Source organism: Metabacillus lacus (assembly GCF_009674805.1).
GTDB lineage: Bacteria > Bacillota > Bacilli > Bacillales > Bacillaceae > Metabacillus_C > Metabacillus_C lacus.
Genome location: NZ_WKKI01000023.1, coordinates 1 through 57671, shown reverse-complemented (window position 1 = coordinate 57671; position 57671 = coordinate 1). Strand labels below are relative to the sequence as shown.

At 41.1% G+C, this 57671-nt stretch carries 60 protein-coding genes (1 of these 60 running past the window's edge); 13 read left to right on the top strand and 47 right to left on the bottom strand.

The genetic code is table 11. The annotated features are described in order from the left end of the window. The 4 genes from odhB to GJU40_RS12460 all read right to left on the bottom strand — a co-directional run. On the bottom strand, positions 1-876 hold the 5' portion of the coding sequence (gene odhB, locus GJU40_RS12475; protein ID WP_154308091.1) for a 2-oxoglutarate dehydrogenase complex dihydrolipoyllysine-residue succinyltransferase. The gene continues 399 nt to the left of window position 1, outside the view; 876 of the gene's 1275 nt are visible here — the first part of the coding sequence; the start codon lies at positions 874-876; its stop codon lies off the left edge, out of view. 13 nt (positions 877-889) lie between these two features. Continuing rightward, a complete protein-coding gene (gene sucA, locus GJU40_RS12470; RefSeq protein WP_154308089.1) occupies positions 890-3727 on the bottom strand; it encodes a 2-oxoglutarate dehydrogenase E1 component in 2838 nt (945 codons plus the stop codon). A gap of 301 nt (positions 3728-4028) precedes the next feature. Continuing rightward, positions 4029-5948 carry a vWA domain-containing protein gene (locus GJU40_RS12465; RefSeq protein WP_154308087.1) on the bottom strand — a complete coding sequence of 640 codons (1920 nt, stop codon included), beginning with the start codon at positions 5946-5948 and terminating at the stop codon, positions 4029-4031. Positions 5949-5957: 9 nt separating this feature from the next. Then, entirely contained in the window at positions 5958-6839 is an 882-nt protein-coding gene (locus GJU40_RS12460; RefSeq protein WP_154308085.1) for an ATP-binding protein, read from the bottom strand. Between the two features lie 351 nt (positions 6840-7190). Between GJU40_RS12460 and rodA the strand changes: the two genes are divergently transcribed. Then, positions 7191-8354: a rod shape-determining protein RodA gene (gene rodA, locus GJU40_RS12455; protein WP_343031541.1), complete on the top strand. Its 1164-nt coding sequence runs from the start codon at positions 7191-7193 to the stop codon at positions 8352-8354. After that, positions 8351-9496: a putative lipid II flippase FtsW gene (gene ftsW / locus GJU40_RS12450; protein WP_154308083.1), complete on the top strand. Its 1146-nt coding sequence runs from the start codon at positions 8351-8353 to the stop codon at positions 9494-9496. The genes rodA and ftsW overlap by 4 nt, the downstream gene beginning before the upstream one ends. A 70-nt stretch (positions 9497-9566) precedes the next feature. Here the strand turns inward: ftsW and GJU40_RS12445 are convergent, their stop codons facing one another. The 5 genes from GJU40_RS12445 to cdaS form a co-directional block, all read right to left on the bottom strand. Beyond that, positions 9567-10655, bottom strand: a complete 1089-nt coding sequence (locus GJU40_RS12445; protein ID WP_154308081.1) for a C40 family peptidase — start codon at positions 10653-10655, stop codon at positions 9567-9569. A gap of 197 nt (positions 10656-10852) precedes the next feature. Further along, a complete protein-coding gene (locus tag GJU40_RS12440; protein ID WP_154308079.1) occupies positions 10853-12055 on the bottom strand; it encodes an MFS transporter in 1203 nt (400 codons plus the stop codon). A gap of 74 nt (positions 12056-12129) precedes the next feature. Further along, complete coding sequence (locus tag GJU40_RS12435; protein ID WP_154308078.1) at positions 12130-14274, bottom strand: DNA topoisomerase III; 2145 nt, start codon at positions 14272-14274, stop codon at positions 12130-12132. A gap of 259 nt (positions 14275-14533) precedes the next feature. After that, the gene (locus GJU40_RS12430; RefSeq protein WP_154308077.1) at positions 14534-15871 is read right to left on the bottom strand and encodes an NCS2 family permease; all 1338 of its coding nucleotides are present in this window, start codon (positions 15869-15871) and stop codon (positions 14534-14536) included. 74 nt (positions 15872-15945) lie between these two features. Next, a complete protein-coding gene (gene cdaS, locus GJU40_RS12425) occupies positions 15946-16557 on the bottom strand; it encodes a sporulation-specific diadenylate cyclase CdaS (RefSeq protein ID WP_154308076.1) in 612 nt (203 codons plus the stop codon). A gap of 286 nt (positions 16558-16843) precedes the next feature. Here cdaS and GJU40_RS12420 point away from each other — a divergent pair, with 286 nt between their 5' ends. Further along, entirely contained in the window at positions 16844-18205 is a 1362-nt protein-coding gene (locus GJU40_RS12420) for an MATE family efflux transporter (RefSeq protein ID WP_154308075.1), read from the top strand. Positions 18206-18899: 694 nt separating this feature from the next. Here GJU40_RS12420 and bshB2 read toward each other — a convergent pair. The 4 genes from bshB2 to rarD form a co-directional block, all read right to left on the bottom strand. Then, a complete protein-coding gene (gene bshB2 / locus GJU40_RS12415) occupies positions 18900-19568 on the bottom strand; it encodes a bacillithiol biosynthesis deacetylase BshB2 (RefSeq protein WP_154308074.1) in 669 nt (222 codons plus the stop codon). Between the two features lie 18 nt (positions 19569-19586). After that, entirely contained in the window at positions 19587-19937 is a 351-nt protein-coding gene (locus GJU40_RS12410; RefSeq protein ID WP_154308073.1) for a YojF family protein, read from the bottom strand. Beyond that, positions 19934-20218, bottom strand: coding sequence for a hypothetical protein (locus tag GJU40_RS12405; protein WP_154308072.1), 285 nt, complete (start codon positions 20216-20218; stop codon positions 19934-19936). The genes GJU40_RS12410 and GJU40_RS12405 overlap by 4 nt, the downstream gene beginning before the upstream one ends. 102 nt (positions 20219-20320) lie before the next feature. Beyond that, a complete protein-coding gene (rarD, locus tag GJU40_RS12400) occupies positions 20321-21253 on the bottom strand; it encodes an EamA family transporter RarD (RefSeq protein ID WP_154308071.1) in 933 nt (310 codons plus the stop codon). 130 nt (positions 21254-21383) lie between these two features. On the opposite strand from rarD, the gene GJU40_RS12395 reads away from it, so the two are divergent. Continuing rightward, positions 21384-21845, top strand: coding sequence for a hypothetical protein (locus tag GJU40_RS12395; protein WP_154308070.1), 462 nt, complete (start codon positions 21384-21386; stop codon positions 21843-21845). Between the two features lie 22 nt (positions 21846-21867). Here the strand turns inward: GJU40_RS12395 and GJU40_RS12390 are convergent, their stop codons facing one another. Both GJU40_RS12390 and GJU40_RS12385 read right to left on the bottom strand, forming a co-directional pair. Then, a complete protein-coding gene (locus GJU40_RS12390) occupies positions 21868-22116 on the bottom strand; it encodes a hypothetical protein (protein WP_154308069.1) in 249 nt (82 codons plus the stop codon). A 120-nt stretch (positions 22117-22236) separates the two neighbouring features. After that, positions 22237-22977 (bottom strand): glucose 1-dehydrogenase, encoded by a 741-nt coding sequence (locus GJU40_RS12385; RefSeq protein ID WP_154308068.1) that lies wholly within the window; start codon positions 22975-22977, stop codon positions 22237-22239. Positions 22978-23170: 193 nt separating this feature from the next. Here GJU40_RS12385 and GJU40_RS12380 point away from each other — a divergent pair, with 193 nt between their 5' ends. Next, on the top strand, positions 23171-23788 hold the full coding sequence (locus GJU40_RS12380; protein ID WP_246188358.1) for a nitroreductase family protein: 618 nt from the start codon (positions 23171-23173) through the stop codon (positions 23786-23788). Between the two features lie 77 nt (positions 23789-23865). Here the strand turns inward: GJU40_RS12380 and GJU40_RS12375 are convergent, their stop codons facing one another. Then, a complete protein-coding gene (locus GJU40_RS12375) occupies positions 23866-24279 on the bottom strand; it encodes a hypothetical protein (RefSeq protein ID WP_425481223.1) in 414 nt (137 codons plus the stop codon). Next, positions 24257-24523: a DUF1292 domain-containing protein gene (locus tag GJU40_RS12370; protein ID WP_154308066.1), complete on the bottom strand. Its 267-nt coding sequence runs from the start codon at positions 24521-24523 to the stop codon at positions 24257-24259. Before GJU40_RS12370 ends, GJU40_RS12375 begins: the two co-directional genes overlap by 23 nt. A gap of 227 nt (positions 24524-24750) precedes the next feature. Between GJU40_RS12370 and GJU40_RS12365 the strand changes: the two genes are divergently transcribed. Further along, complete coding sequence (locus tag GJU40_RS12365; protein ID WP_154308065.1) at positions 24751-25986, top strand: erythromycin esterase family protein; 1236 nt, start codon at positions 24751-24753, stop codon at positions 25984-25986. Positions 25987-26046: 60 nt separating this feature from the next. Here the strand turns inward: GJU40_RS12365 and GJU40_RS12360 are convergent, their stop codons facing one another. The 4 genes from GJU40_RS12360 to GJU40_RS12345 form a co-directional block, all read right to left on the bottom strand. Beyond that, a complete protein-coding gene (locus GJU40_RS12360; protein WP_154308064.1) occupies positions 26047-26649 on the bottom strand; it encodes an alpha/beta hydrolase in 603 nt (200 codons plus the stop codon). A gap of 280 nt (positions 26650-26929) precedes the next feature. Beyond that, the gene (locus tag GJU40_RS12355) at positions 26930-28324 is read right to left on the bottom strand and encodes a S41 family peptidase (RefSeq protein ID WP_154308063.1); all 1395 of its coding nucleotides are present in this window, start codon (positions 28322-28324) and stop codon (positions 26930-26932) included. 127 nt (positions 28325-28451) lie between these two features. Further along, positions 28452-28901, bottom strand: coding sequence for a TlpA family protein disulfide reductase (locus GJU40_RS12350; protein ID WP_154308062.1), 450 nt, complete (start codon positions 28899-28901; stop codon positions 28452-28454). 356 nt (positions 28902-29257) lie between these two features. After that, on the bottom strand, positions 29258-30418 hold the full coding sequence (locus GJU40_RS12345; RefSeq protein WP_154308095.1) for a chromate transporter: 1161 nt from the start codon (positions 30416-30418) through the stop codon (positions 29258-29260). A 141-nt stretch (positions 30419-30559) separates the two neighbouring features. Between GJU40_RS12345 and GJU40_RS12340 the strand changes: the two genes are divergently transcribed. From GJU40_RS12340 to GJU40_RS12330, 3 genes are all read left to right on the top strand, one after another. Further along, the gene (locus GJU40_RS12340; protein WP_154308061.1) at positions 30560-30832 is read left to right on the top strand and encodes a hypothetical protein; all 273 of its coding nucleotides are present in this window, start codon (positions 30560-30562) and stop codon (positions 30830-30832) included. Between the two features lie 119 nt (positions 30833-30951). Further along, positions 30952-31668, top strand: coding sequence for a class I SAM-dependent methyltransferase (locus GJU40_RS12335; RefSeq protein ID WP_154308060.1), 717 nt, complete (start codon positions 30952-30954; stop codon positions 31666-31668). Positions 31669-31741: 73 nt separating this feature from the next. Then, the gene (locus GJU40_RS12330; protein WP_154308059.1) at positions 31742-32014 is read left to right on the top strand and encodes a hypothetical protein; all 273 of its coding nucleotides are present in this window, start codon (positions 31742-31744) and stop codon (positions 32012-32014) included. Between the two features lie 23 nt (positions 32015-32037). Here GJU40_RS12330 and GJU40_RS12325 read toward each other — a convergent pair whose 3' ends face one another. From GJU40_RS12325 to deoD, 3 genes are all read right to left on the bottom strand, one after another. Then, positions 32038-32562 carry a mismatch-specific DNA-glycosylase gene (locus GJU40_RS12325; RefSeq protein ID WP_154308058.1) on the bottom strand — a complete coding sequence of 175 codons (525 nt, stop codon included), beginning with the start codon at positions 32560-32562 and terminating at the stop codon, positions 32038-32040. Further along, positions 32562-33380: a M15 family metallopeptidase gene (locus GJU40_RS12320; protein ID WP_154308057.1), complete on the bottom strand. Its 819-nt coding sequence runs from the start codon at positions 33378-33380 to the stop codon at positions 32562-32564. Before GJU40_RS12320 ends, GJU40_RS12325 begins: the two co-directional genes overlap by 1 nt. A 170-nt stretch (positions 33381-33550) precedes the next feature. Beyond that, positions 33551-34255 carry a purine-nucleoside phosphorylase gene (gene deoD, locus GJU40_RS12315; RefSeq protein WP_154308056.1) on the bottom strand — a complete coding sequence of 235 codons (705 nt, stop codon included), beginning with the start codon at positions 34253-34255 and terminating at the stop codon, positions 33551-33553. Positions 34256-34411: 156 nt separating this feature from the next. Here deoD and GJU40_RS21255 point away from each other — a divergent pair, with 156 nt between their 5' ends. Next, positions 34412-34546, top strand: a complete 135-nt coding sequence (locus GJU40_RS21255) for a hypothetical protein (RefSeq protein ID WP_281350704.1) — start codon at positions 34412-34414, stop codon at positions 34544-34546. A gap of 5 nt (positions 34547-34551) precedes the next feature. After that, entirely contained in the window at positions 34552-34677 is a 126-nt protein-coding gene (locus GJU40_RS21250) for a hypothetical protein (protein ID WP_281350703.1), read from the top strand. 103 nt (positions 34678-34780) lie between these two features. Here GJU40_RS21250 and GJU40_RS12310 read toward each other — a convergent pair whose 3' ends face one another. The 3 genes from GJU40_RS12310 to GJU40_RS12300 form a co-directional block, all read right to left on the bottom strand. Then, the gene (locus tag GJU40_RS12310; RefSeq protein WP_154308055.1) at positions 34781-35098 is read right to left on the bottom strand and encodes a YodL domain-containing protein; all 318 of its coding nucleotides are present in this window, start codon (positions 35096-35098) and stop codon (positions 34781-34783) included. 61 nt (positions 35099-35159) lie between these two features. After that, the gene (locus tag GJU40_RS12305; RefSeq protein WP_154308054.1) at positions 35160-35771 is read right to left on the bottom strand and encodes a phosphatase PAP2 family protein; all 612 of its coding nucleotides are present in this window, start codon (positions 35769-35771) and stop codon (positions 35160-35162) included. Continuing rightward, complete coding sequence (locus GJU40_RS12300) at positions 35768-36616, bottom strand: sulfite exporter TauE/SafE family protein (RefSeq protein WP_154308053.1); 849 nt, start codon at positions 36614-36616, stop codon at positions 35768-35770. The genes GJU40_RS12305 and GJU40_RS12300 overlap by 4 nt, the downstream gene beginning before the upstream one ends. Before the next feature lie 349 nt (positions 36617-36965). Here GJU40_RS12300 and GJU40_RS12295 point away from each other — a divergent pair, with 349 nt between their 5' ends. Further along, entirely contained in the window at positions 36966-38075 is a 1110-nt protein-coding gene (locus GJU40_RS12295) for a DUF2515 family protein (RefSeq protein WP_154308052.1), read from the top strand. Between the two features lie 113 nt (positions 38076-38188). Here the strand turns inward: GJU40_RS12295 and GJU40_RS12290 are convergent, their stop codons facing one another. After that, positions 38189-38359 carry a YozD family protein gene (locus GJU40_RS12290; RefSeq protein ID WP_343031540.1) on the bottom strand — a complete coding sequence of 57 codons (171 nt, stop codon included), beginning with the start codon at positions 38357-38359 and terminating at the stop codon, positions 38189-38191. A 129-nt stretch (positions 38360-38488) separates the two neighbouring features. Between GJU40_RS12290 and GJU40_RS12285 the strand changes: the two genes are divergently transcribed. After that, complete coding sequence (locus GJU40_RS12285; protein ID WP_154308050.1) at positions 38489-38626, top strand: hypothetical protein; 138 nt, start codon at positions 38489-38491, stop codon at positions 38624-38626. Here the strand turns inward: GJU40_RS12285 and GJU40_RS12280 are convergent. From GJU40_RS12280 to GJU40_RS12190, 19 genes are all read right to left on the bottom strand, one after another. Beyond that, positions 38615-39292 (bottom strand): hypothetical protein, encoded by a 678-nt coding sequence (locus GJU40_RS12280; protein ID WP_154308049.1) that lies wholly within the window; start codon positions 39290-39292, stop codon positions 38615-38617. The two genes, GJU40_RS12285 and GJU40_RS12280, sit on opposite strands and share 12 nt — an antisense overlap. Before the next feature lie 214 nt (positions 39293-39506). Continuing rightward, positions 39507-39734, bottom strand: a complete 228-nt coding sequence (locus GJU40_RS12275) for a YozE family protein (RefSeq protein ID WP_154308048.1) — start codon at positions 39732-39734, stop codon at positions 39507-39509. A gap of 245 nt (positions 39735-39979) precedes the next feature. Further along, positions 39980-40258 carry a YokU family protein gene (locus GJU40_RS12270; protein ID WP_154308047.1) on the bottom strand — a complete coding sequence of 93 codons (279 nt, stop codon included), beginning with the start codon at positions 40256-40258 and terminating at the stop codon, positions 39980-39982. Beyond that, positions 40245-41669, bottom strand: a complete 1425-nt coding sequence (gene kamA / locus GJU40_RS12265; RefSeq protein WP_154308046.1) for a lysine 2,3-aminomutase — start codon at positions 41667-41669, stop codon at positions 40245-40247. Before kamA ends, GJU40_RS12270 begins: the two co-directional genes overlap by 14 nt. A 96-nt stretch (positions 41670-41765) precedes the next feature. After that, on the bottom strand, positions 41766-43160 hold the full coding sequence (locus GJU40_RS12260) for a sigma-54 interaction domain-containing protein (protein WP_154308045.1): 1395 nt from the start codon (positions 43158-43160) through the stop codon (positions 41766-41768). A gap of 53 nt (positions 43161-43213) precedes the next feature. Beyond that, the gene (gene ablB / locus GJU40_RS12255) at positions 43214-44041 is read right to left on the bottom strand and encodes a putative beta-lysine N-acetyltransferase (protein ID WP_154308044.1); all 828 of its coding nucleotides are present in this window, start codon (positions 44039-44041) and stop codon (positions 43214-43216) included. Between the two features lie 104 nt (positions 44042-44145). After that, positions 44146-45351 carry a Ger(x)C family spore germination protein gene (locus tag GJU40_RS12250; RefSeq protein WP_154308043.1) on the bottom strand — a complete coding sequence of 402 codons (1206 nt, stop codon included), beginning with the start codon at positions 45349-45351 and terminating at the stop codon, positions 44146-44148. Further along, on the bottom strand, positions 45348-46907 hold the full coding sequence (locus GJU40_RS12245; protein ID WP_154308042.1) for a spore germination protein: 1560 nt from the start codon (positions 46905-46907) through the stop codon (positions 45348-45350). Before GJU40_RS12245 ends, GJU40_RS12250 begins: the two co-directional genes overlap by 4 nt. Then, the gene (locus GJU40_RS12240; protein WP_154308041.1) at positions 46888-48003 is read right to left on the bottom strand and encodes a GerAB/ArcD/ProY family transporter; all 1116 of its coding nucleotides are present in this window, start codon (positions 48001-48003) and stop codon (positions 46888-46890) included. Before GJU40_RS12240 ends, GJU40_RS12245 begins: the two co-directional genes overlap by 20 nt. 4 nt (positions 48004-48007) lie before the next feature. Beyond that, positions 48008-48247 carry a hypothetical protein gene (locus tag GJU40_RS12235; RefSeq protein WP_170289397.1) on the bottom strand — a complete coding sequence of 80 codons (240 nt, stop codon included), beginning with the start codon at positions 48245-48247 and terminating at the stop codon, positions 48008-48010. A 177-nt stretch (positions 48248-48424) separates the two neighbouring features. Beyond that, positions 48425-49768 carry a 4-aminobutyrate--2-oxoglutarate transaminase gene (gene gabT / locus GJU40_RS12230; RefSeq protein ID WP_154308039.1) on the bottom strand — a complete coding sequence of 448 codons (1344 nt, stop codon included), beginning with the start codon at positions 49766-49768 and terminating at the stop codon, positions 48425-48427. Next, positions 49756-51051 carry a peptidase gene (locus GJU40_RS12225; RefSeq protein WP_154308038.1) on the bottom strand — a complete coding sequence of 432 codons (1296 nt, stop codon included), beginning with the start codon at positions 51049-51051 and terminating at the stop codon, positions 49756-49758. The genes gabT and GJU40_RS12225 overlap by 13 nt, the downstream gene beginning before the upstream one ends. Before the next feature lie 12 nt (positions 51052-51063). After that, on the bottom strand, positions 51064-51729 hold the full coding sequence (locus GJU40_RS12220) for a 3-oxoacid CoA-transferase subunit B (protein WP_154308037.1): 666 nt from the start codon (positions 51727-51729) through the stop codon (positions 51064-51066). Beyond that, a complete protein-coding gene (locus tag GJU40_RS12215; protein ID WP_154308036.1) occupies positions 51708-52403 on the bottom strand; it encodes a CoA transferase subunit A in 696 nt (231 codons plus the stop codon). The genes GJU40_RS12220 and GJU40_RS12215 overlap by 22 nt, the downstream gene beginning before the upstream one ends. Continuing rightward, a complete protein-coding gene (locus tag GJU40_RS12210) occupies positions 52396-53763 on the bottom strand; it encodes an aspartate aminotransferase family protein (RefSeq protein ID WP_154308093.1) in 1368 nt (455 codons plus the stop codon). Before GJU40_RS12210 ends, GJU40_RS12215 begins: the two co-directional genes overlap by 8 nt. A gap of 403 nt (positions 53764-54166) precedes the next feature. Next, entirely contained in the window at positions 54167-54307 is a 141-nt protein-coding gene (locus GJU40_RS12205; protein ID WP_154308035.1) for a hypothetical protein, read from the bottom strand. A gap of 267 nt (positions 54308-54574) precedes the next feature. Continuing rightward, positions 54575-55576 carry a biotin synthase BioB gene (gene bioB, locus GJU40_RS12200; RefSeq protein ID WP_154308034.1) on the bottom strand — a complete coding sequence of 334 codons (1002 nt, stop codon included), beginning with the start codon at positions 55574-55576 and terminating at the stop codon, positions 54575-54577. Positions 55577-55672: 96 nt separating this feature from the next. Beyond that, positions 55673-57139, bottom strand: a complete 1467-nt coding sequence (locus GJU40_RS12195; RefSeq protein WP_154308033.1) for an NAD(P)/FAD-dependent oxidoreductase — start codon at positions 57137-57139, stop codon at positions 55673-55675. 287 nt (positions 57140-57426) lie between these two features. Further along, positions 57427-57671 (bottom strand): transposase (locus GJU40_RS12190; protein WP_212029830.1); only part of this gene is annotated, 245 nt, incomplete at its 5' end.

Here is a 57671-nt window from a genome sequence, read left to right as displayed (position 1 = left end):
TGACACAGCTATTCCAATATCATAGAATTTTTTAATGACAAGCTCATTGCCCTGTATTTCTGCATTAAGCAGCGGGTATTTCTTAAGAGCAGCTACGACAGCTTTTGTAAAGAAGGACATAAAGCCCAGCCGCACTTCATTTTGTTTAAAGAATGAGTCTTTTCTTCTCTTACGAACATCCATTACTGCAGTCATGTCAACCTCATTGAAGGTTGTCAGCATAGCTGCTGTTTGCTGTACTTCTACCAGCCTGTTAGCAATTGTCTGCCTGCGGCGGGACATTTTTACCCTTTCAACAGGTTTGGCAGGATCAGCCTGTGCAGGTGCTGCCTGCTGCTTTGGTTTTGCAGCTTGCTGCTGTGGTTCTGCAGGGCTTGAAGAAGCACCTGAAAAGTTTGCAACATCATGCTGGCGCAGTCTTCCAAGCGGATCAGCTGAAGGAACCTGGCTCAAATCAATTCCTTTTTCTCTTGCAAGTTTGCGCGCAGCCGGGGAAGCAATTGGACGTGAACCTTTTTCTGCTTTTTCTGCTTTTTCACTAACAAGCTCCTCTTGTTTTAAGGAAGGCTCGCCTGCAGTTTTTTCCGGAATCGCAGTTTCTTCCGTTTTTGTTTCGTTTGCAGCAGTGGCAGCAGTTTGTCCGCCTTCATCAATCGTTCCGATGACTTCTCCCACTTGAACGGTATCACCGCTGTCTTTCAGAACTTCTTTTAATACACCTGATTGCTCTGCAGTCAGTTCAACATTTACTTTATCCGTTTCAAGCTCAAGCAGATACTCTCCCTGTTCAACAAAATCACCGGGCTGTTTAAGCCACTGGGCTATTGTTCCTTCTGATATAGATTCTGCTAATTCTGGTACTTTAATTTCAGCCATGATTCTATCCCCCTTAGTTTTCCACGCTTAATGCTTCTGTAAGAATTCGGTCCTGTTCTTTTTTATGAACATTCGGATCTCCCTCAGCTGTACTGGATCTTCTATCTCTCCCAATATATGTCACTGCTGTTCCCTCTGATGCAAGGCCGCGCAGGTGAGGATCAACAAAAGTCCATGCCCCCATGTTTTGAGGCTCTTCCTGCACCCAGACAATCTCGGATAAATTCGGGAATCTGCTAATAATAGATGATATTTCTTTTTTAGGGAAAGGATATATCTCCTCAACCCGAATAATATGAAGATTTTCAAAATCGTCTTTCTGTCTTACTCTGTCCCCGAGATCAATGCCGATTTTACCGCTGCAAAGAACAAGTCTCTTCACTTTTTCAGGAGTTCCTCCAACACCATGCTGTTCAATCACAGGCTTAAAGGAGCCCTTGCTGAGTTCTTGTGCGTCCGATACAGTGTTAGGATTCCGGAGCAGACTCTTAGGCGTCATGATAATCAACGGTCTTACTTCTTCCATTTTTAAAATTTTGGCCTGTCTTCTTAAAATATGGAAATATTGTGAAGCGCTTGTTAAGTTTGCAACAGTCCAGTTGTTTTCAGCTGCAAGCTGAAGGTACCTCTCCATCCTGCCGCTTGAGTGTTCAGGTCCCTGCCCTTCATAACCGTGCGGAAGCAGGATAACCAGACCTGACTTTTGCCCCCATTTTGCACGTCCGGCAGATATAAACTGATCAAAGAAAACCTGTGCCACATTTGCAAAGTCGCCGTATTGTGCTTCCCAAAGAACCAGTGTTTCAGGAGCAAAAACGTTATAGCCGTATTCAAATCCGATAACTGATCCTTCTGAAAGCGGGCTGTTATGAACCGCAAAAGAAGCTTTTGCATCAGAGATCTGGTGAAGAGGCAGCAGGGAAACTCCGTTAGCGCTGTCATGCAGAACCAGATTTCTTTGTGCGAATGTTCCGCGCTCTGAGTCCTGTCCTGTCAGTCTGATAGGCGTGCCATCCTGAAGGATGGAGCCAAAAGCCAGCGCTTCAGCAAGTGCCCATTCAGCTTTCTGGTCTTCTTCAAAAACACCTGCTCTTTTTTCAAGAATCTTTTTAAGCTTGCCAAATACATTGTACCCTTGAGGCCAATCCACAAGCTGCCGGTTAATGGAACGCAGCCTGTCAATATCAACTGTTGTATCTATTTCCGGAAATCCCTTGCTGATTGTTTCCGGAAGGTGAATATCACTTGTAACGAAAGTCTTTTTATCAGGAACTTTCTTATAGGCAGTTTCGAACATCTCCAGTACTTCACTCTCAATATTGCTGGATTTTTCTTCTGACAGGGTGCCTTCATCCATTAATAATTTTGAATAAAGTGTTTTAACTGTATCGTGTTTTCTGACCTTTTCATATAGTTGAGGCTGTGTAGTGCTGGGTTCATCCATCTCATTATGGCCAAACCTTCTGTAGCCGATCAAATCTATTAAAAAGTCTCTTTTAAACTCTTTGCGGTACTCTACAGCCATATATACAGCAGCAAGACATGCCTCTGGATCATCCGCATTCACGTGGACAATCGGTATTTCATAGCCTTTAGCAAGATCACTTGAGTATCTTGTTGATCTGGAATCACGGCTCTCAGTAGTAAATCCGATCATGTTGTTCGCGATAATGTGCACTGTTCCGCCGGTTTGATAGCCTGTCAAGCCGCCCAGATTCAGCGTCTCTGCCACAATTCCTTCTCCAGGGAATGCCGCGTCGCCGTGAATAATTATTCCGAGAGATGCCAGTGCGTCCTGTTTAGGGAAGCCCTGAACAGTCCTGTCTTCCTGGGCTGCACGTGTATAGCCGACGACAATTGGATCGACGTATTCCAAATGGCTCGGATTGTTTGCAAGTGTCAGGCGAGCCCTTGTTGTGTTTGCGTCTGTAATCTGTCTGTCGGCACCGAGATGGTACTTTACGTCTCCGCTCCAGCCGTAGTTAATGCCCGTCGAGCCCTCTGAAGGCACCAAATCTTTGTTAGGGGCATGCTGAAACTCTGAAAAGATAATTTCATAGGGTTTGCCGAGTACATGTGCGAGCACATTTAAACGGCCGCGGTGTGCCATTCCAATATTGACGGTTTTTGTACCAGCTTCTACTGAGCCTGAAATCAGCTCATCAAGCATTGGTACAAGCATGTCCAATCCTTCAATTGAAAATCGTTTCTGCCCTACAAAGGTTTTATGTAAGTATTTTTCAAAGCCTTCTACTTCTGTTAGTCTCTTAAGAAGCCCCAATTTTTTCTCAGGTGTATGCGTTCTGAAAATTTCGCCTGACTCAACTATCTTCCTGAGCCAGTTTTTTTCTTTAAAGTTATGCACATGGTGAAACTCGAATGCGATAGATTTTTTATAAACCTCTTTTAAATAACGGATTGCTTCCATACCGTTTTTCACAGTTTCCGGCGCTTCCGGACACAGGACAGAGACAGGAATCTTTCTCAAGTCCCCTTCTTCCAGACCGTAGTCTTCCAGGCGGAGAAACTCTTTCTTCTCTTCATGATTATCAAGAGGATTTACAGATGAATTAAGATGGCCATATGTCCGGATATCGTCTGCCAATTTAACTGCAGAAGCAATTTTCCTGATTTGTTCATCCGTCGCATCAGCTCCGGAAGTTCCGGAAGCACTCTCCTGCTGGACAGCTTCTGTTGGAGGAGAATCCAGCTGGTCGAACATTTCTTTTAAGTCCTGGTCGATCAGTGATGGATCCTGCAGATATGCATCATAAAGTTCCAGCACATAACCAAGGTTAGGACCGTGAAAATCTTCCCAAGTAACCTTTTGTTTTACTATATTTTGAGACATGAACATTACCCCCACTATACGTGATCAACACCAGTTGTCTATACAGTATATTATTCCAAAATATTTTCCCTTGCATGTACAGCGTTTCATAAAGTTATAAAACGCTTCCAAAGACATTTTACCATTGTTTGTACTGTCTTTCCAATAAGTATTAATAGAAAAATACAAATAATATTGAAAAATAAAAAATTTACAGTTATTTTGAGGTAGTTTCTCTTTTCCTTTTAAAAAAAAGCTTACGTATCCATATTTACCATAGCATCCTTACGATTAGTAAATAAGAGGTCCCTCAAAGGACCTCTTACTCAATACTTTTTCGCAGTAATTTTTTCAGCAAAGGAAACAAGATGTCTGCAAGCCTGTCCACTTCGGGAACGAGAATGCTGTACTTTCCATAAATATTTTGAATTGTTTTCTGTTGTGACTCTTCTATTTCCCCATTCGACAAAAACACATTGATAACTTCTATTCCGTTTTTACGTGCTTCTACAACTGCTTCATGTGTATCTACGATTCCATTTTGTTCATAATTCATTGCAGCAGGTTCACCGTCTGAGAATACAAGCAGAAACTTTTGCTCCTCTGTTCTGGCTAACAGCTGTTTTGTCATATGCCTGATTGCATAGCCGTCTCTATTATCTTCCTGAGGTTGGAGCTGCAAGATTTCAGGTCCTGTCTTCATTTTAAGCGATGACTGAAAGTCTACTGCTGTATAAAAGTGATTCGGCTGATAATCAGGGGACGCTTCATTTGTGTCTTCCCAGAAACCGACAACTTGATGCGGAACTCTCACTGACTTTAATGCTTCATGAAAAAGGGTGATGCCAAGCTTAGTTTCGTCCATTTTATCGTACATAGAGGCAGAACAGTCTACGAGCAAAGTAAAGACTGCATCAATTTGGGAAGATGGCTGATTTTTTTTGTAAAACAATCTGGGATTTTCATCCGTAACAGCTTTCAACAGTTTTTTACCCAGCCTCCCGACATGAAGATCGCTTCTAGGCAGGATCTTTTTATGCTCCAGCATCCTTTGTATCATCTGTTTCAGTTTTTTCTGCAGTGGAGCTACTTCACTCTGATATTTTTTATATAAGGTGATTTCATCAGAATCAGGTGCCCTTGAGCCTGTGAAAACCGGTAGAGCATGTTTGTTTTCTTTTCCAAACAGATCATTGTTTCCGGGATTGCTTTGTTCCTGTTTTGCTTCCAGAGCCTCAAGGTTGGAGTAATCGTTTTTGGTGGTACTTCGAGAAGAGCCTTGAACCGTTCCAAGCGCCTGGTCATGGTCATCGCCTTCCCTGGCCCCGTCGCCAAGCATCTCAGTTTTTGAACCTTGCTCCAAATCGAACTGCAAAAAACTTTGGGTCGCTTTGCTGGTTTCACTGTGCCACGTCGGCAGTTTATCTTCATGCACATCATCATTTTCATCCTGCTGTTTATCAAGCTTATCGTCGTTGGACAGCTTTGACTTTCTTTTCAGATCATCAAAGGCCAGATGGCTTTCCATCTCTTCATATTGAAGATCCGGCATGTAAAAATACGTATTCAGCATATCTCTCTCCAAAAGCTCTTCCAAGACATCCATCATAACACCGCTAATCTTTGCAGTGTCTGCTGTATCAACAGCTTCAAACACTTTCAATAGCTCACTTGTCAGAAAGGGCATGGCGAGGTCAAATAGTGGATGAATTGGCGGAACATCATCCAAAGGTGTTTCCGCTGTTGCTTTTAAATAGAAGGAACACAGTAGAGCATCTGTAAAAATACCTCTTTCAACATTCAACTTCTGCTGTGTTTTAAAGTGGGTGCGCAGCATTGTCCTCCGCCTGCTGAATGCCTTTTTTGTTCCAGGCCGCTTCTCCTTGCATACATCTTCCAGCCGGAGATCTTCCAGCATGGCAAAAAGCTGCCTGCCAAAGGATGGAAAAGACAACCTGCTGGAAGTGTCCATGAATTTTTTTACTACAAGGTAATCAGTATGATAGAGATAACCCGCAGTTCTTATATAGGCATCGCTTTTCAAGCCTGCTACCATATCCTCGTATGGGCGGTGATTCCAAAAGTGGCTGAGATACACTTTATTCTCAAGCGGATTATAGTAAGAATGAACGCCATACTCAACTTGAGCTTCTTCATTTCTTGCAAGTGTTTTCGTTAAATCGGCAAGCTGCATAAAGAGGAAAGAATCGATCTGAGAATCGTTAAATTTAATATACTTCATAGAGTTTCCTCATTCAAAAAGGGTTTCAGCTATATTTCTAATAGCTGCTTTTTCCCTTTCATCTTCGAGTTTGTCCACGATTCCTCTCTCTATTGCCCTTAACGGAGGGAGATACTGCGAGAGATCACAAGTGTCCAGCAGCGCTCTGATAGATGCCGCCTCTTCAGAAATTTGCCCATTTTGCACTGCTGCAAGCAAATCTGCGGAAAAGGCTACAAATGAACTGACTGTTTTATCCTCAGAAAGACTTGATTGTGCAGTTAGTACACTTTTCAGCTGTTCACCTTGAATATAAGGAACATCAATGACCACAAACCTGTTCTTTAACGCTTCATTCAAAGGAACAGTCCCTACATAACCCTCATTTATTGCAGCAATCACACCAAATCCGTCAGCTGCTTTCACAACATCTCCTGTGAAAGGATTGGTAATGGTTTTACGATAATCCAAAACACCATTTAATACAGGAAGGGTTTCCGGTTTTGCCATATTGATTTCATCTATATAAAGCAAGTGCCCCTTCTGCATCGCCTTTACAACTGGCCCAGGAACAAAAGCAATAGCTGCTGCTCCGTTCTGATGCTCTAGTGTTTTGTAGCCAAGAAGAGCTTCAGCATCCAGGTCAACAGAGCAGTTGATACTGTGCATAGGCTGAGAGAACAAATTCGATAGAAGTTCAGCAAGCTTCGTTTTTCCTGATCCGGTCGGACCTTTTAATAATACGTTTTTACCAAGAGCAAGCGCCACAACTGCATCGAAAAGAATATGAGTGTCAGCCGGCGTGAAACCTTTCTCGCCGATTAGAGCCGCATCTTCGGGGCTGTATTGTTTTTTTCTCGCGTTTATTATATTTAATACTTCCTGAGGAAGCTGTAGTGATAGTTTATTCATTTTGTAATCCTCTCTATATGTGTCATCCATTTTAAATTATACTAGAAAAAAGGTTGCAGCCAAAATAAAAGGCTGTTTTGATATGTCATTACTTTTAGAAATACAGTCTTTCAGCAAATCACTTCAGTTATTCACTGTAAGACGCAAAAAACTGAAATATCCATGTCATCCTAAGTCAAAAAACATTAAATTGTTCGTATCTATATAGTTCAATGTGTTGTGAGAAGGCTCTAAGTTTATTAGTTGATATTTAAAGATCTTCGTGTGACAATATTGTGAACTCCATGTTGGGGCTTTTCTTTTTTTAGTATGATGAAGGTCTAGAGAACTCGAAATTTGGTGAGAAGGTTGATTGAGAGACAAGAACGTTTTGATTGGATAATGATGTTTTCCTTTATTTTGCTGGTAATTTTCAGCCTGGTTGCTGTGTATAGCGGCTCAGGCCAATATGAGTCAGGAGATCCGTACTATTATTTAAAAAGACAGCTGATCTGGTTTGCTATTGGGTCCCTTCTGATTGCAGCTATTATGTTTTTTGACTATGACATTCTGGAACATCTTGCATGGCCGATGTATATTGCCGGCCTGCTGTTAATAATTCTAGTCCATCTGTTTGGTGTAACCAGAAATGGTTCCCAAAGATGGCTGCAGTTTGGCAGCATACTGATTCAGCCCTCTGAATTTATGAAGATTTTCCTGCTTGTTTTGCTCGCAGTTTTGGTGTCAAAACATAGTTCAGGTGTGTTTAAAAGCTACAGCTTTCAGCAAAGTATTCCGGTAGTGTTAAAAGTTGGCATTGTATCATTGCTTCCTTTTATGTTCATTCTGCAGCAGCCTGATCTTGGGACTGCTTTGGTTGTTCTGGCAATTATGGCTACTATCATTGTGATTTCCGGTGTATCTTTTAAAATGATTGGTCTGCTTGCCATTCTCGGCAGTTTTCTTCTGGGGCTCTTAATCTTTCTGCATCAGTACTATTTTGATCTGTTCAGCAAAGTAATTAAACCGCATCAGCTGGAAAGAATTTATGGCTGGCTCAGTCCCCATGAATATGCATCCTCATATGGCTATCAGCTGACACAGGCGCTGAGCGGCATTGGATCAGGACAGCTGACAGGTGCAGGATTAAATCAGGGTATACAGACTCAAAGCGGAAGAATTCCTGAGGTACATACGGATTTTATCTTCTCTGTAATTGGAGAGGAATTCGGCTTTTTTGGTTCTGCATTACTGCTTAGTATCTACTTTATCCTGATTTACCGCATGGTGATTATCGCAATAGAATCTCATTCTTTATTCGGAACATATTTGGTTGGAGGTGTGATCGGCCTGCTGGCTTTCCAAATTTTCCAGAATGTAGGAATGACAATTGGATTAATGCCAATTACAGGTCTTGCCCTTCCTTTCATCAGTTACGGAGGAAGTGCACTTTTGACAAATATGATTGCGCTTGGTATCGTCATGAATGTTAAATTCAGAACTAGAAAATATATGTTTGAGGCTGATGAATCATGAATTCTGGATTGAAGAACAGATTAATACATTGGGTGAAATCAATAGATCTGATACTGTTGAGTTCCTTTGCGGGTCTTGCAATGCTTGGAATACTAATGGTTTACAGTTCCAGCACCTATATTTCTGTACAGTATTTTGATAATCCGCATCACTTTTTTCACAGGCAGCTCCTATGGCTTATCATTGGAATCGTCCCCTTTCTCTTTGGGCTGATTTTTCCTATTAAACTATTTAAAAGATTTGATAAAATTCTGGTGCTTGTGACCATTTTTCTTTTGCTCCTGGTATTGATTCCAGGACTGGGGGTGGAACGAAATTACTCAACAAGATGGATTGGCATTGGCCCGCTGCTATTTCAGCCTTCGGAAATTGCAAAAGTAACAATGATATTTTACTTTGCAAGTGTGTATGCAAAGAAACAGAAGTATATCGATCAGTTTTTAAAAGGAATTATGCCTCCGCTGGTACTGCTCTTTTTCGTTTTTTGCCTGATTTTGCTGCAGCCTGATCTTGGAACTGCCACAAGTATTTTGCTGGTATGTTCCCTGATGCTGTTTTGTTCAGGAGCGAAATTAAAGCATTTATTACTGTTGGGCAGTGCTGTTGGGGCGACAATTGTTCTATTTGCATTTTCTGAAGAGTACCGGATTCGCCGTGTCGTGTCGTTTTTGGATCCTTTTGATGATCCGCAAGGAAGCGGCTATCAGCTGATCAACTCGTATTTTGCAATCCATTCCGGGGGATTGACCGGAAAGGGGCTTGGAATGAGCTATCAAAAATACGGCTACCTGCCTGAAGCCCACACGGATTTTATTATGGCTGTTATAGCTGAAGAACTTGGAATGATTGGTATTTTGGCCGTCATCATTTTCTTCGCCTTGATACTATGGAGAGGAATGATCATCACACTTTCTCTTAAAGATCCTTTCCAAAAATTACTTACCATAGGTTTGACTTTTCAGCTGACCATTCAGGCGATAGTGAATTTGGGTGCTGTCAGCGGAATGCTACCTATAACGGGGATCACACTTCCATTCGTGAGTTATGGAGGCTCCTCCCTTCTCGTCTCCATGCTGATAGCAGGTCTGCTGCTCCAACTTGGAATAGCTTCGAAAAACAGCAGAAATAGAGCCATGGCATAAGCTGACACATCTCTTTAAGCATGAAGCTTACCAGTAAACAAAAAAAAGAGCCAACTGGCTCTTTTTTTTGTTAAAAATACCTTTTTGCACCAAGGTATCTTTGTTTCCAATAGGAGTTATTCAAACTAGAAATGGTAATACCGGCTGAGCCGCTGGCATGGATAAATTCTCCATTCCCTAAATAAAGACCCATATGTGACGGGCCTGCCTGATAAGTAGTAAAGAAGACAAAATCTCCCCTTGCTGGTTCTGAGACAGAACTCATTACGCTGTGATAGCCTGCTGCGCTTAGTCTTGATATAGAAGTAACTTTATTCATAATGTAATAAACAAAACCGCTGCAATCAAATCCTGCTGGTGTATTTCCCGCCCAGCGATAAGGAACGCCTATTAAAGAAGTGGCTTCCGCTACCATTATGTCCACTTTACTGCTTACAGCACTATTGACAGGTGGAGGTGAAGTAACCGGCGCTGTTGAAGGTGATGTTGATATGTTTTTCACAGTGCCTCCTGTAATTGTTAACACTTGCCCAGGATAAATGACATCACTTTTTAAGTTATTCACCAGTTTTAATTCTGATATAGTTATTCCATTACCGTTTGCGATGCTCCATAGTGAATCTCCAAGTTTTACTGTATATGTAGTTTGAGACTGGCCGGTATTTTGAACTGGCGCTGTATTTTGAAGAGGTTGCGGTACTGGCGCCTGTGGAGCATTGGAGCTTGCAGGCGGCTGCTGCACTGAACTTAATTTAAGTTTTTGGCCAATCAAAATCATATCGCCGGATAATTGGTTTAAACTCTTAATATCATTCACTGAGGTACCATTATTTCTTGCAATAAGCCAAAGTGAATCTCCTGCTTGTACAGTATATACCTTTTCAGCAGATGCGCCTGCTGATGATGCTGGCGATACAGTTGCCGGCTGAGCTGTTACCCTGGAACCGCCTGGAATCTGAAGAACCTGCCCGGCAAAAATTGTGTCACCCGATAAATGATTTACCTGTTTTATTGCTTGCACTGTTGTATTGTATTCCTGTGAGAGCTTCCACAATGAATCTCCCTTTTTTACTTCCACTTCATCTGCAAGAGCAGCTGTAGCAAAAAGAGCAGAACCTACAATAGCTGTAGCAGACAAGCCCATGATTTTTTTAGCCATTTCTTCCCTCCCTAATATAACCTTGTTTTTATTTTAATAGAATTACAGACAGCAGACTACCTATTTCTTTAAAAACTTACAAAATTTTTGCCCAACTCTTTCTTTTTGCCCTTCTTCACAGTTATTTCTGTTTCTTATAATAGGGATAAAACAAAAACACACCCGTGTTTCCCTGGGTGTGTTTAGCAAAAGATGCTTTATTTGCTCACAGCTTTGTTATAATCAATATCCGCCTTGTCCCCAAAATGTCTATAGCCATAAACAAGGACAAGGATCATCGATAAAGCTCCAAAGATCAGCACCATATGCTTCAAACCTATTGTATCAAGAAATAAACCGGTTCCTAATAAGACAATTTGGAAAAATATCCTATCGAACATGTTTCTGAAAGAGAAAAAGCGACCATGATACTCTTTAGCAATCTTGGTTTGGAAAATAGTAGAGGCAATAGGAAAGAAACAACCGACGCCCAGTCCGAACACCCCAAAGGAAATCAGTGATAGTGCCTGAATATCTGAGAAATACAGGGACAAATGAGCAAGTGATATCAAAAAGGTAAATATAAACATCAGTTTCACAGGCTGAAAAAGGTTAGTGATTTTTTTAACAAAAAATGCACCAATCATAAAGGATACTCCCTCAACAGTATAGAGAAGCCCCTTGATAGATGTGGAGTCCTGCAGTTCACTGATATTGATTACCATTAAATTGAAGCCACCGATAAACAATAGTGGAATAATTGATAGTACAAGAGCTGTTAGTGCAATTGGAGTTTCTTTAAGGACAGGCAGTACTTCTTTAAAACTGCCGCTTTTAGATCCCTTGCCTCCCTCGCGTTTCTCTTCCTTAAAATCCAGCAGAAAGGTGGTGTAAAGCAAAAGCAGGTACGCTAAAACAGATGCAGCATACAAGTATTGGATACTGACAACTACAAGCAACGCTCCGGCTAGGGCTGTCCCGATAATTCGAGAGAGAGTTGCAACATTCATGTGAATTCCATTCATCTGAATCAGCTCTTCATCCTTCACAATCAGCGGAATAACAGCTTGAAGTGCAGGAAAGTAAAACGCAGCTGCCACCTGAATTCCCACCATAAAAAGCACCATGTACAGGATTGATTCAAAATGAATGGCCATAAACATAAATCCGACAGCAAGCACTCTTCCAATTCCTGAATAGATAAGAATTTTCTTTTTAGAATGTGAATCTATTAATCTTCCTGCAAGCGGTCCCGCCATCACCCCGGCTAAAAGTCCAGCAAATAAAATCAGTGACTTAAAGAAATCGGAAGGGACATATTGCTGCATAAATTCCAAATTCCCGATGATCCCCATCCAGAGACCCAGCCCTGCAATTAACTCTCCAATCAAAATAATCCACACATTTTTATTTTTCCACATGTATTTTTTCTCCATTTCAAAGCTATTGCCTAAACTATAACACTATGAAGATTATTTCGCCACTCGAAATTATATTAAGAATTCGGAAAAATAAATTTCAGTTTTCCATCTTCCAGCTGAAGACGGGCGTCAAACGTTTTAGTATCTTTTTTAAAGCCTTTGATAAGGTTTGTCTGTTCTCCCTTCAACAATTTTCCGGCATTGGCAAGAGAGATTTTTTTTCCAAGAAGGAGCTTTGAAATCGTAAAGCTGCATTTGCTGCTTTTATAATTGCTGCAGCCATAAAAATCTCCCTTGTCCACCATGCTGCCTCCGCACTTCACACATGCTCCCGCTTTTTTTCCCATGCTGTACTTAGTTGTTGTCCTCTGTATGCCTTCCGTATCCATGCCTTTAAAATCCCAGCTTGATTGCAGGCTGAGTGCGTCTGAAACAATTTTTTCGGAAAGTTTTTTCGTTTGTTCCATAAAAGCAGCTGGTGATGCCTTTCCCTCCCCTATTTCTGCCAGTCTCTGCTCCCACTTTGCAGTCATCTCCGGCGAAGATAATATCTGACTGCCGATTGCTTTTATAAGCACCTTGCCTTTATCAGTAGGATAGACTGTATTTTTTACAACTTGAATATATTTGCGGTCCTTCAGCATAGTAATGATTCCTGCACGTGTTGCTTCCGTCCCAAGTCCCTCCGTTTTACTCAGCACTTTTTCCAGTTCTTCATTATCAAGATGTTTTCCGGCAGTTTTCATTAATGTAATCAGCTGGCCTTCTGTATAACGTTTAGGGGGCTGAGTTTTCCCTTCTTTAGTTTGCACGCCGCTGACATAGCCCTCATCTTTTTCAGCAACTGCAGGAAGCAGCACATCATCGTCTTCTTTATTTATGTAGATGACTTTCCGCCACCCTTCGCGTATTTGCTGCTTTCCTTTTGTGATAAACTCAGCCCTTTGTTCCACGATTGTTGTTAAAGTAGAGTAATCAAAGATAGCAGATTCATAATGGGCACTGATCAGCCTTCTAATAATCATGTCATAAATTTTATTCTCGTCACTATTCAGTTTCTCAGGATCTCTTACTTGTTCTGTTGGAATGATGGCATAGTGATCAGTAACTTTGCTTTCATTAACAAAACGCCTGTTATGTAAGATCGAATTAGGCGCGGGCAGCAAATCACTGTATGCATTAAAAGCAGACAATTTTTTTAAAATGGCCGGAAAAGCTTCTGCTTCTCCTTTGCCGACATAATTTGAATCAGATCGTGGGTAAGAGATGATACCCTTTTGATATAGTGATTGGGCAATATCCAGTGTCTTTTTTGGAGAATATTTAAATGCCTGGTTGGCAGCAGCCTGAAGTGAAGAAAGATTAAACAGCAGTGGCGGCTGATATTCTTTTCGTTCCTTTTCAATATGCTTTACCTGGGCATGTTTATTTCTGCAGAACGCAGCTATTTTTTCAGCCAGCTCAGCATCTTTAATTCGAGACTCACCGTTTTGAGACCATTTTCCGCTGTACACCTTTCCATCCATATCGAAATGGGCAAGAACTTCCCAAAAAGTTTCAGCTTTGAAGTTATCTATCTCATTTTCTCTGTTGACTATAAGGGCTAGAGTAGGAGTTTGCACACGTCCTGCAGAAAATACATCATTCATCCCCTGCTGCTTCAACAGGATGCTGTAGACACGGGAGGCGTTCATTCCAACAAGCCAGTCTGCGCAAGCACGTGAATACGCCTCATAATAAAGATGAAGTGTATCTTCATCCCTCTTCAGATTTTGAAATCCCTGTAGTATTGCTTTTGGCGTTAGAGAAGAAATCCACAGCCTTTTCATTGGCTTCCGAACACCTGAAAGCTGGATAATATTCCGGATAATTAATTCCCCTTCTCTTCCGGCATCGCCTGCATGAATAATCTGGGTAACCTCAGGTTTTTTTAACAATGTTTTGATCACTTGAAATTGCTTGTATTTTGACTTAGTCACTTCGTATTGAAATTTTTCTGGAAGTATCGGCAAACTGGCAAGAGTCCACTTTTTCCATTGAGGGTGATAGGCTTCTGGAGCAGACAGGGAAGTGAGATGTCCAATGGCCCAGGTACAATATGCTCCTTCTGGAAAAAGATGATTGGGCTCAATTTCTATATATCCGTCTTTTTTAGAATTTTTAAATGGTGAGCTAAGCGTTTTGCCTTGATCAGGCTTTTCCGCAATGATTAATATCATGTAACATCCCTCTATCTTATTGTTTGTTCCCAATATTTTAGTCATCAGCACGACATACTGCTAAAATGTGACTAAGAGCATGAGAAGTTTTGCAGCTGCATTCACTTCTCCGGATATAGTTTACACCAGCCTTAACAAAAGAGAAAGTTATCTACTGTATGAGAAATTCATTTTAGCTGCTCAATTTCATACTAGATTTGATTATTCCTCTCTTTTGACTGCTACAATAAGAAAAAAAGGACCATAAGATCCTTTTTTATTAATGGGCCATCATATAAAAATTCAAGATAAATGCACCTGCAATGATGTACATCAACCAATGCAGGTCTTTTGTCTGCCGTGTAAGCAGCTTCAGTATTGTATATGAAATAAATCCAAAAGCCACTCCTTCAGCAATACTGAAGGTTAGAGGCATCATAATGATGGTAAGAAACGCAGGAAGAAGCTCTGTTAAGTTACCAAAATTGATTTCCTTCAGTTCAGTCATCATAAATGCACCAATCAAAATTAGAACAGGAGCCGTGGCTGCATCAGGAATAAATTGAATAAACGGTGCAATAAACAATGTCAGCAAAAATAATAAAGCTGCGAAAATCGCCTTTAATCCTGTTCTCCCGCCTTCTGCAATTCCAGTTGCGTTTTCGATATACGTATTCATAGCTGTGCTTCCGAACAAGGCGCTGATCATCGTTCCTAAAGCCCCAGTCGTTAGAGCCCTTTTCATATGCGGAACTTTGCCGTCTTCCCCGGTAAGATTCGCCTTTTTTGTTAAACCAATTAAGGTTGCCAGAGTATCAAACAGCTCTACAATGGTGAACGAAAATATGACAGAAAAAATGCCATATGCAATGGCTGCTCTCAGATCCATCTCAGCAAAGGTAAGTTGAATTGTTGGTATGTTCAAACTGAATACCTGCTCAAAACCGGTCGGAAACGGAGAATATCCAATCAGCATGGAAATGCCCGTTACGGAGAGAATGCTGATGATCAGCGCTCCTCTAACATTCAATACTGTAAGGGCTGCTGCCACAATAAGCCCGCCTATAGCCAGGAGCGTCCCGGTGTCAGCGATATTCCCTAAAGTAACAAATGTAGAGGGATCTGAAACAATAATGCCTCCATTTCTCAATCCAACAAAAGCAATAAACAAACCGATGCCCGCAGTAATCGATGCTTTCAGTGTTTTAGGTATGGCATCAACAACCATTGAGCTTACTCCGGTTATTGAAAGAATGAAAAAAACAAATCCTGAAATAAATACTGCCCCTAGCGCTGTTTCCCAGCTAAGTCCCTGCCCAAGTACAACTGTATAGGTAAAGAAGGCATTCAATCCCATGCCTGGCCCAACCACAATCGGCAAATTAGCCCAAAGTCCCATTATTATGCTGCTGACTGCAATGGCAAGAATAGTAGCAGCAAGAGCAGCTTCTTTTGGAATGCCAGCCTCTGAAAGGATGATCGGGTTTACGAGGATAATATAACTGACGGTCAGAAAGGTTGTGATAGCAGCAAGAAACTCCGTTTTTATATTGGTTCCCCGCTCTTCAAGTTTAAAATAGCGATTTAGTACTGTTCTTGTATCTTTTTCTTTCACCATAAAGCCTCCACTTCAAAAAACAATACTAAGAATTATAAATCATGAAATCAGAATGTCAAAGACAATATTTAGGGCTATTCCGTCGTAAGCGGATACAAGTTCCCTCCAAAAGCAAAAGAAACTTTTCCGGTTTCTTCTGACACGACGAGTGCAAGTGCATCTGACACCTCTGTGATCCCTATGGCAGCTCTGTGGCGGGTACCGAGCTTATATTCGCCGGCATACAAGGTTGCCAAGGGCAGGATGTTTGCAGCAGATACAATGCTATCTCCCCTCACGAGCATACCGCCATCATGCAGCGGGTTGCCGGGATAAAAAATACTCTCTATCAAAGAAGAAGTGAATGCTGCTGAAACAGTTACACCCTTTTGAATCAAATGTTCTACAGAGTCACTGCGTTCTACAACAATTAATGCTCCATGCCGCTTTGAGGAGAGCTGCTGAACTGCTGTTGAGAGCTCTGCGTGTTTATCTGTATACTGTCCGAGATAGGACTGCAGATAATAAGCAGACGCGGTTGACTGAATTTTTCCAAGCAGGGCTTTCATATCATCCAGCTCGCAGAGAAAACAGCTGTTTTCTCCTTTAATGGAGAACAGCATTTTTTGTGATTCAGCTATCAGCTCATCTAAATAATCAGTAATCTTTGATTTAACCTCTTCCTCTAATTGCTGATTGAAAGTCATAGTTACTTTGGCCCCTTTTCTATAATAGATATTTTCTTACATTCAGCTGAATTCATTCACATGTTCTGCTTTCTTTTTGGAAAACTATTCAAAAAGGAGGTGGAACAGATGACTACAATGAAGATCATTCAATATATTTTTACATTTCTGGGCTGCTCCGCACTCGGTTTCTTTTATTACAATATGTTTAAGAAACATGACGAGCAGGACGAGGATCAAAAAAGCTAGCATCCTGAGATTTTCATGTTATAATTTCTTCATTATGAAAACACAGAAGGAATTTTGAATGAAAAAAACCAATACGCTAAAAGAAAAACTTAAGCAGTTCTCATTTATTCTCATCCCTATCTTTATTACCCAGCTAGGCTTGTTTTCTGTTAGTTTTCTCGATATTACGATGTCTGGAAATGTCAGCAAACATGATTTAGCTGGTGTAGCAATCGGCTCAAACCTCTGGATACCTATCTATACCGGCCTAAGCGGCATTCTGTTATCAATCACACCGATTGTTGCCCAGCTTGCAGGCGCCCAGAAGAGGAATCAGGTAACCTCATCCGTTTTTCAAGGACTCTACCTGTCAGCAGCCATTGCAATCGTCATTGTTATTGTAGGCTATTTATCTTTAAACCCTATTCTTAACAACCTAAACCTGGAGTCTGAAGTTGAACGCATTGCAAGGCAATATCTTTTTGCTTTATCATTTGGGGTTTTCCCGCTGTTTTTTTACACGGTGCTTCGCTGCTTTATTGATGCACTTGGCTTTACGAGGGTAACGATGATTATCACGCTCATGTCTTTGCCTATAAACTTTGTATTAAACTATCTCTTTATTTTTGGAGGATTTGGCTTTCCGAGATTGGGAGCGGTTGGTGCAGGAGTTGCTTCTGCCATTACCTACTGGTGCATAGCCGCCATTGCCGTATACATTGTAATCAAAAAGGTTCCGTTTCAATCTTTTCAGATTTTCAGCAAGCTGTTTAAGGTCGACTTGTCAAAGTGGAAAGAAATTCTCTTAGTCGGGCTTCCTATCGGCCTGGCGATTTTCTTTGAAACCAGTATTTTTGCAGCAGTTACATTGCTGATGAGCAATTTTGATACAGTGACGATTGCCTCCCATCAGGCAGCGATCAACTTTGCTTCTTTCCTGTACATGCTCCCTTTAAGCATTTCAATGGGTTTAACCATTGTAGTCGGATATGAAATAGGCGCTAAAAGACCTCGGGATGCAAAAGAATACAGTTATCTGGGAATTGCATGCGGCATTATATTGGCTGTGATTTCGGCTGGCATTATCTATTTTTTAAGACCTCAAATCGCCTCTCTTTATACCGGAGACAGAGAGGTGTTTATTATGACACAGGCATTTTTAATATATGCCATTTTCTTTCAGCTTTCCGACGCAATCGCTGCTCCAATTCAAGGTGCTTTGCGGGGCTATAAGGACGTCAATGTGGCATTTATTATGGCCTTGGTTTCCTATTGGGTAATTGGTCTTCCAATCGGCTACTTCCTTGGAACATATACAGAACTGGCAGCCTATGGTTACTGGGTCGGCCTGATCGCAGGACTGGCAGCAGGCGCTATCGGCCTTTCCGCAAGGCTGCTTACTATTCAAAAAAGAGCAGCACTCCTGCTCGAAAGCAAATAATTTTAATCATACCGGCTGGACAAACAAGCAAAAAGGAGACTTTCATGACATGAAGTCTCCTCAGACCGTAGACAAAACTCGGGGTTATCGTGTTTGCCTGCGGTCTATTTTATTTTAGCATATATTAATTTGGTTAAATTTCCACTCCGGGTGGACGCTTTCTGCGGGCGGGACCGAGCCGCTTCCCTCGCTGCGCTCAGTCCAGGGTCTGGACTATCCCGCTTTTACCCCAGGAGTCGCAACCCTCCGTTCCAATCAACTTATTACACTACATGCTAACCATTGATAAATTAGTTCCACAATATTACTTAGTTCGCAAGCTAGTATTTACTATTGATTTTTCAATGCAACAACTATATGCAAGACGAAAAAAGAAACGAGTATACGTGTATTCGCTGATGAATAGGAAAAGCATAATATGTCGGACAACCCTGCGAGTGATTGAAAATTGTCCTTGCAAGTGATGCTTCCTTTTGCGTGCCATAAGATTGAAGAAATTGGCTACCAGGACTTGGCAAGGTGCTAGCTTTGACTCACCGCCCGCTCCCCCGGAAAGCAAGGACCCGGAGCAGATATCAGTCTTTTCCCCACCATTCTTAACCCATTACATGAATAAAGGCAGCGAGAAGGGCTTCTCACTGCCTTTTGCCGGCAATCTAGAGAGACTTCAATAATTCGAAGTCTCCTTTTAACACTATGAGTTCTGCCACTGATAAGTCCAAAATCTCTCTTCCTCAAACCAATGCATAACCTCTGGATCTTTTGCTTTATATTTTTCTTCAAGCTGCTTTAGAAGTCCTTCAGTTTGGGAGCGATGGGCCTTAAGCGCCCTTAATTTTTGTTCTGCTGCTTCTCTTATATCAATGATCACATCAGCTTCACCTAATATTTGCTCCCTGTTCCTTGTAATAGCCATACAGTAAACAGGAGGACGCTTTTCAACCGGCATTCGCTTTACCGCATGTATGACAGCTGCGCCGGTTGCATCATGATCGGGATGGACTCCATGCCCAGGATAAAATGTAACAATCAAGGTAGGATGAATTTCTTTAATCATTTCTTCAATAATATTAGCAAAATTGTCGATATCTTCAAATTCAAGAGTTTTATCACGGAGGCCAAGCATTCTTAAGTCGGTAATGTCCATCTCTCTGCAGGCATCTTTCAGCTCACGCTTTCTAATTAATGGAAGAGTTTCTCTGTTTGCAAAGAGAGGATCACCCATATTTCTGCCCATTTCTCCCAAAGTTCCGCACGCATATGTAACCGGAACACCGGCTTTTCTGTGCAATGCTATTAAACCTGCCACTCCGAAAGCTTCATCATCAGGATGCGGCAGAACAACCAATACATGTTCCTGCATATATGTCTCTCCTTTCATTTAACCAGGGAATGGCGTTTCGCTCAACTGAAGTGCAATTGCCAGCTTTCCTTCTGCGTTATGTCCAGCCAATAACAGGCGATTGTTTTCATCGAAAATAAAATCAGTCAAACCTTCTGCATATACCCAGCCATGATCCATTTTCAATCCTACTCTAAAAGGACCTTCTCCGGTAATTTTAGCCTGCAGATACTCTATCTGAGTGTTTCTGATAAACGCAACCACAGTCATATTTGCTTCATTAAAATGGTTGGAATATGCTCCAGTTGTGGTTTCTAAATGTATGTACAGCTTTTTATGCAAAAAAGCGTCAAGATATTTCTGTACTTCATTTTTTAATATCGGCTTCATATCTTTCCTCCCTGATCTAGCGTTTTTAATAATTGAAGATGCAAGCTGATTAACGCTATTTTAACAGTATCTTCCAAATCAGAGATAACAATGCGTTCACTGGCCACAATATATTTTACCTCAGGAGACTTTCGGACCCTTGGATGAGTCAATTCGTCTTTCAGCTGCATCAGTATGGCTTTTTTCAATGTCACTTCTGCATCTTCACCGTCAGCAGAAAGCTCGCGGCTTTTCCATAGTGATCGATATGCGTGCAGCAGCTCTTGAAATGTTCTTTCCATTAATCATCTCTTCTTTCAGTTAGTATGAAATGTGATCCTTTACACATCATATCTCCTAATGTACTTTGACACAATTAAAAACGTCCCGGAAACCCGCAGACGCTACATACTTGCTGTTTTTTTCTTAGTTACTTTAAGCTCCAGCGCTTTTAACACTCTTGACTGTGAGAATGTGAATAGAAGCAATGCTGACCATATAAGGATAAAGGTCACTAATTCGACAGCCGAAAATGGTTCGCCGTAGATGATTACCCCAAGAAATAGTGTGATGGTCGGAGCAATATACTGCAGTATTCCAACCATGAACAGAGGAATTCGCTGTGCCCCGCTGGCAAATAGCAAAAGTGGAACCGCGGTGACAACTCCTGCTCCTACTAAAAGCAGCATAGTCATGCTGTCCCAATCCGCAAACGACGAAGCTCCACCGGCAAACGCCAAATAAATGATCGCAGCTGGAAGCACTGCCATCGTTTCAAAAGTAAGCCCGATTGTCGAGTTCAGTTTTGTGACCTTTTTGGTTAACCCATATAAACCGAAACTAAGTGCAAGAATGACGGCAACCCAAGGAAAAATGCCATAATGGATAGTCGTTATCAGTACGCCTGCACCTGCAAGCAGAAAAGAAGACTGCTGCCAAAGATTTAGTTTTTCCTTTAAAAAGATCATTCCCAGCAGCACGCTGACCAAGGGATTAATATAGTAGCCTAAGCTCGCATCAACCATGTGGGCGTTATTTACTGCCCATATGTATACAAACCAGTTTGTACTGATCAGTAAAGAAGAGACACATAGTGACACAATCAGCAGCGGCCTCTTTTTCATTTGATACAGAATGGATATAAAAGGAGTCCACTGCCGAGTAAAGGTTATCAATATCAGCATGAATATAAAAGACCAAAGAATGCGGTGCGCTAAGATTTCATCAGCAGGAACAGTTTCTACCAGCTTCCAGTAAACAGGCAGAATACCCCATAGCAAGTACGACAATGCCGTAAATACAATACCAGATTTATACGCAGAAGGGTTATTTTCCATGTATTTCACCTCCCTGTTTTTCTGATCAATTATACATGCGCCTACCAAACTTTCACAAGGAAAAAGAACTGAACAATTATGTAAATCTGGTCATATATTGTAGCAACTGCTGCACAAAGGGGGGATGAACTTGTTTCAATGGGGAAAGAACTTTCCATTTGGCTCAAACAGCCAGGGTGGAATGTTTCAAAACGGCAATGCAGCTGATGTGGAAGATTATATTCAACAGGTTATGACACAAGTATTCGGGCAGCCTGTTTCTACAGATACTAAAGCTTCGCACGTAAAGAATACTCGCACTTCCAAAGCAGAACCTGAAATATTTGAAACTTCACAGCATATTTATATGAAAGTACCCGCTGATCAGGACACCGCACAAAGTCTGCTGATCAGGCACTCATCTTACAAAGTTGAGCTGGCCAATTACCCTGATGCAGGAAAAACAGCTTCTTATTCCCTTCCCTCGCTCGTAAAAAGAAAAGGTACAAAAGTCAGCAGGCATGACGGATATATTGAAATTGCCTTTAGCAAAATCGATGATCCTTTATCAACTGAAATTCAAATATTTCCACAAAATAAAGAAGACCATTAGCGCTCTAATGGTCTTGCTTTTTTTAGTAAAAACCGCCATATCCAAATCCTGGACCAAAGCCAGCTCCCGGGCCGAACCCGCCATATCCGCCGAATCCGCCATATCCGCCGAATCCCGGACCATATCCGAAACCGACAGGATAAAAAGGTCTCGGCCTTACGATTGCACTTCCGATTAAGCCTCCTACCAATCCGCCTACAAATGGCGCTCCAAAAAGGAACGGTGCTCTTACACCATAATCCGGCTGTGCATACCGATAATAAGGACCCATCTCTTCACTCCTTTGTAAATATCTTTACATCTACAGGATATTCACCTAAAGAAAAAATGGTTGGGCATTTATCACAAGAGATTGATATCCACAGCTTTTTTGTACCGTAAGAATTTATGATCAGCCTTCTTCATAGATCATTTTTCTCGTCATACCGCCATCAATCACTAAATTTTCACCGTTTATAAAATTGTTGTCTGGCTCTGATAAATAATAGCACGCCTTGGCAATATCTACAGGCTTTCCAACCCTTCCGGATAAATGCTGATGATGATCAATCTCCCTTAGTCCCTCGTAGTCAGTCGTTTCAATCCAGCCGGGAGAAACAGCATTTACAGTGATGAATTTGTCAGCAAGTGACGCGGCGAGTGCATGAGTTAATGCAACAATACCTCCTTTTGTAGCAGCGTATGCCTCTGAATTCGGTTCAGACATAAATGCTCTTGTGGAAGCAATATTCACAATGCTTCCCCCTTTGCTTCTTTCCATATAAGGGACCGCTTCTCTTGAACATAAAAAAACGCTTCTTAAATTAACGTTGATTATCTGATCCCATTCTTCCACAGACAGCTTTAATGGAGATTCCCATTTTGAAAGTCCGGCATTGTTAACTAATACATCGATACTGCCAAATATTTCAAATGATTTTTTCATTAAATGAACAATATCCTCCGGTGAACTGACATCTGTTTTGATGAAACAGCTTTTTCCGCCTGCAGAGTCTATTTGCTCCTTTACGGTGCTGCCGGCTGATTCATCTACATCGGCCAGAACCACCCCATAGCCTTTCTTTGCAAAATAAATGGCTGTTTCTCGTCCAATTCCATTTGAAGCTCCAGTAATTACAGCAGTTTTCATCATATACCCTCCTTATTTATCCTTACCCTTTTTTCTATTTTGCCAGTTGTTTTATGATAAATTTCACCTGCTTTACCCAATATAAAACTGAGTCAATTTTCTTGACAGTAATTGCTGTAAACTTATATGATGACATCACTGCTTACGAAAGTATACCGCATTACTTAAAAGAGACATTGCGATGGAGGTTTTTAAATTGACAACAACAGAGGATTTATTGAATGTAATTACCAGCCGTACTTCTGTACGACATTATAACCCCGAAGTCAAAATCAGCAAGGAAGAACTTGAGAACATTCTTGAAACTGCAGGCAAGGCTCCTTCAGCCTGGAATCTTCAACACTGGCACTTTATGGTGTTCCACAGTGACGCTTCTAAAGAACGCTTGCTGCCGATTGCTTATAACCAAAAACAGATTGTAGAATCTTCAGCTGTTATCGCAGTCCTTGGCGATCTTGAAGCTGATAAAAAGACTGAAACTGTTTATACGCCTCTTGTAGACGCGGGCTTTATGTCAAAAGAGATTATGGAGTCGCTTGCGGGGCAGATTAACAGAGCATATGACAATCCTGTTAACGCAAGAGATGCAGCACATACAAATGCTTCCCTTGCAGCTATGCAGTTCATTTTAACTGCTAAAGCAAAGGGCTATGATACTTGTTCAATCGGAGGTTTTGACGCGCAAAAACTAAAAGAGGAATTTGCTGTTTCAGACCGGTTCGTACCTGTTATGCTGATTACAATCGGACAAGCAGCTAAGCCTGCACATAAAAGTGAGCGTCTTCCACTAAATGAAGTAACTACCTGGCTGTAAAAAGAAGCATCGGTTCCCCGATGCTTTTTCGTTTATCTGAGCTTCATCGAAGTTAATAAAAAATAAGAAGATAATCGTCATTCCGGCTGTTTGTATACCGCATCATAAGAATTAATCCCTGCATGTACTGATAATAATGTATCTGCATATCCTGCCAGCCTGTTAACAATCTCTTCACATATAGCATAGACCATCTGCCCTCTAGGCTGAGTGCAGAGTTCTTCATTTTCAATCAGAATGGTTGTATTCATCATAATGTCCCTGTTTCCCATTAAGTTATAATGAAGAAAGGCTTTTCCAGCGGCTCCCCCGGTCCTCGTGTCAGTATATCCCGGTATAAAAATATACCATTCTTCTGCAGTTGCGGAGCGAAAATTTTTCGTAAAGGAAAGCTCTTGCAGTATGATGTTCAACTCACTTTGCTGACTTTCGGGGAGGAGATCCAAAATCTCTCCTTTTTTTCTTCCTTCAGGCTCTTTCATTTTCTTCATTAGCAACTGCTGATGCAGCAATATGATAAGCATCTATGATAGAATCTTTTTCTCTGTCACTGATGCTGACCAAATACTGATCTTCACCTTCTTCTTCCACCTTGAGTACAAGAGATTCTCCCTCTCCTGAAAGCAATGCATAAGAAGAGCCGTTCATATCAAAAAGAGCTTCCACCCGAAGCACTCTTTCGCGTCCGTTGCTGTCCTGAATTGTGACCGAGTCTCTAACAGTATGGCTGTTCATGTTCCCACCTCCCCTTTTACTTTACAATTCCCAACTGCAGCATGTCTTATCACTTTCTACATAGTTCAATCTCTGTTAGCGCATAACTTGTTTTCTTTTCACTCAAGATAAATGGATACTGAGAAGATCAGGAGTAAAAAGAAACTACCCTTTACATCAATGGTTAATTGAGCTTTCTTAATAGCTTGTAAAGTATTATTTCAACCAATCCTAGAGGAGGCACAGAAATGAGAAAAGCGATTAATGATTTTTCCATCCCCTTTGAGCCGCAGCAAGATAGTATTACAAGGCTTCTGAATGAAATAGGAAATGCACAGTATGTTCTGCTTGGCGAATCGTCACATGGAACTTCGGAATTTTATAGCATTCGAAGTGAAATTACAAAAAGACTGATTGAAGAGAAAGGTTTTACTGTGGTCGGCATTGAAGGAGACTGGCCTTCCAGCCAGGCTGTTAATGAATACGTAAAAGAGAAAAATCCTCACTATTGCAAAGCAAAAGAAGCATTATCAGAATTTAAACGCTGGCCCTCCTGGATGTGGGCAAATGAAGAGATGATCAGCTTAATTGAATGGATGAGGGAGAAGAACCTTGAAAAGCACTTTCATGAAAGAACTGGTTTTTATGGACTGGATGTTTACAGCCTCTGGGAGTCCTTGGAGAAAATTTATGATTATATAGAAAAGACAGGACGGGGTGATGTGGAAGCACTTCGAAAAGTTTTTGAGTGTTTTGATCCTTTTCAGCAAGACAATGAAAAGTATGCGATTTCTGCTGCTGTGCAACATGAAAGCTGTCTTCATGAGGTGACTAATCTGCTGGTTGACGTAAAGAAGAATTATGAGAACAAGCTCAATCTTAGTGAAGAAAATTTTGGCGCCATGATAAATGCTCTCGTTGTCTCCCATGCAGAGAAATACTATCGTTCCATGGTCTTTCATAATCATGAATCATGGAATATAAGAGACCGGCACATGGTTGAGGCACTAAACACCATTATGAAATTTCACGGCAGCACAGCTAAGGCTGTTATCTGGGAGCATAATACCCACGTCGGTGATGCCAGGGCAACCGATATGAAAAAGGATGGCATGGTAAACGTAGGGCAGCTGCTTAGAGAACAGGAAAGTCCGGAGAATGTGTATATTGTTGGCTTTGGCACATACAGCGGTACAGTCATCGCCTCTGAAAGCTGGGGAAATAACTATGAAGTCATGAATGTACCGAATGCACAAAGCGGGAGCTGGGAAGAATTGCTTCATCAAGAAGGAGCAGCTGATAAAATGATCCTTTTCAGTTCGGAGAATGCAGACAAATTCTCCAATGAAATAGGTCATCGTGCCATAGGTGTTGTGTATCACCCGGAATATGAGGCTCATGGAAATTATGTTCCTTCTATCATGTCAGCAAGGTATGATGCTTTTATATTTCTTAATGAAACCACCCATCTGCATCCTTTTTAAATACTTTCAGCTGACGGCACCTCAGTAAAAAAGGCTGATGGAGGTACCATCAGCCTTCGTTTAAAAAATTTTTTTATACCACTCTGCCGCTGCTTCTGCTTCCGTTCCAGTCAGCTGATGACCTTGCTGTTCCCAATGGACATGAACATCAGCACCGGCTTCAGTGAGGTGCTGTTCTAGCTCATTCGTTTCCTGAGGTGTACAAATTGGATCATTACTTCCTGCACCGATAAAAACAGGAACACCAGTTAAATTAGGAAGCTTCATTCCTCTGAGCGGCACCATTGGATGATGAAGAATTGCTCCTGCAAATGGATTGGAGTAATGAAACAGGATACTAGCCGCAATATTTGCACCATTGCTGTAGCCCGCTGCAATGACCTTTTCATTGTTAAAAGAATATGTTTTGGATGCCTCTCCGATAAAATCATACAGCTCTTTTGTTCTGAACTTTAAATCCTCTTCATCAAATACTCCTTCAGCAAGCCTTCTGAAAAAACGAGGCATTCCGTTTTCCAGAACGTTTCCTCTGATACTGAGAATGTTCGCAGAAGGGTCTATGATGGATGCCAAGGAAAGCAGATCATGTTCATTCCCGCCTGTTCCATGAAGCAGCAGTAAAGTATGTCCATCTTCTGCACCCTGCTTAAAAATGTGTTTCATGAGTTACCTCCTTTACAGCGTAACAATCACTATAAATTATCTTGAATTCAAATTAATTATAATTTGCGGGCTGTTGAAAGTCAAATGCCGGCTCCGGAAATCATGATAGGTAGCAGTTACATTTAAAGGTGAGAAGTTTATCTATCTTTCACCCTGTTATAAATTACTTCATCAGCCATTCATTTTAGTATACACTCACAAAAAAACCCAAAAGCCTTTATCATACCGGCTTTTGGGATATAATCTCTCTTTTACTTTCTGCACTATGAAAAGCAGAGTATTATGAAGATGTTTCCTGCAGCAGCTGCTTGGCAGCTTGAATTTGAGTGTCGTTTTCTTGTATCTGCTCTCTAAGCTTTTCCATAATCAATAAAGTTGTCTGTCCGCTGATTTCTTTATTTGCCTGAATTCCGTTGGCTTCCTGAAAGCTGGACACTGCTTGTTGGGTATCCTCATCATATACGCCATTTTCCGTTACCTCATATCCTAGCGCTTTTAGCATTTGCTGAGCTGTCTTCACTTCAGGTGAAGAATCACCCTGTTTCATCGCTTTTTCCGGATTTAAGAATGGCAGATTTGCATACTCCGGCAGTTTCGCTTCCTGCTGAGGCTCTATACCCTTTTGATGCACCCATGTTCCAGCAGGTGTCAGCCATTTTGCAATTGTATATTTAATAGAGGAACCGTCATCAAGTACCTTGGCAGTTTGGATTGTGCCTTTACCGAATGTTTTTGTCCCCACTATTGGAATATTCCCTGACTCATGAAGAGCAGCGGCCATAATTTCACCTGCACTGGCAGTCCCTTCGTCAACTACAACAACGACAGGCAGTGTAACTGCAGCGTCTTGTTTGGCTTGATAAACTTCCTTTGAGCCGTTTTTATTTTCAACCTGCATAATGGTGCTTCCCTTTTCAAGAAATAAGTCACTCATCGCAAGTGCCTCATCCATCAAACCACCAGGATTTTGGCGGAGATCCAATATGATACTTTCAACATTCTCGTTGCTCAACTCATTTAATGCCTGGCTGAGCTCCTCACCGGTGCTGTCTGAAAATTTAGTAATCTGGATTTTCCCTATGTTTCCGTCTATCACTTCAGAGTAAACAGTTTCAATTGGAATGGTATCTCTGGTGATGGTAACATCAATGTTACCAACTCCTTCACGTTCAATATTCAGCGTAACGTTTGACCCTTTCTCACCTCTGATCAGCATAACTGCTTCATTTACTGTCATTCCTTCTACTGACTGGTCGTCCACTTTCAAAATGGTATCTCTCGGCCTGATTCCTGCTTTTTCTGCAGGAGATCCTTTGATAGGCGTGACAATCATAATAGTTCCGTTATTTTCTTGCACTTCTGCACCAATTCCTTCAAAAGAAGAACTGATATTTTCGTTAAAACCTTTCGCTTCTTCTTTATCCATATAAGTACTGTAAGGATCATCAAGCGATTCTATCATCCCTTTTATTGCTCCATCCACAAGCTTGGCATCATCCGCATTTTCATAGAAGTCTCTTTTTATAGTATCAAAAGTAGAAAACAGTTTGTTAAATTCCTCATGATCTGCAGGGGCAGCAGTTGGCTGCTGCTGAGTAAAATTCACAGTGACTGTGTATGTTAAAAATGCTGTTATAGCAATTATTACGATATATTTAAGAGTATTGTTATTCAAGCAGTACACCACCTTTGATTATGATTATGAGGAACTTAACTGAAAAGGTCAACAATTAACTTCCGTCTAAAAAAAGAGGCTGGCAGACTATCAGTATAACTGACTCTCTGCCGCCTCTCTTTAATCATTATTTCTCTTCTTTTCCAAGTACCCTGTTGATTCTTTTCTTCAGCATATTCATCCCGCTGCCGCCTGCCTGGAAGTGTCTGAGCTTGCCTTCCTGATCAAAAACGTAATATGCAGGAACATATTTATTTTCGAATGCTTCTGTTAGTGTATGCTGGCTGTCCACAAAAATGGGTTGAGTAATATCATGGCCCATTGCCATCTGCTTAATCACTTCAATATCTAAATCATCTTCTGAACGAGGCATATGAACTGCAACTACATTCAGCTCATCCTCATACTCGTCACGCAATTCATTGATTTCCGGCATAGCTTCTTTACAAAGGTAGCAGCTCACAGACCAGAAGTGAAAAAGAGTCGCTTTATCTCCAAGAAGTTCATCTTTTGTAACCTCATCATTAATCCATTGGGTAGCACCTGTTAATGCAGGCATTTCTTCTCTAAGCTTCATATGTAATTTCCTCCTGAGCAGTTTTCGCTATATTAATTATTAAATAACAATTAATATAATAAAACAATAAGCCCAGTATAGTCAATACTTCTTTATAATAATTGTTATATAATTCTCTTTCTTGTCATATATTATACTAGGCAAAAGATGCTGATGCACATAATCTGCTTATCCGCTCTCATTAACCTGTATTTCTTCTGAGCTTTTCATGACTCTTTTTTCTCCATGAGAAAAGGACAGCTGCATCAGCTGTCCTTTCTTAATTTCATACAATTCAGTTTCATGCTTACAAGCACAAAAAAAATGAATTTTAAAGCAAATTGAATCTTTTTTGTTAAGCTCGTTACCGCCTGCTGCTATAAAAATAAAGCTCCCGCCAAAGCAGTTAATACAACAATCAGCCAAGCGGGCACTTTCCAATACTGCAGCAGCAGGAAGGAAATCAACGCAATGATGAAATGAACAGTACTGTATATAGTGCTTGTCCATACGGGATTATAGAGAGCAGCAAGCAAAATTCCGACAACAGCAGCATTTACTCCCGTTAATGCTGCCTGAACTTTCGGCATGCTTCTCACTTTGCTCCAGAAAGGGATTATTCCGATAACCAAAAGAAATGACGGCAAAAAAACAGCTGCAGTAGCGATTACTGCTCCGCTTAATCCGTTAATTGATGTGCCTAGAAAGCTTGCAAATGTAAAAAGTGGTCCAGGAACTGCCTGCGCAGCACCATAACCGGCAATAAAGGTTTCCGGATCTATTAATCCATTCGGGACAACTTCTCTTTCAATTAGCGGAAGAACAACATGTCCTCCTCCAAATACGATCGATCCCACTCTATAGAAGGTGTCAAACAGCTGTATATGAATGTTATCAGTCAAAGTCCTGAGAAGAGGGAGGCCGGCAAGAAGAATCCCAAATACCGCAAGCGCGGCAGCCCCCATCCTTTTACTGATGTTTACCGGAATTTCCGCTGACTTTTCCAATACATTATTTTTGTAAAGAAGAATGCCGATCAACCCTGCTGCTGCGATAATTGCAATTTGTACAAACGCGTTTGGCAGCAAAAGCGTGAATGCTGCTGCTGCAGCTGCAATGGTAATCCTCTCTTTGTCTGGAGTCAGCTTGCTGCCCATGCCGAGTATTGCTTGGAGAATGACAGCTACGGCTACAATTTTCAAGCCTTGAAGCCATCCTGCGTCTGCGATTTCATAAGTATGTACCAATTGGGCGAATAAAATTAAAGCGATCACAGAAGGAAGTGTAAAACCTATCCAAGATAATATGCCCCCCAGCATTCCTCCCCTGATAGTACCGATTGCGATTCCAACCTGGCTGCTGGCAGGTCCAGGAAGAAACTGACAAAGTGCAATCAAATCAGCATAACTCTTCTCATCAAGCCATTGTCTCTTTTTTACGTACTCATTCCTAAAATAACCGAGATGTGCAATGGGTCCTCCAAAGGAAGTGAAACCCAATTTTGTAGAAACGAGTAATATCTCAATCCACTTTTTCATCATAAACTGCAAAATCCTTTCATCATAAATTCTTCTCTTTCATGATATCGAAATTTTTTAGTTTTCGACAGATTTCATGAGATTTTATTGTAAATATTGTGTAAATTTTATTTCAACAACGTTAACAGGAGGAACATCAGCATGAAATTAAATGAATACATGACTCAGTCAACTTATGATTGCATTCAGTTTGCTTATGAATTGCTCAGGGAAACTGAAAGCCAAATTCTAGCGAACAAACTTTACTACCGCAATCAGGTAAAAAAATATCTCTCCGTTAGAATTGATCAATATTTAGGGCCGCTGAAAGTAAAATGTTCTTTAAAAGCTGTTATGAAAGCGGAAATACAGCTTCTTATTGAAAGAAAAGTAAATACCCTTATGGATGAACATTCATTTCTCAATTGTCTGTAAAACACAATGATTTCCTCTCTGCATAATATAAATAACAGTGTATTTGGCGGGTCAATGTATTATGGCACGTCCAAACTAACAAATGCTGCTTATTAATAACTGCAAGGAGAGAAGTGTGTGTGTCTAATTATTTAAAAATGCTTTCTTCTTTTGGAGTCAGCGGTGCCCATCCTGGTGGTTTTGCTTTGACCAAAGCAATCATTGAAAAAGCCGGCATACAAAAAAACAGGCATATTCTTGATGCTGGGTGCGGTACTGGTCAGACTCTTGAATATTTGCTGCAAAATGGATATTCAGCAGTTGGTGCAGATGTTGATTCAGTTATGATTGAAAAAGCAGCTGCCAGACTTCAGCCGGAATTTCCGAAAACAAAATTGTATCATTGTTCAATAGAAGCTTCATTGCTTCCAGATTCATCGTTTGATATTGTATTGTCAGAATCTGTACTGAACTTTACAAACCTGTCCCTCTCTCTCCCGGAATGCTTCAGAATTTTAAGAAATACCGGTATTCTGCTTAGTATAGAACCTGTTATTGAAAAGATACTTTCACCAAAGACAGTTAAAAAACTTTTAAGTTTTTACGGATTTCAACAGCTGTTCACTACAGAAGAATGGAGAAAACATTTTAGGGATGCAGGCTTTCAAAACGTCCAAATTATGAATGATGATGACTATATTTATAATAGGGAAGATTCTATATCTGAATTTCTTGCCGATGCTGTCGTGCCGGAACAATATTACAAGGTACTGTCAGATCACCAGAAGCTTACTGTAAAACATAAGGGAGATTTGGGATATAGAATTTTTATGTGCGAAAAATTCCCCTGTTCATAGTTATATGTACAAACCTTCCTTCTCCATTCTTCATAGCTTATTAATGTAATGAAGCAGGAGAAGGAGGAGAAACATGGATTATTATCGTTTATGCTGTCAGCATCACAATCAAATCGTGCGAATTAATGACCGGTATGGAAATGTACACGTAGGCAGAATCATGAACGTGACCAGAAGCAAAGTGTATCTTCAGCCGGTAAGTGCCCCAAGAGGTCCAAGAGGCTATGGACTTGGATACTATGGCGGGTACCGTGGCAGAGGATACGGTTATGGATACGGCTATGGTGTATACGGTTTGGGAATCGGTCTTATCACTGGTTTCGCCCTTGGATTGCTATTCTGGTAAAAGCTAAAAAATCTTCCATTTTTTTATGGAAGATTTTCTTTCATTATATATTGTGCCAAATCGCTGTAAATACGAAGGATTTCCTCCATAGGCATTCTGACAAGCCCGCTGGAGGATGGGGCGACAAAGAATTGAACCCCTGTATCCAAAGGGTATTCTTGAAATCCCCAAGAAGCTGAATTAAGCTTTGTAAATGCAAGATATACTCCCTTGCCAACAAAACAGCAAACCTTAGGTGAAATCAGCTTCAGTTTTCTGCTTAATTCCTTCCTGCCATGCTCATATTCAGCAGCCGAAATTTCGCGTGCTGTTTTAGTGGGCCTGAAAGCGAGATTGGTAAACCCGAAGCCTTTTTCAAAAAGAAGGATATCCTCCTGAGGCAGGTAAAGCCGCTCCGTAATGCCAGACAGGTATAGAAGCTTATAAAACCGATTATGTTTGCTTGCATATCTGTGCCCTGTTTGATAGCTCGCCAGACTGGGATTAAAACCAACAAATAAAACTGTTACATGATCTCCAATCAGTTCCAGGATAACCTCTTTTTGCATTATATTTCTTTCACCTGTTGAAAGTATTCTTCCAGAGTCAGCTGATGCTGATGCAAAAGCTGCGCTGTTTCCACTCCTACATAACGGAGATGCCAAGGCTCGTACTGATATTGGGTTATGTCTTGTTTATCTTCAGGATATCTGATAATGAATCCAAATAGATGTGCGTTTTCCTGTACCCATATTCCTTCGGGTGTTTCACCGAAATATTCGGTAATATCTAAATCTGCACTTTTTGAGGTAACATCCATGGCAAGCCCTGTTTGATGCTCACTCTGGCCGGGAAGTGCAACTGCCTGCAGGGCGTGTTCTTCGCCTTTATGCTTCGTTTCAGCCGTAAAGATGCCTTCCTGACGCTGATAGGATCGAAAGCCTGAGACGGCAAACAGTTCTACACCTTCCCCTTCAGCCGCAGCAAAAAGTTCTTCCAGCGCTTCAGCTGCTTCTTTTCTTAAGTAACGCTGCGGCACATCGGCATCTCCAAACGAAAAAGGCACATTAGGAGCCGTAAGGTCAGCAGGTTCATAAGAAGGCGGCAGTGCGTACTCCTTATTCACAAGCACCAGTAAATTGTCAGGATTTTGAATGACCGCTTTGCTGTCCGCTTCTACTACTTCATTAAAGTACTCCTTTTCCAAAAGCATATTTTCCGAAGCTTGTCCCTCTATTTTTGGTTCTATCCCTTCAGTTAATGGCTCTTTTGCAGGCACATCATCTTTTTGAAAAAAGCTTAAGTCAGTTGGAAGCTTCAGTCCTGAACAGCCCGCCAGACCAAAACTGATGCAGGTAACTAAAACACATACGATCCATTTGTTCATAATTTCAAAAACCACCTTCATTCAACTTCACTACACCATTTTATCACTATTGACAAAAAATCAAAAAACTATTTCTGTCAATTTTCATTTAGCGAAGAAAATTGTATAAAAGGCAAGGTACAATTGAAAAAAAATAACATTTTCAAAATGAAAATGTTATTTTAAAGTATTTATGATTGTATTGCAGCTTCCAGAGCTACCTCTATCATTTCATTAAAAGTTGATTGACGTTCTTCTGCCGTTGTTTCTTCGCCAGTAAGGATATGATCACTGACTGTTAGGACTGATAATGCATTTCGATCGAATTTAGATGCAAGGGTATAAAGGGCTGTTGTTTCCATTTCAACTGCAAGCACACCGTATCTGGCCAGTCTTTCCAGCTGGGAATCCTCGTTGTAAAATTGGTCGGCTGTAAATACATTGCCCACTTTCATTTTCAGCCCTTTTTCTGTTCCTGCATCATAAGCTTTCTTAAGAAGATCAAAATTAGCAGTTGGTGCATAGTCAATACCGCCAAATGCAATTCTATTCATTTGTGAATCGGTGGAAGAACTCATGGCAAGAATGACATCCCTTACTTTTACATCCTTTTGAATGGCTCCGCATGTTCCCACCCTGATCAGGTTTTGAACATTGTAGCTTGAAATCAGCTCGTTTACATAGATAGAAATGGACGGAACACCCATGCCTGTTCCTTGAACAGATAATTTTCTGCCTTTATATGTACCGGTGTAGCCAAGCATCCCTCTCACTTCATTATAACAATGGATATCCTCTAAAAAGGTCTCAGCAATATATTTTGCCCGCAATGGATCTCCGGGCAGAAGAATAGACTCTGCTATTTCTCCCTCTTTTGCACCTATATGTACACTCATAATTAGTCCCTCCTGCTTGTTTATAGCAAATACACTATATCACAAGCATTAGAAAAATGAAAAGTTATCCATGGGATTTTCGTTAAAACTTACTATGATAAGTTGCTGCTAAAAGGCAAAACTAACTGATGAAACTATTATAAGGAGGTTGTGATCTTGAAACGTGAACTTGAGCAGGCTGTGGAGCATGCAAACAATACTAATCCGCATTCAAGGGCAGGCGGCCAGCCCTCTTTATCCAAGGGTAAAAAACAAAAGAATACCAATAACATGAATAGAACCGGGAGGTAGAGAGTATGGGAAAAAAACACCGAAACCGCGTCAATTCTCCAAAAAAGAATAACCATATACCGCCAGAGGCTATTGAAGCTGAAGAAATTGCACACGGAAAAGAAAACAGTGCAAAAGAAAGAAAAAATTAATATAGCTTTTAGAAGCAGCATACTGAATTCAGCATCTTAATCCGTAGAACAAGCTAATGGTACACAATAAATAACCCCTCCTTATGGAGGGATTTCAGCTCATTCACCTAACGTGAATTCTATTTATTTTTTCCCAGCCGCCGGACTGCAGCTTGTAATAGTTTTGACCCCTCTTGCCTTCATCAATTAAAATAATATCACCAGTCGCTACATACCTTGCACAATAATCATTGGGCATGGTATCAGACACATTAAATCGCTTAAACACTTTATCCGCTACATCCTGATGGTTTCTTCCTGAAATATCCAGCCGGTACACTTGTTGATAGCCCTTATTTTGTCCATAGTGCTGAGTTTGAAAAATGGTAACATCATAAAAGCCCTTCCTCTTATTCACAGGATACAGCAATTGTAAAACCATTGTATCTCCCCCTTTACATCTTACCTTAGTAATTAGAGAAGTGACCGCTGAATTCCTTTTGCTAAAAATTTCTATTTTTGTCGAAATAATAAAAAGCTTTTATAAATAGAAGCATTAGAGCTCCCCCTAAACAAAATCCTCCAATTACATCCACAGGATAATGTACACCAAGATAAATTCTGCTTAAACCAATGAAGCTAACAAGAACAATCCCTGTTATCCAGATAACTGATTTTAAACTCTTTTGCGCTTTTAGCAGCACAACAAGCAAAAAACAGACAAAACCATAAAAAGCAGCTGAATTCATCGAATGCCCGCTCGGAAAACTGTAGTATCCGGCTGACACAACTTGCTCAAATTGGGGTCTTTCTCTCCCGAATAACCCCTTAATAAAATGATTCAGCCATCTTACAAGAAACACATTGGCTATCAACAAGACAGGAACATACAGATTTCGTTTATATAAAAATACAGCAGCTAACAAAATAGCTGCCGGAAGGATGGTCTTTATTGAACCTATGTCTGAAATCAAGATGAAAAAACTGTCCAGCTCCGGGGTTCTGTATTGCAGAATTCCCTCTGCCAGTAAAGAATCAAGTTGATTAGCCAGTTCCAGCCTTTGGACAAAAGCAGTAAGGAGAAAGCCTGCAAATAAAATCATTACTGTAATCATGTATCAGAAGTTCCTTGTTTTCGTCTGAAAACAGCTCTTGTCAGCATCATAATATATAGCACGGTGAGGAATCCGGCAAGAATACCCATACCAATCATATTGAATTCAAACAGTTTGAATATCATGCTCAGCATGGTAAAAGTGTACAGCACACCCAGCAGCAGCTTGATTTCTTTCTGCTTGTATATTAACGTTGCCCTTGCTCCAAGCTGTGCACCGAGCAGGCCGCCAATAATAAGGATGAATCCAAGAGAGAGATCTATCGGCCGTTGAATGTAATAGGTGAGAAAACCGGCAGCCACAATAAACAATACGCTGACCAGGCTGGTCCCAACCGCCTTCTTTGGATGAAAGCCGGAAAAAGCAATCAGCAGGGGAACGATAATAAACCCGCCGCCTACGCCTAGCGTAGTGGAAAGGAATCCGCCGATAAAACCAATCACTCCATAACCCAAAAGCTTTGAAGACGGCTCAAAAACCTCAAGCTCATCCTCTCTGCCTTTTCTTTGAAGAAGCATTTTATAAGCAAAATAGCCCAGCAGCACAATATAAAAAACAGGTATTAACAGTTCATCATAACCTCTGTTTTTTAAAAACATAACAAATGGATTCGCAAATTGGGTGGCGGCTACACCCGACACTGCGACTAGCAATGCAGGTTTCCAAATAATATTCTTCATTCTTAAATGAGCAAATACTCCTGAAAATGATGTTCCGATGGTATACAAAAGGCTAATTGTAATTGCGGTCACTGGTTCATAGCCCATCAATAAAAGTATCGGAGTTAAAATGAATCCCCCTCCAACTCCAAAAAAACCGGACAGGACTCCGATCAGGAGGCCCAATAAAACGTATAAGATAAGTCATCAGCCTTTCTTGTTAATATGTATCGTCCAAAAAAATTATATCATAAAACTATTTTGAATTTTTCCGGACCATTTGGTTACTATCAGCAGTGTACAAAGCTGAATATAAGCCTATGTACGCCTCTTTCCCTTAATAATAACAAAATAAAACATGCTGCCTCAGCAGCTGCAATGCCGGCAGATGTACTGCCGGCATTCCTAATGTTTTAACGGGTTTGTTCCGTGGGGCAGGTTGAACAAAAATATTAGTTATACATAATATAAAAAACACAGAAAAGTGTTAACTGATAAGTTCCTATACTTAAAAGACTGTACTGGAGGGATATTAATGAATCTCCTGAAGCATATACAAAGTTCATTTAGTAAGGATGAAGTAATGTATTCACCTTTAAAAAAATCAGAAAAAAAAGAAGTATATTCTTTGTTAAAGGCTTCCCTTAAGGAAGCAGATGATCAAGGCTTAATGAAGGAACACCACAAGCTTGTTAAAGTCATAGCAGAATCTACAGCTCTCCATAATAGAAATAATGTTACTCGTACCAGTGCCTATCTTTCTTACTACCTTAGAAATCCTGAGGTTCATTGGGCGTTTCTTGCTCACATGGTTTCTCGCAATGGCGGCTGGAGTATGACAGATTTACAAAGCGGATCCATCTCCGCTCTTTTAACCAAAAGTGAACAAACAGCTTTTTTTCATTTCCTTGAGAAAGCAAATGCCCTGATATTTCAAGATGCTTACCCGCAACTACTTATTTATGAAAAAAGCAAGCTATTACAAAAACCGTTGTTTTCTTTATTGAAATGTTTTTCAGTATCAACATTTATGAAGATGAACTGGGAATATTTTTATCAGCGGCGCTCGTCGCAGCTGCTGACGGCGGCTTTGATTACAAATGAGCAAAATCTGATTCAGCAGGTGCTGCTGTCTACCGCGCAAGTAAAGGAAATGATTTTTCAAAATGTGAAGTTTTCGCTGCAGGAGCTGATGGGCTTTACGAATGTGTTCTTTCCTTATAGTAAAGAAAAGCCCTATTATTCTCTCGCAGGTGTAGAGGTGAAGAATTTTTCAAGCCTCTCTCATCGAATTCATACCGGAAAAGTTCTTTACCACATTTTGTTTTTTCACCCTTCAGTACTTTCATCTTCATCACAGTTTGCACGTGCTGTTCCCCACTCAGGTTCCAGAAGTGATTATTGGCCTCATTTCTATTCTAAAACAAAGAATCAGAGTAAAAGAATATACAGTCCCAGTTTAGTTGAGGCATGGCCAGATGTTCCTCATGTTTACACCGTCACTTCTGACTGGTTTTGTTCAGTGAAGGATGTCGCAGGCTTTGAAAGACTTTCAAGATACAAATCCTGCGATATTACACAAGATGTCCTTAGAGAGTGCAGCATCCTTCAATTTCTCTCGGCTCTATCCCCTTCTTCCATGTGAGAGGGTAGCATTTATTTTTCTCAGCTTGAAGCGAAAGCTTTCAAATTCTTTCAAATTCAAAAAAGTATCCGTAGAGCACTATCAGCTCTTCAGGATACATTTTTCTTACAGTATTACAAATCTTCTTCTTCATCAATGATACATTTTTTCAGCAGGTATTCAAACGTGATATCTGCCAGCTCCTCCAGCTCATTTTCTGCTGGAATGTAGCCCCTTTTTGTAAGCTCCGTGTAAAAGAATTCTGCTATTTCATCCGTATCAATAACTACTTCTATTTCTTTCACAACATCGCCCCCTTGGTTATGTTTTATGAACTGTTTTTCTCTCGTATTCCTAAAAAATCTCTTTTTTATATTAGACATAACCTCGTTACGGCTTCATATATTGTAAAAAAAGGAAAAGGGGCGTTTTATATGAAGCAGTTTATAGAATTTATTGATGGAGATGGGTATGACCGCGGGATGGACATGCTGTTGAAAGGCCTTTATACAGCAATCGTATTTTTTTGTCTGCCTTACCTGCTCGCTGTGGTAACTTCACTATTCATCTAAGTCTGAAGCATAGCGTTTGATACTCTGTAGAACAAGATCCATCATTTCTTTATAATGATCGTCTTTGAACATATTGTACAGAATACGATAATCATTATAGATATCAAGCATTTCATCTATAAATATATCCGTATTTCTTTCTTCGGAGGCTTCTTTCACGATTTCCGGAACAGCTTTTTCTATATAAGATTGAACATTTTTCCCTGCATTGGCCATGTAATAGAGGAGCTGTATTTGCTGAAGATATTTTTCTGCCTCGCGATAAGGAAGGACCATGACAAGCTCTTCCTCTGCTGCTTCCAGCCATTCACCATCCGTGACTCTGACCAGCTCGTAAAGCATTTCTTCCCAGCCGTCCTCCTTGTACCTCCATATCTCTGTACGGAAACCGACGATTTTAAATAAATCTTTTCCATAACCGTTTATTTGTACAAGATCGCCAATGTAATACTGATATTCAATTTCAATCAATTCTGTTTCAAAAGCTTTTCCTTCATAATCTGAATATAGATCCAGTGCACTTTCAAAGTATAATATATCATTATGATTTACTTCATAGATGTAATGCTGATCAAGTTTATGGTGCTTGGTAATTGTCCCGACTGTCCCATACATGATAATCACGACAATATCCCCTATTTTAAACTTTGGTTTTTTTGGCTCCAAGCTTTTCTCCCCCAATGCCGTGATACTCTTGTTAAACATTATATGCAGGCAAAAAAAAACAGAGTGGGCAAACACCCCTGCATTATGTGAAATGCATAGAAGCAAAGCAAAGAGAGCTTGATCAAGTGAACAGAACTGCTGCTGGCCTCACCAGCAGTATTTTTATGTGAAGATATAAGAAAAAAGCCTTATCGGCTTTATTATGATGCCTGTCCTATTGTTCTTTCAGTACCTCCATTTTGTACTGCTCCCATGCGTCATCAAAGATTATCATGCTGTCAAGGTAATGACCGTTGAACTCTAAGTAAGAGCTGATTTCATCATAGCTTGCCGAAGTTTTTGGAAAGCTGTGATCATTGTACGCAGAATTTGCAAACTGGCTGATGCTGTCCTTTGGTTTGGGATGTCTGTATTTTAATAAATAATGATAAAAAGATTTCATGTACTTACCTCCAATTGCTGCTTAAACTTATTTTCCCATTATAGCTGTATGTTAACCAAAAGCAACCTTTAAAAGTTGCCTGGCTGATGCTGCTGGACATTTTCACTGTGAATATGGATTTTAGCATATCCCTCTATAGAAGAATAGATACCCCGGAGAAACTCTAACACTCCCCCATAGATCATCAGCATAAGTTACTTCATTAAAAAAGAATCCAGAGGTATTCTCATGGATTCTGCACGTTTTCAGTCAAATTTAAAATAATTTCTTTTTAGCAGTCTTGGCTGTTTCATTAGTTCAGAAAAGGTGATTGATTTTTCCAGCAGAGAAGTATTGATGAGCAGCAGCTGTTCTTCAATTTGTTCTATAATATTCTCCTCCTGATATGTCATCCCGCATTTCCTGCAGATAACACAGGGAGAATTTATAATCTCTATAGCCCTGCTGCCGTCAGGAAGCTCCCAGTATACAGTGTTTTTTCCCTGCTCTGCCTGTGGGGAGAAGCACCAGTCACACTTTATCATGATCGCTGCCCTCATTGGAACCGGCTTCTAGTTTTTTCAGCTGAGCCTGGTACTTCTTTTCCTTAAGTTCATCCCGCTTTTCCCGTTTGTCTTTCAGTGTGCTGTGTTCAGGGTTGGTTTCATAGGAATTGCGTCTTTCTATTCTGTTAAGCCCCTCCGGCACAAGCGTTTTATGTTTTTTGTCAAACAGTCCGGCAATACCTGCTCCGGATTTTTTTGATTCATAATCTGGATAGATGCTTGCGAAATATTCATCTGCCTTGCCGGCAGTATACTTCATTGGCTCAGGATAAGTGGTAATCACTCCTTCAAAGTTGCGCAGCACTGTTTTCTCCGGACTTTGTGAAAGGAGGTAATTGGGCTGAAGTGTTATTTTTCCGCCGCCTCCTGGCGCGTCAACTACAAAGGCGGGTACTGCATATCCGGACGTATGTCCCCTCAGCCCTTCAATGATTTCCAGTCCTTTAGATATAGGTGCTCTGAAATGGCCGATGCCTTCTGAAAGGTCGCATTGATAAATGTAATAAGGTCTCACCCTGATCTTAACCAAGTCATGCATAAGCTTTTTCATGATTGGAACGCTGTCATTTATCCCTGCAAGAATAACAGCTTGATTGCCTACAGGAACCCCTGCATCGGCAAGCATTTCACATGCTTTTTTAGCTTCTTCGGTTATTTCAATGCTTGTATTGAAGTGCGTGTTTAGCCAAATTGGATGATATTTCTTCAGAATGGTGCACAGATCTTCTGTTATTCTTTGCGGAAAAACAACTGGTGCTCTTGTACCGATTCTTATAATCTCTACATGGGGAATGGCTCTTAAATTTTTCAGGATATATTCCAGGATGGTATCATTGATCAGAAGCCCGTCACCTCCCGATATAAGAACATCTCTTACTTCGGGGGTTGCAGCAATGTAGCTGATTGCAGCATCCAGCTGCTTTTTAGGTACACCCATCCCTATCTGTCCCGAAAATCTGCGGCGGGTACAATATCTGCAGTACATTGAGCATTGATTTGTTACAAGGAAAAGAACTCTATCAGGGTAGCGGTGCGTCAGGCCGGGCACTGGAGAATCTTCATCCTCATGAAGCGGATCTTCCAGATCATACGGTGTTTTGTTAAGTTCTTTGCTGATTGGCACTGACTGCATTCTGATTGGGCATCTGCTGTCATCCTGGTTCATGAGCCATGCATAGTATGGGGTAATATTCAATGGAATGGTTTTTGTTGAAATTTTTACTCCCTCTTCTTCATCCCCGGTCAGATTCACAACTTTTTTCAAATCGTCGAGATTTCTAATTGTATTGGTCAGCTGCCAGATCCAGCTGTTCCAATTTTCTTCACTAACGTCCTTCCAAATTTCACATTCCTTCCAGTGCTTGCTGGGTTTATATAGTGAATGGTTCATTTGTCATTCCCCCTTATCCTCACCTACTATATATGCAAGAATGATGCCAAATGCATTTCAAGGCGGCATAAGTGCCCTCAATGCAAGATCCTGTGGTCATGGATGCCTGATTTCCGGCATGTATTTCAGTTTATACTGCAGAGTCTGCCGGGGAATTTGAAGGAGAGCAGCCGCTTTCGACACGTTCCCGCCTGTTAAGAATAGCGCCTCCTCAATACAACTGCGCTCATAATTTTTCAGCTTTTCTTTTAATCCTGAAGATTTTCCAATGTGTATTGTGCTTTCTTCCAGACTTGCTCCTGAGATTCTTTGCGGTAGGTGCTGGGGCAGAAGAGTGCTTCCTTCCATGATGTTCATTGAATATTCTATGGTATGTTTCAATTCACGGATATTGCCCGGCCAGGAGTAAGAAAGAAGTATGTTCTCAGCAGCAGGATGAATGCCTGTTACATTTTTGAAGAACTCTCTGTTATAAGCTCTGATAAAATGGTCTGCAAGCATCAGGATATCTTCCTGCCGCTGTTTTAATGGCGGCAAGCTGATTGTAAAAACTGATAATCTGTAAAATAAATCATGACGCAGCACACCTTCCTCTGCAGCAGAGAAAGGTTCTTTATTCATAGCTGCAATGATTCTGACATCCACTGATTTGCTGTCACAACTCCCAATTCTTCTTACTTCCTTTTCCTCCAAAACTCTCAGCAGCTTAGCCTGAAGGTGAAGGGGCATAGACTGCAGTTCATCAAGAAACAAAGTGCCTCCGTCTGCAATCTGTAACAACCCGGGACGGTCAACTGCTCCGGTAAAGCTTCCTTTTGCCGTCCCAAATAAAATGCTCTCCAGAAGGTTCTCTGGCAGGGCAGCACAGTTCTGCGCAATAAAAGGTTTATCACTCCGGGGAGAAGCCTCATGCAGAGCTTGTACGAACAATTCCTTGCCCGTTCCTGTTTCACCTGAAATCAGCACAGTCGAAGAATGCTTTGCAGCTTTTCTTGCTTGCTCCACTGTTTTCTTCATCAGGGCGTTCTGCGTAATAATGCTGTCAAAGGTGGTTTTTTCAATCTTGCCTCTCTGTTTTTGCAAGGCAGACTGTGAGAATTTCTGCTGAAGATCAACCAAAGTTTCAGACAGTGCTTTTACGGCTGTATAGTCTTTGGCTATCTCAACTGCGCCTAGAAGTGTACCATGATGAAAAATTGGATAAGTGGAGTTAACGGTTTCTATTTTCCTGCCAGCGCTATTCACATAACACTGCAGAATATTTAATTTGGCTTCCCTCGTTGCCAGGACAGAAAGAAGGGTGCTGTTCTGGCTGTTTAGTGAAGGGAACATATCAAGAATATGCCTCCCGATTACATTCTGCTGCTCCAGACCGTCATGAAGCGCAGCTCTTTGATTATAAATCACCGTCATTCCCTCAGCGTCTACAGCATGAACACCTTCACCGGTTTTTTCGAGAATATCAGCAAGCAAGATTTCCAACATGCTCATACTGCACGCCTCCCGCTCATTTTTTTGCCGGCAATGCCGAATTTTAAGCAACTTCAACTTAACAACTTGCACCAAACGTTCATGTTTTCTAAGTCCTTGTGAATATAGCAGTTATTTGTCAGCCTGCCTGTATATTGATATTGAAGCTGATGCAATACAGAGTTCATGCCAAAGCTTTGTGCTCTTGCAATAGAATAAGCACAGTAAATCTTTTTTTTCACAAGCTCTTGTTCAAGCCGCAGAAGGAGCTGCTGCATGAGCTGATAACCCCTGTATTCCGGCAAAGTGGCACAATCCGTCAATTCAGCACTGTCCCTTGCACCATTGATATCAGCGGATGCAGCACTGATGATTTTTCCTGAATGTTCCGCGAGATAATAGACTGTATGCGTCATCGTTTTTTGAATGTACTGAGGTTGAAATATAGGTGTGGGGTATACATCAAACACTTTACAGTAAAATTCACTCATTTTTATTGCATCATGAACGTTTGCCCGGCGGATTGAAAAGCCAGATTCCCTGTTGATGGAAGTTGATGATTTCTGAAATACCTTCTCGAGCAGGTTGTCTTCTTCTATCCACGAATTCGTACTTCTGCGGTTTTCAGAGAGATATTTTGCAGCAAGAAAAGCATGCTCATTTCTGCCAAAGTAGTGAAGAATCACAGCTTCGGTTGTAAATCCTTGTGAAATAAGAGTAATCTGATCTTCCTTCTGTCCTTTTACAATCACCTTTTCCAGCTTTTTCTCATTCGAGAGCTCCATTATTTTATTCAGTGCTGCAAGCAAGCTGCCCCCATACGACTCAAGCTTAGCCCTTTTATTATAGATATCAACCTCATAACGCATTGTGTTGCTGCCGCATTCATATATTTGTTCCATGCTCTGCCCCCCATTATTAAACCTTACTGCAGGCTGAATAAAAATATGCTTTCCAAAAGGAAAGCATATCTCCGCTGACTGATTGTGTTCAACACATGGTATTTTCACTGTTCTTCATCTGTCGTAACATTTAAAAAGCTTTCACCGCGCACGCCTGATCTTCTAAGCCTGACTTTGATGTTCACATCTACTTCAGCTTCTGAGAAAATCTCATCCCATTGATGCTTAATATTTTGAAAATCTTTATAATTGGATCTATAGTACGTTTCACCAAATCCAAAGATATCACTCTGAAAATCCTGCTGTACCTTTTGAATCGTTTCTTTAATGCCGTCTCCAATTACTTTTTCCAGTTCTTCCGTAATTTGATCATATGTTTCTTGTTTACTAAGATCTAAAGGACATTGAGTGCCGTGCAGTCGTGTTTCACTAATATTGTCCACATGAAGCGTGTACTTGCCATTATGTTTGGTGACTCTCATAGAAGAGTGTGAAGAGGAAACCCGTGCTGCAGCAAACTTATCTTCTTTGGCATTGCATTGATAACTGACCGTCGTTGCTTTCAGGTCTTGAGTCCAGAGATAATTTCTTGATTCTTCTATATCTAAGTATCCCTGCAGCTTATCATTCTTGAACAGTCCGATCCCATCTAAAAGTACCCTTGTTTCATTTGAGATCTGTTTATTATTTTCAACAGAGCCTCCCGCTTTCGGATCACCCTCTATGCTTACAGCGAGCGCTACAGGATGCCTTCCTTCCGTAGTAATGGAATGAATAAAATCAGTCAGCCTTACTTCAGGCACACCTCCATAGTCTTGATATAAGCTTTCGATCTGTGCATCAAGCTTTAATGAAGGAACTTTTCTGATCGGATATGTAATGGAAATAATATCGGAAGCTTTATTTCCCTTTGAAATTAATAAACTGAAATCATTTCGGAATTCTCCGGTTCTGTCCAAAAAATCCAAGATGTCATTCAGGCCCTCTTTCGCAACACTTTCATCAAGAACAATGACTCTTGTATGAGAGTAGATCAGCCTTCTCATCAAACCTTCATTCAACCTGTTAATCAGCGCTGAAATTGAGTTTCCCTCCTGGCTGTATAATGTAACAGGTGCGTTGCCCTCCCCTCCATCCGGAGCCATTTCGCTTTCGTTAACTGTTTCAACTGTCAGTTTGTATTTGGCATTTTCCCCCTTCTCAATGGCAATGCCTGTTACAATGGATAATTTATTTATTTCAATTAAATCCCAGCATCCCGACAGCATAAAAACAAGACAAATGGCAGCTGCTGATTTTAATAGGTTCACGTTGTCTCACCATCTTGTTCTTGTATTTTCTCAGAAACCTGCGGCTTTAGATAAGAAGGCTTTTTCCTGTTGGCCCAAATGGGCGTTCTGATCATGACATCGTCTTGATCTCCTTTTGAAAAAGGAGCAAACGGGATTAAATAAGGCACCCCGAAGGATCGCAGGCTTGTCAGGTGAATAACCATAACCACCAACAGCAGCAGTACGGCATACAGGCCCATCATAGCTGCCCCCAGTATGAGGATAAAACGAAGAAGCCTGGTCGACATTGAAAAATTATATATTGGCGTTACAAAACTCGAAATGGCAGTAAACGCCACTATAATAATGAGTACATTGGATACAAGACCGGCTTCCACGGCTGCCTGGCCGATTACAAGCGCACCCACAATGGACACTGTTTGTCCTACCGCTCGCGGCATTCTGACGCCTGCTTCCCGCAAAATTTCAAAAGTCAGCTCCATCAGGAGAATTTCGACCACGGCTGGTACAGGCACACTTTCACGCTGAGCCTGTATACTGATTAACAAGGCAGTCGGCATCAGCTCGGGATGAAAAGTGGTAAGCGCCACGTATAAGCTCGGCAGAATCAAAGAAATCATAAAGGCGATATAACGAATCAGCCGGACAAAGCTTGCCATAAAAAAAGGCTGATAATAGTCTTCGGTTGCCTGAAAGAAATCTGAAAACACAGATGGAACCACGAGGACGAACGGGCTTCCATCAACAAGTATGGCTGCCTTTCCTTCCATAAGGTTTGCCGCTATACTGTCAGGTCTTTCTGAATTAAGAATCAGCGGAAACGGTGTAAACGTTTCATCTGTTAAAAATTCTTCAACATTTCCGGAATCTAAGATGGCTGAAGTATTAATACTGTTCATTCTGCTCCGTATCTCTTCCACTATTTTCGGGGAGGTGTAGTCATTGATATAAGCCAATACGACTGTGGTGCGTGATTCAGCCCCAATAATGCTTGCTTCAAAACGAATTCTCGGGTTTTTGACTCTTCTACGGATCAAACTCATATTTGTTTGAATATCTTCTACAAATCCATCTTTTGGTCCTCTTAATATCGTTTGTGTACTGGGTTCGACAATCGTTCTTTTTTCTATTCCACCCACTTGCAGCGCTAGCATCTCTGGTATTCCATTGAAGGATATAACTACATGGCCTGTAACAATCTTCCACAGCAGTTCGTGGAACGTGGTAACCAAGGAAGAAGATCTGTCAGCATACAGCAGTTTCTTGAGTTCTCCCAGTGACTTGATAACTTTAGCATCCTTTTGTTCATCATACGTAACAGACAGCGGCTGCCAGATTTCCAGAGCAACCTTTTGCTTATCTGCCATACTGGATAGATAACAGATAAATCCCGTTTGATCTCCAAGCAGCATATCCTGAACAATTAAATCATATGAATCTCCAAATACTTTGGAAATCACTTCTTTATTCTCGCTGATGTCAGAGTAAAGCTCTTTCTGCACCCGGAGTGAATCCACGAGCTCCTTGATCAAGTCGTATTCGGGATGTTGATTTTCAGGATTTGTGTTCTTCATATGCTTTCTCCTTTTTTTTGAACTTTAAAAAAAGAAGCAGCGCAAGCACAGCAGGAAAGCCAAATTGAAACGGGATATGCAAATAGATAGGGACAAACTCCAGACCTTCCATCAAATGTTCAGCCAAGTCCTCACTAATTAAGACAGAAATAAAAGCGATTAGCAATCCTATTGGAAATACAAAATCTTTATAACTGCGCCCAAAAAGTTTTTGCATGCCCAGCAGTCCCCCATAAAAAAAAATTCCAACCTTAACGATAATTCCGAACATCATCACAAACACGATAATTAAATCAACTCTTTCTATAAAATCGAGCAGCGATATTTCCCTTGCTGCACTCAGCAAAGGAAAATTAGATCTCGATTTCATATCAACTCCCAATGTCATCAATTGAATAATGGTGGTTAAACAGATGATAACAGTGCTTGTAAGTACTGCTAACAGGGAGGCTGTTAATACTTTTTTCTGAGGGTTTATCAATGGAAGCAGTAAAGTAAATGCGATCACTTCGCCGAATGGAAAAGTGATCATAGAAGGAAACAAAACCTTCAGGACTGGCTGCAAACCTTCTGCCAGAACAGGCAGAACATTCGTATACTTTATCTCCCCTGACATGAACAAGCCGGCTGCAAGAAAAAGAATAAACACAACTACATATGGCATGAAAACTTCTGACGTTCTGCTTAACACTTCAATGCCAAGATATAAAGCATATCCAATCACAAGGATCATTGTTATTGAGATAATTTCAACAGGGGTGTTGATAAAAATGGATGACACGAGCAATTCATCAAAGTCTCTTAATACCCTTGCAGATAAATAGAAAAAGTAAACGGTGTACATCATGATTACAGGCTTTGCCACCCATTTTCCAATTCCAGCTTCTACTGCCTCATAAAGATTTTTACCTGGAACCATAGAGAGAAGCCAATAGTAAAAAGCAATAATAATCATCCCTGCCAGGCCTGCAAGAATAACAGCAATCCAGGCATCCTGTTTAGCATTGTTTCCAGTACCGACGACAATCGTACTGCCTACTTGAAAAATGACAATTAAAATGAAATATTGCAACAAAGAAATTTTCTGGTTTTTCATCGTATCACCCTGAATGAGAGGAAGATTTTTTTCCGGTTTTCCTGCGGTTCATTACATCTTTTCTTACAGCAAGAAACAAACCTGCAGCGAGTCCTGCATATACATAACCTTCTCTAGTTCCTATATAGATGAAAAAAATGTTCGCCATCACTTCCTGAAGGGTATGATATTCCAGAAATAAATCAATCACAACGATCAAGCCCAGCAAAAATGAAAGTACCGTTATAAACCCAAGAGTAACCATCTCATCCACCTTTTAGTCAAATGCCTATGCAGTCATTATTCACTTATTTTGCTGAATTATGTAAAAAGCTGTTTTCTCCTTTGAGTATTAAATCTCCCATTCAAAAATGAAAACTTGTCATCAAACATACGCAAACAAAAGAAAAACCAACAAAAAAAGAAACCCGCTTCGGGCTTCTCAATTCTCTGAAAATGATAAAAAAGCTTCTTTTATAGCATCCATTCCCTCATCAAGCTGATCTCTCGTAATAATCAGCGGGCATAGAAAACGAATCACATTTCCATAAAGACCCGCGCTCATAATGATCACGCCTCTCTCTCGTATTGCTGCTAGTATTCTGTCTGTTAAAGGTTTATCTGGCAGCCCAGTTTCCGGATTAGTGATTTCTATGGCAGCCATAGCGCCAAGCCTTCTGAATTCTCCTATAAAACTGCAGTGTTCCTGTAATTGCAGAGATGCCTTCTCAATTGTGCCGCCAATTTCCTCAGCCTTATTCAGCAGCCCTTCATTTTTTATTTTCTTAATCACTTGTAAAGCAGCTGTGCATCCGAGCGGACTTCCTCCAAATGTTCCGCCTATTTCTCCAATGGCAGGGGCATCCATTATGTGTGCAGCTCCGGTTACTGCGCTGATGGGCACACCTGCTGCAATCGATTTTGACATTGTGATCAAGTCAGGGACAACACCAAAATGCTCAATCCCAAACCATTTTCCAGTGCGGCCAAATCCTGTTTGTACCTCATCGCTGATCAACAAAATACCGTGCTCTTCACAAATTTTCTTGATGGATTGAACAAAATGAGAGGATGGAATCACAAATCCGCCCTCCCCTTGAACAGGTTCAAGTATAAAAGCAGCAATCTGATCAGGTGGAACTTCTGTCAGGAAAAATCGCTGAATCGCCTGTAAGGCCTCTGAATCTATTTCTTCTGCAGTTTTTGGCCTTTGCTGATAATAATATGGAAACGGAAGCTTATACACATCAGGAACAAAAGGACCAAATCCATTTTTATAAGGATTTACTTTACTTGTTAGTGTCATAGCCATATACGTTCTTCCGTGAAATCCTCTCTCAAAGGAAACAATGGCTTTTCTTCCTGTGTAGCGTCTTGCAATTTTAACTGCATTCTCAACTGCTTCAGCACCAGTGCTGAGAAAAAAAGTCTTTTTCTTGCCATCTCCGGGAGCAAGAGTATTTAACTCTTTGGCCAATTGAATATAAGGTTCATACATCATGACATGGAAGCATGGATGAACATATTTTTCGGCTTGATTTTTGATTGCAGCAACAACCTCTTTGGGTGTATGGCCTGCATTTAGAGTCCCAATTCCACCCGCAAAATCAAGAAACACATTTCCATCCACATCTTTTGCTGCAGCGCCGTTTGCTTCTTCAAGAAACGTTTCCATTGTATGAAATGGGCCTCTGGGAACATGCTCGTGCCTCAGTTTTAGAAGTTTACTGGCGTTTGGTCCGGGAATGGAAGTTTTTATTTCAATCGTCTTTTTCAGTTTTCCCATCTAGCTTCCTCCTCTTCATCAGCTCTTTCACACCAGTCTATCAAAAGCAGAACGATAATTTTTGCAGCTGTTTGCAAATCTTTAATTCTAATATATTCGTTGGGGAAATGTGCGGCCTTTGTGACACCAGGCCCAAATACAATAGAAGGTATATCTCCTGCTTCTTGAAGCAGCCCTGCGTCTGTTCCCCATGGCGAGGCTTCAATCACCGGCTCCTTTTGCATTACCTCCCTGCAGGAGTTTTTCAGAGCCGTCAGCAGAGGGTCATTACTGCCAAGGCTGTTGGGAAGCCACCGGGCACCAAACCATTCTAGTTCAGCAGGATGGTCCCGGAACCATTTATCTGACATCTTCATTTTTTCCAGGGCTTCTGCCATCTCTGCTTTCACATCTTCAGCTTTTTCTTCCGGTGCAATTCCGCATCTTCCTTCTATCACTACAGTGTCTGCTACTGAGGAAGGCCAGCTTCCACCCTGTATTTTCCCAATATTAATAGGAACCGGGATGGGAATATTTTGATAGAGGGGATCTGAAATTCTTTTATTTCGGACCTTTTCCAATGCAGACAGAGCTTCAATGACAGAGATTGCTTTGTGAATGGCACTGATGCCCTCATATCTTGTTCCCCCATGAGCAGATCTCCCTCTGACTGTAATTCTGAACCACATTGACCCTTGCTGTTTTTGGAATATTTTCAGGTTGGTCGGTTCGGGAATGAGAGCTGCATCTGCCTTGTATCCCCTTAATAAGGCCGCTAGCGTGCCAGCTCCCCCGCACTCCTCATCTACAACACTCTGAAAAATAACATCTCCTTTTAAAGCTACGTCACATTCAGTCAGTGCCTGGAGGGCCATCAGCATAGCCGCATTTCCTCCCTTCATATCCGTGCTCCCCCGGCCGTAGAGCTTTCCGTCTTTGATCACAGCGGAATAAGGGTCATCTGACCATTGGCTGCGGTCTCCTTCCGGCACTACATCAATATGACCATTGAGAATCATGGACTTACCGCCGCCCCGGCCTCTTTTAATTGCAACAAGATTAGGACTATCTTTAAAGCTTTTTCTGTCAGAAACAAAGTAAGGAGAAGCTTTTAATTGCTTTATGTCAGGTTCCCAAATGTCTATCATCAGTCCGAGCTGCCTGCACTTTTCAATCATGATGGCCTGGGCAGATGCTTCATTGGCATATATGCTCCTTTCCTGAACTGTCTTTTTCAGCAGTCTGACTGCTTTGTGTTCGTTCTTATCAATCCACTCGCATAACTGTTTCCGTACCTCTTCCATCTCATCGCCCCTTTATGGAGTAAGCCTTTCTTTTGACTCCCACTGATACACAGGTGCTTCCGTAGCTGTAACTATTTCATTCAACGTACTGTCTCCCATTTTTTCTATTAAAAACAGCCGCTGATCTTCTATTTTAAATACAGCCATTTCTGTTATCACCATGTTGACACATGAAGAAGCTGTGACTGGAATGGTACATCGACTCACAATTTTCGGCTCCCCTTTTGAAGTAGTGTGGCTCATAACGACAATCACTTTTTTAGCTTTTTGGGCAAGTTCCATAGCTCCACCCATACCTGGCACTTTTTTCCCGGGAACAATCCAGTTGGCAAGATCACCGGTTCCGCTGACTTGCAAAGATCCTAGTATTGTTACATCAATCCGGCCCCGGCGAATCATGCCAAAAGCTGTTGCTGTGTCAAAGTATGAGGCGCCCTTAACAGCCGTAACCGGATAGCCTGCGGCATTGCATAGATGTTCATCTTCCATGCCGTGAGGCGGAGGAGGTCCCATGCCAAGCACGCCATTTTCAGCTTGTATCATGATTCCTTGACCATTTTCCAAATAGGCTGGAACCAGTGAAGGAATTCCAATTCCAAGATTCACAATGCTGCCTGGCTGAATCTCCTTTGCAGCTCTTTTCGCAATTTCTTCCCTTATATGTCTTCCCATGCCCATTTCCAATTCACCCCGCTGCTTTTAACTACCGATGTTACAAAAACGCCTGGGGTGATAATTGCCTCTTCTTCTATTGACCCCAGCTCCTGATATTCACATATTTCCGCAATCGTACGGTCAGCTGCCATAGCCATAAGTGGATTCATATTTCTGGCTGTTTTGTCGTAAGTCAGATTGCCAAAAGAGTCTCCTTTCTGTGCGTAAATCAATGAATAATCTGCCGTTAGGGGTTCTTCCAGCAAATACACTTTGCTGCCGGAGGTTATCACCTTTTTATTTCTCGTCACATGTTCATTGTTCATGCCGATATCAACGAGAATTCCGCCCAGTCCCACGCCGCCTGCACGAATTCTTTCAGCTAATGTACCTTGAGGTGAAAATTCAATTATCATTCTTCCTTGCTCCATCATTGTGCCAGCCCCGGGATTCGACCCAATATGAGAGGCTACCAGCCTTTTCACCCTGCCAGCAGTAACAAGCCTGCCTACACCAATGTCAGGAAAACCGGCATCATTGCAAATAATGGTTAACCCGCTGGTCTTCTGATTCAGCAATGCCTGAATAAGAGATGGAGGGCTGCCAACTCCGCCAAACCCTCCCACCATAATGGTTGCGCCATCTTGAATATCTTGGATGGCAGAAGTCACGCTTTTCAATTTCGATATTTCAGCCATGCTGAGGTCCGCCTCTCCCCATTACTGTCAGCATTTCTTCAGCTTTCTTTAACGTTTGATGGAGTATGCTCACCAGCTTATTCACTTCAACTTCTGTTATGTTCAGCGGCGGTGCCAGGAGAACTGCATCTCCTTCTCGTCCATCGATTCCGGCTGAAGAGGGATATAACAGCAAACCTAGATCTTGTGCAAGCCGTGTAATCAGCGAGGTAATATTGTAATCCTTCGGAAAGGGCTTTGCTGAAATTTCACTGTTGGCAACAAATTCTATTCCAAGAAGAAGGCCTTTCCCTCTCACATCTCCTATCATGCTGAATTCTTCCTTCAGGTTCTGCAGCTTCTTCATCAGCAGAATCCCTATTTTTTCGGCATGCTGAATCAAATTCTCTTTTTCAATGACCTTTAGCACGGCAAGTGCCGCTGCAGCAGACTGAGGATTAGCACTGTAAGTATGGCCGCTCATAATGAGATTGGAGCCTTTTTTAATTGTGCAGAGAATGTCATCACTTACAATAACTGACGCAATAGGAGAGTAGCCTGCGCTCAGCCCTTTGCCCAAGATAGATATATCAGGGACAGTCTGCCAATGCTCCATTGCAAATGCTTTTCCGGTTCTTCCCGCTCCAGTCATAACTTCATCAGCTATGAAGAGAATAGCATTTTCATTGCATATCTCCTTTATGCGCTGATAATAGCCTTCTGGAGGTGAAATGGCTCCTCCTGCTGCACCTATCACAGGTTCGGCGATAAAGGCTGCAACATGCTCCTTTCCAGTTCTGTCAACAGCAGTTTGAAGCTCTTCTGCACATTTCAAGCCGCAGGAAGGATGAGATAATTGATAAGGGCAGCGATAGCAGTATGGAGGGGACACTGCAGGACTGCTTTCAAGATGCGAAAAAAACCTTCTTCGTCTTTCGGTATGACCTGATAAAGAAAGAGCACCAATCGTAATGCCATGGTAGCTCATCCATCTGGAAATAATATGTGTTTTTCTTCCCTGGCCTTTTTCCTGCCAATATTGCAGTGCTATTTTTACAGCAGTTTCTACCGCTTCAGAACCGCTGTTAACAAAAAATGACCAATTCAAATCTTCAGGAGCCATGGCAGCAAGCTTATCCGCCAATTCTTCCGCAGGCTGATTGGTAAATTGAGATCTGTATACAAAAGAAATCTTTCCGGCTTGTTCATTCATAGCTTCAATCACTTCTTTACAGCCATGTCCAATGCTGCAGGTGACTGCTCCTGAAGAGCCGTCTATATACGCCTTTCCTTCTGAATCATATAAATAAATGCCGTTTCCATGCGAGATTTCTTTATAGCTTCCATCCAGCACAGGTTTAATGAGATAGCTGCCGGGCATTACTACACCTCTTTCCCTTCTCCTTCCATTCATTATATGAAGTGATTTCATACCTTATTTATAAAAAGTATGCCGGCCTGTACAAATTCAGAATGGGAAGGAGCTCAGATACCATGCTGATGGGAAGATCGGCAGCAAGTATAGGGGCAAGTTTTCATTCTTAAACAGATGATCATAGAAATTTCAGAACGAAAATAGCAATATCTTCTGGCTGGGCTGGATTCATTTTTTTAGGGATTACTGGTTTAATATACTTTTTATAAACAAAAATGAAAGGTTCTTTATTTCAACTTGAAAATCAATACTATATTGAACATAGCCAACAAAATAAAACAGTCTATGAGTAAATTAATTCCCTTTCACCTTCAGCCAAACAATTCTTACCTTGAAATCATTCTGCTGATTATCTACTGCTTTTTTTTAAAAATGTAATAATAGCTGCTGCACTTATGATTACCAAAGTGCCTGTTACTACATATATAAATGGGTGTACAACAACAAAATAACTGTCTTGAAATTGATAATTGCTACTTCCCAACTGCATTTGTGCACCTCCTGAAGTTTATGAAATACCATGAAGAATCGAAGAAAGAAACTTAATTTCAATTTACAATCTTTGAAATACTATACTACGTAGACATTCTCTTTATAATATTAGTACTTACTGAATTTGAATGAATACTAATTCTCTCCAGGATCTCATTTCTCCTTCCGAAAGTTAACTGACCAGTAGACTTAGAAAAACACAGTTTTAACAGTCTCATAAAAAAAGTGCCGGAAATTAAAACACTTTTCCGGCACTTTCACTTATCTATACAGTGAATTTCAATTCTTCCTTAGGTTGATGAAACTCAACTTCAAACCCCAAATCTTTCAGCATGTTATGATCTTCTGTGGTTTCTTGTCCGGCAGTTGTTAAATAATCACCGACAAAGATGGAGTTTGCCGCATATAAACCCAGAGGCTGAAGTGTGCGAAGATTGACTTCCCGGCCCCCGGAAATACGAATCTCTTTACTAGGATTTATAAACCTGAATAATGCCAGCACTTTTAAGCAATATCTTGGGTTTAATTCATCCGTACCCTGCAAAGGCGTTCCATCAATTGCATGAAGAAAGTTAACCGGGATGGAGTCTGCATCAAGCTCTTTGAGTGCGAACGCCATATTCACTACATCTTGCAATGTTTCTTTCATACCTATTATCACGCCAGAGCAAGGAGAGATACCGGAAGCCTTTACTTTTTGTATTGTTTCAATTCTATTCTCGTATGTATGTGATGTGGTAATGTTCTCATGATGTTCTTTTGAAGTATTGATATTATGATTATATCTTTCCACTCCTGCGGTTTTCAGCTTCTCTGCTTGTCCGTCCTTCAGTATCCCAAGGCAAGCACAAATTTTAAGGCCAAAGCGCTCTTTGATTTCTGTAACAGCTTCCGCGATGTTATCAACTTCTTTGTTCGAAGGGCCTCTGCCGCTTGCTACGATACAATATGTACCGGCATGTAAGCGATATGCTTGTTCCGCACCTTTTATAATACTTTCCTTATCAAGCAGTCTGTACTTTTCTATCGGCGCTTCAGAGATACTGGACTGAGAGCAGTATCCGCAGTTTTCCGGACATAGTCCAGATTTCGTGTTGATAATCATATTCAATTTCACTTTCTTGCCGTAATAATGCTTTCTAATTTTAAAAGCGCCATGCAGCAGGAGCAGCAGCTCATCATCCGGGCTATTAAGGATGTAGAGCGCTTCGTCGTTTGATAATGTTCTTCCTTGGATTACTTGTTCTGCCAGTGTCAGATAATTCATTCAATTCCCTCCCTCTAAAATAAGGGTAGAGAAGAACAATCATTATGTCAACCATTATCGAAATCGAGTTAACAAAAAAAGGCGGAATATCCGCCTCTATACAAGAACCTCTTTATTAGTGGAAATACTTAAGCTCTTTCGTAAAATGTCCTGTGCTATCCAGACACCGCAAGCCCCAGCCTGTGCCAGTCCCCTGGTAATACCTGCGCCATCTCCGCCAACATACAGGCCGTCTATTTCTGTTTCAAATACATCATTCAATTTAGGGCGTGCAGAATAAAATTTTGCTTCAACGCCATAAAAAAGTGTATGCTCAGAAGCCAGACCTGGCGATACTTTATCAAGGGCTTCAGTCATTTCGATCAAGCTTTTCATTGTGTTATATGGAAGTACCAGCCCAAGATCTCCCGGCACAGCCTCTTTTAACGTTGGCTCTAGAAAGCCCTCTTTAATTCTGTTGTCTGTCGATCTTCTTCCTTTTAATATATCACCGTACTTTTGTACGATAAGTCCTCCGCTTGACAGCTTGTTTGCCAGACTTGATACCTCATGTGCATATTCATTCGGCTTATCAAACGGTTCTGAAAAACGGTGAGACACGAGCAGGGCAAAGTTGGTGTTGCTGCTGCCGAGCTTAGGATCTTTATATGCATGGCCATTTGCAAGCATTGTACCCGAATGATTTTCTACAACTACATGGCCGGAAGGATTGCTGCAAAATGTTCTAACCTGGGTGCCGACAGAAGTATTAAAGATGAATTTTCCTTCGTACAGGTTTTTATTGATCTCTTCCATGACAATATCTGAAGTTTCAACGCGGACGCCAATATCAACCTGATTGTTCATCATGCTAAGCCTGCGTTTTTTCAGCATGGAGCTCAGCCATGTTGATCCATCCCGTCCTGGAGCAACCACAACTTTTTCTGCAGTGATCTTCTCACCGTTTTTTAACAGAATTCCTTTAGCGATATGTTTACCTTCCACTTTTTCAGTTATAAGATCTTCCACTTCTGCTTTAAATACCATGTCAATTTTCTTTTTCAGATGTTCAAAAATGCTTTTTAAAATTTCAAGGTTCTGCTCTGTTCCCAAATGCCTCACTTTTGCCCGCAAAAGCTTCAAACCTGCAGCATATGCCCGGCGTTCAATATCTTTCACTTCTGGTGTTAAAGGATCTGTAATTGTATCAGTTGCACCATGCTTTAAATTTATAGAATCAACGTATTTTATCAGTTCCACTACCTTGCTTTCAGGAAGATAGTCTGTCATCCATCCGCCAAATTCACTTGTTATGTTAAATTTTCCGTCAGAATACGCTCCTGCTCCTCCAAAACCATTCGTGATGGAACAAGCCGGAAGACAGCCTGCAAATTCTTTTCTGCCTGCAGCCGGCGGACATTTTGAAATTTTCTTTTGAAGTATAGGGCAATTACGTTTATATATGTCGTGGCCTTTATCAATCAGCAGCACCTTCGCATGAGGTGACTTTTCCATTATTTCATAACATGTGAAAATCCCTGCCGGTCCTGCACCAACAACAATCACGTGATAATTTTCTTTCATTAATAACTCCCCCAATGTACAACAATTTCATTCATTTATCTTGCGCCTTGGTAATAATAACAAAATAATTAAAGGTAAGTCAATCAATATACGAACTATTTTTATGTATAACTTATTAACGTTCGTAAATTGATGGATTTATCATCATGAAAAAAAGGTCCGTAACGGACCTCAGCTTGTGGAGAAAGGTACTATATGTTTCTTCCACAAGCTTTTTTATTCTTTGTAATTTCTCTTTTTTCATCGATCTACACATTTTTTGATTTAAAAAGCTCAGATCGCCACTATTATCCTAGCTTGGCTAGGTGTGTGGCGATCTTTTTCATATTCTGGCACGCTGCGGTGAGCAACACTTGCTCACTCGCATTGGGTAATCCCCGTAACCGGCAATAGCGAAGCCCATGCAGTTCTTTTGAATCTGCGAAGCTTCGCTCTACTTTCTCTTTTCTAAATTTATAAAGCATTTTTCCGGAGAGGGAGAGTCTGTTTAGACGCACCTTCTCTTTGTATTCTTCCCACACATGGCGGGTTA

Bases quoted from the DNA above. Each gene is read 5' to 3' on its own strand.
- GJU40_RS12295 (WP_154308052.1), top strand. From the start codon at position 36,966: ATGAATCTCCTGAAGCATATACAAAGTTCATTTAGTAAGGATGAAGTA.
- kamA (WP_154308046.1), bottom strand. From the start codon at position 41,669: ATGAACCATTCACTATATAAACCCAGCAAGCACTGGAAGGAATGTGAA.
- GJU40_RS12275 (WP_154308048.1), bottom strand. From the start codon at position 39,734: ATGAAATCTTTTTATCATTATTTATTAAAATACAGACATCCCAAACCA.
- GJU40_RS12270 (WP_154308047.1), bottom strand. From the start codon at position 40,258: ATGATAAAGTGTGACTGGTGCTTCTCCCCACAGGCAGAGCAGGGAAAA.
- GJU40_RS12390 (WP_154308069.1), bottom strand. From the start codon at position 22,116: ATGGGTCCTTATTATCGGTATGCACAGCCGGATTATGGTGTAAGAGCA.
- deoD (WP_154308056.1), bottom strand. From the start codon at position 34,255: ATGAGTGTACATATAGGTGCAAAAGAGGGAGAAATAGCAGAGTCTATT.
- rarD (WP_154308071.1), bottom strand. From the start codon at position 21,253: ATGGAAAATAACCCTTCTGCGTATAAATCTGGTATTGTATTTACGGCA.
- GJU40_RS12385 (WP_154308068.1), bottom strand. From the start codon at position 22,977: ATGATGAAAACTGCTGTAATTACTGGAGCTTCAAATGGAATTGGACGA.
- GJU40_RS12205 (WP_154308035.1), bottom strand. From the start codon at position 54,307: ATGCAGTTGGGAAGTAGCAATTATCAATTTCAAGACAGTTATTTTGTT.
- GJU40_RS12435 (WP_154308078.1), bottom strand. From the start codon at position 14,274: ATGATATTAATCATTGCGGAAAAGCCTGATCAAGGCAAAACGCTTAGC.
- GJU40_RS12210 (WP_154308093.1), bottom strand. From the start codon at position 53,763: ATGCCCGGCAGCTATCTCATTAAACCTGTGCTGGATGGAAGCTATAAA.
- GJU40_RS12430 (WP_154308077.1), bottom strand. From the start codon at position 15,871: ATGGTGAAAGAAAAAGATACAAGAACAGTACTAAATCGCTATTTTAAA.
- bioB (WP_154308034.1), bottom strand. From the start codon at position 55,576: ATGAATTATCTGACACTGGCAGAACAAGTAATCCAAGGAAGAACATTA.
- GJU40_RS12260 (WP_154308045.1), bottom strand. From the start codon at position 43,160: ATGAGCATGTTGGAAATCTTGCTTGCTGATATTCTCGAAAAAACCGGT.
- GJU40_RS12320 (WP_154308057.1), bottom strand. From the start codon at position 33,380: ATGAACAAATGGATCGTATGTGTTTTAGTTACCTGCATCAGTTTTGGT.
- GJU40_RS12235 (WP_170289397.1), bottom strand. From the start codon at position 48,247: ATGGTTACTCTTGGGTTTATAACGGTACTTTCATTTTTGCTGGGCTTG.
- GJU40_RS12215 (WP_154308036.1), bottom strand. From the start codon at position 52,403: ATGGCTGAAATATCGAAATTGAAAAGCGTGACTTCTGCCATCCAAGAT.
- GJU40_RS21250 (WP_281350703.1), top strand. From the start codon at position 34,552: ATGGGAAAAAAACACCGAAACCGCGTCAATTCTCCAAAAAAGAATAAC.
- GJU40_RS12350 (WP_154308062.1), bottom strand. From the start codon at position 28,901: ATGAAGCTTAGAGAAGAAATGCCTGCATTAACAGGTGCTACCCAATGG.
- GJU40_RS12305 (WP_154308054.1), bottom strand. From the start codon at position 35,771: ATGATTACAGTAATGATTTTATTTGCAGGCTTTCTCCTTACTGCTTTT.
- GJU40_RS12285 (WP_154308050.1), top strand. From the start codon at position 38,489: ATGAAGCAGTTTATAGAATTTATTGATGGAGATGGGTATGACCGCGGG.
- GJU40_RS12370 (WP_154308066.1), bottom strand. From the start codon at position 24,523: ATGAACAGCCATACTGTTAGAGACTCGGTCACAATTCAGGACAGCAAC.
- GJU40_RS12375 (WP_425481223.1), bottom strand. From the start codon at position 24,279: ATGAAGAAAATGAAAGAGCCTGAAGGAAGAAAAAAAGGAGAGATTTTG.
- GJU40_RS12440 (WP_154308079.1), bottom strand. From the start codon at position 12,055: ATGTGGAAAAATAAAAATGTGTGGATTATTTTGATTGGAGAGTTAATT.
- ftsW (WP_154308083.1), top strand. From the start codon at position 8,351: ATGAATTCTGGATTGAAGAACAGATTAATACATTGGGTGAAATCAATA.
- GJU40_RS12465 (WP_154308087.1), bottom strand. From the start codon at position 5,948: ATGAAGTATATTAAATTTAACGATTCTCAGATCGATTCTTTCCTCTTT.
- GJU40_RS12325 (WP_154308058.1), bottom strand. From the start codon at position 32,562: ATGCAAAAAGAGGTTATCCTGGAACTGATTGGAGATCATGTAACAGTT.
- gabT (WP_154308039.1), bottom strand. From the start codon at position 49,768: ATGGGAAAACTGAAAAAGACGATTGAAATAAAAACTTCCATTCCCGGA.
- GJU40_RS12245 (WP_154308042.1), bottom strand. From the start codon at position 46,907: ATGAAGAACACAAATCCTGAAAATCAACATCCCGAATACGACTTGATC.
- GJU40_RS12420 (WP_154308075.1), top strand. From the start codon at position 16,844: ATGAAAAAAACCAATACGCTAAAAGAAAAACTTAAGCAGTTCTCATTT.
- GJU40_RS12360 (WP_154308064.1), bottom strand. From the start codon at position 26,649: ATGAAACACATTTTTAAGCAGGGTGCAGAAGATGGACATACTTTACTG.
- ablB (WP_154308044.1), bottom strand. From the start codon at position 44,041: ATGGAACAAATATATGAATGCGGCAGCAACACAATGCGTTATGAGGTT.
- GJU40_RS12410 (WP_154308073.1), bottom strand. From the start codon at position 19,937: ATGAAGCCGATATTAAAAAATGAAGTACAGAAATATCTTGACGCTTTT.
- GJU40_RS12195 (WP_154308033.1), bottom strand. From the start codon at position 57,139: ATGAAAGAAAATTATCACGTGATTGTTGTTGGTGCAGGACCGGCAGGG.
- GJU40_RS12310 (WP_154308055.1), bottom strand. From the start codon at position 35,098: ATGGTTTTACAATTGCTGTATCCTGTGAATAAGAGGAAGGGCTTTTAT.
- GJU40_RS12220 (WP_154308037.1), bottom strand. From the start codon at position 51,729: ATGGGCATGGGAAGACATATAAGGGAAGAAATTGCGAAAAGAGCTGCA.
- GJU40_RS12345 (WP_154308095.1), bottom strand. From the start codon at position 30,418: ATGAAAAAGTGGATTGAGATATTACTCGTTTCTACAAAATTGGGTTTC.
- GJU40_RS12340 (WP_154308061.1), top strand. From the start codon at position 30,560: ATGAAATTAAATGAATACATGACTCAGTCAACTTATGATTGCATTCAG.
- bshB2 (WP_154308074.1), bottom strand. From the start codon at position 19,568: ATGCAGGAACATGTATTGGTTGTTCTGCCGCATCCTGATGATGAAGCT.
- GJU40_RS12405 (WP_154308072.1), bottom strand. From the start codon at position 20,218: ATGGAAAGAACATTTCAAGAGCTGCTGCACGCATATCGATCACTATGG.
- GJU40_RS12330 (WP_154308059.1), top strand. From the start codon at position 31,742: ATGGATTATTATCGTTTATGCTGTCAGCATCACAATCAAATCGTGCGA.
- GJU40_RS12460 (WP_154308085.1), bottom strand. From the start codon at position 6,839: ATGAATAAACTATCACTACAGCTTCCTCAGGAAGTATTAAATATAATA.
- cdaS (WP_154308076.1), bottom strand. From the start codon at position 16,557: ATGACTTTCAATCAGCAATTAGAGGAAGAGGTTAAATCAAAGATTACT.
- sucA (WP_154308089.1), bottom strand. From the start codon at position 3,727: ATGTCTCAAAATATAGTAAAACAAAAGGTTACTTGGGAAGATTTTCAC.
- GJU40_RS12240 (WP_154308041.1), bottom strand. From the start codon at position 48,003: ATGAAAAACCAGAAAATTTCTTTGTTGCAATATTTCATTTTAATTGTC.
- GJU40_RS12365 (WP_154308065.1), top strand. From the start codon at position 24,751: ATGAGAAAAGCGATTAATGATTTTTCCATCCCCTTTGAGCCGCAGCAA.
- GJU40_RS12225 (WP_154308038.1), bottom strand. From the start codon at position 51,051: ATGGAAGAGGTACGGAAACAGTTATGCGAGTGGATTGATAAGAACGAA.
- GJU40_RS12445 (WP_154308081.1), bottom strand. From the start codon at position 10,655: ATGGCTAAAAAAATCATGGGCTTGTCTGCTACAGCTATTGTAGGTTCT.